This window comes from Rhizobium leguminosarum bv. trifolii WSM2297 (assembly GCF_000271845.1).
This window is the reverse complement of sequence record NZ_JH719392.1, coordinates 351,439-406,822: the sequence shown is the minus strand read 5'-3', so window position 1 is coordinate 406,822 and position 55,384 is coordinate 351,439. Positions and strand designations below refer to the sequence as shown.

The 55,384-nt window shown below is 61.1% G+C and carries 56 protein-coding genes (2 of these 56 running past the window's edge); 30 read left to right on the top strand and 26 right to left on the bottom strand.

Annotated elements, in window-relative coordinates:
- A protein-coding gene (locus RLEG4DRAFT_RS01860; protein ID WP_003574941.1) for a class I SAM-dependent methyltransferase crosses the window boundary here: on the top strand, positions 1 to 226 show its 3' portion. The gene continues 797 nt to the left of window position 1, outside the view; only the last 226 of its 1,023 coding nucleotides appear in the window; the start codon falls outside the window, past its left edge; the stop codon is at positions 224 to 226.
- An 88-nt stretch (positions 227 to 314) separates the two neighbouring features.
- On the opposite strand, the gene RLEG4DRAFT_RS01855 is transcribed toward RLEG4DRAFT_RS01860, so the two are convergent.
- Positions 315 to 1,055, bottom strand: coding sequence for a helix-turn-helix domain-containing protein (locus RLEG4DRAFT_RS01855; protein WP_037093079.1), 741 nt, complete (start codon positions 1,053 to 1,055; stop codon positions 315 to 317).
- 276 nt (positions 1,056 to 1,331) lie between these two features.
- Here RLEG4DRAFT_RS01855 and RLEG4DRAFT_RS01850 point away from each other — a divergent pair, with 276 nt between their 5' ends.
- Positions 1,332 to 2,246, top strand: a complete 915-nt coding sequence (locus tag RLEG4DRAFT_RS01850; RefSeq protein WP_003574931.1) for a DMT family transporter — start codon at positions 1,332 to 1,334, stop codon at positions 2,244 to 2,246.
- 4 nt (positions 2,247 to 2,250) lie between these two features.
- Here the strand turns inward: RLEG4DRAFT_RS01850 and RLEG4DRAFT_RS01845 are convergent, their stop codons facing one another.
- From RLEG4DRAFT_RS01845 to RLEG4DRAFT_RS01825, 5 genes are all read right to left on the bottom strand, one after another.
- Positions 2,251 to 3,453, bottom strand: a complete 1,203-nt coding sequence (locus tag RLEG4DRAFT_RS01845) for an ROK family transcriptional regulator (protein WP_003574930.1) — start codon at positions 3,451 to 3,453, stop codon at positions 2,251 to 2,253.
- A gap of 74 nt (positions 3,454 to 3,527) precedes the next feature.
- Positions 3,528 to 4,751 carry an MFS transporter gene (locus RLEG4DRAFT_RS01840; RefSeq protein WP_003574929.1) on the bottom strand — a complete coding sequence of 408 codons (1,224 nt, stop codon included), beginning with the start codon at positions 4,749 to 4,751 and terminating at the stop codon, positions 3,528 to 3,530.
- A gap of 97 nt (positions 4,752 to 4,848) precedes the next feature.
- On the bottom strand, positions 4,849 to 5,625 hold the full coding sequence (locus tag RLEG4DRAFT_RS01835; RefSeq protein ID WP_003574928.1) for an SDR family oxidoreductase: 777 nt from the start codon (positions 5,623 to 5,625) through the stop codon (positions 4,849 to 4,851).
- A gap of 41 nt (positions 5,626 to 5,666) precedes the next feature.
- Positions 5,667 to 6,530 (bottom strand): MurR/RpiR family transcriptional regulator, encoded by an 864-nt coding sequence (locus RLEG4DRAFT_RS01830; RefSeq protein ID WP_003574927.1) that lies wholly within the window; start codon positions 6,528 to 6,530, stop codon positions 5,667 to 5,669.
- A 29-nt stretch (positions 6,531 to 6,559) separates the two neighbouring features.
- Entirely contained in the window at positions 6,560 to 6,949 is a 390-nt protein-coding gene (locus RLEG4DRAFT_RS01825) for a RidA family protein (protein ID WP_003574926.1), read from the bottom strand.
- Between the two features lie 111 nt (positions 6,950 to 7,060).
- Between RLEG4DRAFT_RS01825 and RLEG4DRAFT_RS01820 the strand changes: the two genes are divergently transcribed.
- The 3 genes from RLEG4DRAFT_RS01820 to RLEG4DRAFT_RS01810 are packed head-to-tail and all read left to right on the top strand — an operon-like array spanning position 7,061 to position 10,150.
- Positions 7,061 to 7,543, top strand: a complete 483-nt coding sequence (locus tag RLEG4DRAFT_RS01820) for a hypothetical protein (RefSeq protein WP_003574925.1) — start codon at positions 7,061 to 7,063, stop codon at positions 7,541 to 7,543.
- Positions 7,544 to 7,573: 30 nt separating this feature from the next.
- Positions 7,574 to 9,049 carry a M81 family metallopeptidase gene (locus RLEG4DRAFT_RS01815; RefSeq protein ID WP_003574924.1) on the top strand — a complete coding sequence of 492 codons (1,476 nt, stop codon included), beginning with the start codon at positions 7,574 to 7,576 and terminating at the stop codon, positions 9,047 to 9,049.
- The gene (locus tag RLEG4DRAFT_RS01810) at positions 9,050 to 10,150 is read left to right on the top strand and encodes a D-TA family PLP-dependent enzyme (RefSeq protein ID WP_003574923.1); all 1,101 of its coding nucleotides are present in this window, start codon (positions 9,050 to 9,052) and stop codon (positions 10,148 to 10,150) included.
- A gap of 97 nt (positions 10,151 to 10,247) precedes the next feature.
- On the opposite strand, the gene RLEG4DRAFT_RS01805 is transcribed toward RLEG4DRAFT_RS01810, so the two are convergent.
- Positions 10,248 to 10,772: an AAA family ATPase gene (locus RLEG4DRAFT_RS01805; RefSeq protein ID WP_003574922.1), complete on the bottom strand. Its 525-nt coding sequence runs from the start codon at positions 10,770 to 10,772 to the stop codon at positions 10,248 to 10,250.
- Between the two features lie 814 nt (positions 10,773 to 11,586).
- The gene (locus RLEG4DRAFT_RS01795) at positions 11,587 to 12,519 is read right to left on the bottom strand and encodes a hypothetical protein (protein WP_003574918.1); all 933 of its coding nucleotides are present in this window, start codon (positions 12,517 to 12,519) and stop codon (positions 11,587 to 11,589) included.
- An 859-nt stretch (positions 12,520 to 13,378) separates the two neighbouring features.
- Here RLEG4DRAFT_RS01795 and RLEG4DRAFT_RS01785 point away from each other — a divergent pair.
- Positions 13,379 to 14,350, top strand: a complete 972-nt coding sequence (locus RLEG4DRAFT_RS01785; RefSeq protein WP_003574916.1) for a DMT family transporter — start codon at positions 13,379 to 13,381, stop codon at positions 14,348 to 14,350.
- Positions 14,351 to 14,388: 38 nt separating this feature from the next.
- On the opposite strand, the gene RLEG4DRAFT_RS01780 is transcribed toward RLEG4DRAFT_RS01785, so the two are convergent.
- The 5 genes from RLEG4DRAFT_RS01780 to RLEG4DRAFT_RS01760 all read right to left on the bottom strand — a co-directional run bounded on the left by RLEG4DRAFT_RS01780 (position 14,389) and on the right by RLEG4DRAFT_RS01760 (position 19,803).
- Complete coding sequence (locus RLEG4DRAFT_RS01780) at positions 14,389 to 15,522, bottom strand: ABC transporter ATP-binding protein (RefSeq protein ID WP_003574914.1); 1,134 nt, start codon at positions 15,520 to 15,522, stop codon at positions 14,389 to 14,391.
- A 91-nt stretch (positions 15,523 to 15,613) separates the two neighbouring features.
- Positions 15,614 to 16,819, bottom strand: coding sequence for an extracellular solute-binding protein (locus RLEG4DRAFT_RS01775; protein ID WP_171898171.1), 1,206 nt, complete (start codon positions 16,817 to 16,819; stop codon positions 15,614 to 15,616).
- A 74-nt stretch (positions 16,820 to 16,893) separates the two neighbouring features.
- Complete coding sequence (locus RLEG4DRAFT_RS01770; RefSeq protein ID WP_003574910.1) at positions 16,894 to 17,751, bottom strand: carbohydrate ABC transporter permease; 858 nt, start codon at positions 17,749 to 17,751, stop codon at positions 16,894 to 16,896.
- Positions 17,748 to 18,632 carry a carbohydrate ABC transporter permease gene (locus RLEG4DRAFT_RS01765; protein ID WP_003574908.1) on the bottom strand — a complete coding sequence of 295 codons (885 nt, stop codon included), beginning with the start codon at positions 18,630 to 18,632 and terminating at the stop codon, positions 17,748 to 17,750. The genes RLEG4DRAFT_RS01770 and RLEG4DRAFT_RS01765 overlap by 4 nt, the downstream gene beginning before the upstream one ends.
- 13 nt (positions 18,633 to 18,645) lie before the next feature.
- A complete protein-coding gene (locus RLEG4DRAFT_RS01760; protein ID WP_003574906.1) occupies positions 18,646 to 19,803 on the bottom strand; it encodes a Gfo/Idh/MocA family protein in 1,158 nt (385 codons plus the stop codon).
- A gap of 296 nt (positions 19,804 to 20,099) precedes the next feature.
- Between RLEG4DRAFT_RS01760 and yghX the strand changes: the two genes are divergently transcribed.
- The 3 genes from yghX to RLEG4DRAFT_RS01745 all read left to right on the top strand — a co-directional run bounded on the left by yghX (position 20,100) and on the right by RLEG4DRAFT_RS01745 (position 22,358).
- Positions 20,100 to 20,987, top strand: a complete 888-nt coding sequence (yghX, locus tag RLEG4DRAFT_RS01755; protein ID WP_003574904.1) for a YghX family hydrolase — start codon at positions 20,100 to 20,102, stop codon at positions 20,985 to 20,987.
- Positions 20,988 to 21,142: 155 nt separating this feature from the next.
- Positions 21,143 to 22,123 (top strand): pirin family protein, encoded by a 981-nt coding sequence (locus RLEG4DRAFT_RS01750; RefSeq protein ID WP_051040871.1) that lies wholly within the window; start codon positions 21,143 to 21,145, stop codon positions 22,121 to 22,123.
- 22 nt (positions 22,124 to 22,145) lie between these two features.
- Positions 22,146 to 22,358, top strand: coding sequence for a hypothetical protein (locus tag RLEG4DRAFT_RS01745; protein ID WP_003563817.1), 213 nt, complete (start codon positions 22,146 to 22,148; stop codon positions 22,356 to 22,358).
- 84 nt (positions 22,359 to 22,442) lie between these two features.
- Here RLEG4DRAFT_RS01745 and RLEG4DRAFT_RS01740 read toward each other — a convergent pair whose 3' ends face one another.
- Positions 22,443 to 22,883 (bottom strand): DMT family transporter, encoded by a 441-nt coding sequence (locus RLEG4DRAFT_RS01740; RefSeq protein WP_003574902.1) that lies wholly within the window; start codon positions 22,881 to 22,883, stop codon positions 22,443 to 22,445.
- Positions 22,880 to 23,365: a DMT family transporter gene (locus tag RLEG4DRAFT_RS01735; protein ID WP_003574901.1), complete on the bottom strand. Its 486-nt coding sequence runs from the start codon at positions 23,363 to 23,365 to the stop codon at positions 22,880 to 22,882. The genes RLEG4DRAFT_RS01740 and RLEG4DRAFT_RS01735 overlap by 4 nt, the downstream gene beginning before the upstream one ends.
- Positions 23,366 to 23,604: 239 nt before the next feature.
- On the opposite strand from RLEG4DRAFT_RS01735, the gene RLEG4DRAFT_RS01730 reads away from it, so the two are divergent.
- Positions 23,605 to 23,844, top strand: a complete 240-nt coding sequence (locus RLEG4DRAFT_RS01730) for a hypothetical protein (protein ID WP_003574900.1) — start codon at positions 23,605 to 23,607, stop codon at positions 23,842 to 23,844.
- Between the two features lie 60 nt (positions 23,845 to 23,904).
- On the opposite strand, the gene RLEG4DRAFT_RS01725 is transcribed toward RLEG4DRAFT_RS01730, so the two are convergent.
- Entirely contained in the window at positions 23,905 to 25,671 is a 1,767-nt protein-coding gene (locus tag RLEG4DRAFT_RS01725; RefSeq protein ID WP_003574899.1) for an SLC13 family permease, read from the bottom strand.
- Positions 25,672 to 25,909: 238 nt separating this feature from the next.
- Here RLEG4DRAFT_RS01725 and ligD (RLEG4DRAFT_RS01720) point away from each other — a divergent pair, with 238 nt between their 5' ends.
- The 8 genes from ligD (RLEG4DRAFT_RS01720) to RLEG4DRAFT_RS01685 all read left to right on the top strand — a co-directional run bounded on the left by ligD (RLEG4DRAFT_RS01720) (position 25,910) and on the right by RLEG4DRAFT_RS01685 (position 35,908).
- Positions 25,910 to 28,567, top strand: coding sequence for a DNA ligase D (gene ligD / locus RLEG4DRAFT_RS01720; protein ID WP_003574898.1), 2,658 nt, complete (start codon positions 25,910 to 25,912; stop codon positions 28,565 to 28,567).
- A gap of 162 nt (positions 28,568 to 28,729) precedes the next feature.
- On the top strand, positions 28,730 to 29,452 hold the full coding sequence (locus tag RLEG4DRAFT_RS01715) for a FadR/GntR family transcriptional regulator (protein ID WP_003574897.1): 723 nt from the start codon (positions 28,730 to 28,732) through the stop codon (positions 29,450 to 29,452).
- A gap of 50 nt (positions 29,453 to 29,502) precedes the next feature.
- A complete protein-coding gene (gene denD, locus RLEG4DRAFT_RS01710) occupies positions 29,503 to 30,489 on the top strand; it encodes a D-erythronate dehydrogenase (protein WP_003574896.1) in 987 nt (328 codons plus the stop codon).
- A gap of 59 nt (positions 30,490 to 30,548) precedes the next feature.
- Positions 30,549 to 31,616 (top strand): ABC transporter ATP-binding protein, encoded by a 1,068-nt coding sequence (locus tag RLEG4DRAFT_RS01705; RefSeq protein ID WP_003574895.1) that lies wholly within the window; start codon positions 30,549 to 30,551, stop codon positions 31,614 to 31,616.
- A gap of 146 nt (positions 31,617 to 31,762) precedes the next feature.
- Positions 31,763 to 33,067 (top strand): ABC transporter substrate-binding protein, encoded by a 1,305-nt coding sequence (locus RLEG4DRAFT_RS01700; protein ID WP_003574894.1) that lies wholly within the window; start codon positions 31,763 to 31,765, stop codon positions 33,065 to 33,067.
- Positions 33,068 to 33,150: 83 nt separating this feature from the next.
- Positions 33,151 to 34,083, top strand: coding sequence for a carbohydrate ABC transporter permease (locus tag RLEG4DRAFT_RS01695; protein ID WP_003574893.1), 933 nt, complete (start codon positions 33,151 to 33,153; stop codon positions 34,081 to 34,083).
- Between the two features lie 124 nt (positions 34,084 to 34,207).
- Positions 34,208 to 35,107 (top strand): carbohydrate ABC transporter permease, encoded by a 900-nt coding sequence (locus tag RLEG4DRAFT_RS01690; protein ID WP_003574892.1) that lies wholly within the window; start codon positions 34,208 to 34,210, stop codon positions 35,105 to 35,107.
- 120 nt (positions 35,108 to 35,227) lie between these two features.
- Entirely contained in the window at positions 35,228 to 35,908 is a 681-nt protein-coding gene (locus RLEG4DRAFT_RS01685; RefSeq protein WP_003574891.1) for a redoxin domain-containing protein, read from the top strand.
- Positions 35,909 to 35,919: 11 nt separating this feature from the next.
- Here RLEG4DRAFT_RS01685 and RLEG4DRAFT_RS01680 read toward each other — a convergent pair whose 3' ends face one another.
- Positions 35,920 to 36,513 (bottom strand): TetR/AcrR family transcriptional regulator, encoded by a 594-nt coding sequence (locus RLEG4DRAFT_RS01680; RefSeq protein ID WP_003574890.1) that lies wholly within the window; start codon positions 36,511 to 36,513, stop codon positions 35,920 to 35,922.
- Positions 36,514 to 36,668: 155 nt separating this feature from the next.
- Between RLEG4DRAFT_RS01680 and RLEG4DRAFT_RS01675 the strand changes: the two genes are divergently transcribed.
- From RLEG4DRAFT_RS01675 to RLEG4DRAFT_RS01665, 4 genes are all read left to right on the top strand, one after another.
- A complete protein-coding gene (locus RLEG4DRAFT_RS01675) occupies positions 36,669 to 37,067 on the top strand; it encodes a RidA family protein (protein ID WP_003574889.1) in 399 nt (132 codons plus the stop codon).
- A gap of 112 nt (positions 37,068 to 37,179) precedes the next feature.
- Entirely contained in the window at positions 37,180 to 37,347 is a 168-nt protein-coding gene (locus RLEG4DRAFT_RS40640; RefSeq protein WP_003574888.1) for a hypothetical protein, read from the top strand.
- Positions 37,348 to 37,371: 24 nt separating this feature from the next.
- Positions 37,372 to 37,836, top strand: coding sequence for an NUDIX domain-containing protein (locus RLEG4DRAFT_RS01670; protein WP_003574887.1), 465 nt, complete (start codon positions 37,372 to 37,374; stop codon positions 37,834 to 37,836).
- A gap of 173 nt (positions 37,837 to 38,009) precedes the next feature.
- A complete protein-coding gene (locus RLEG4DRAFT_RS01665; protein ID WP_003574886.1) occupies positions 38,010 to 38,288 on the top strand; it encodes a hypothetical protein in 279 nt (92 codons plus the stop codon).
- 46 nt (positions 38,289 to 38,334) lie between these two features.
- On the opposite strand, the gene RLEG4DRAFT_RS01660 is transcribed toward RLEG4DRAFT_RS01665, so the two are convergent.
- Positions 38,335 to 39,636, bottom strand: a complete 1,302-nt coding sequence (locus RLEG4DRAFT_RS01660; protein ID WP_171898164.1) for an MFS transporter — start codon at positions 39,634 to 39,636, stop codon at positions 38,335 to 38,337.
- A 181-nt stretch (positions 39,637 to 39,817) separates the two neighbouring features.
- Positions 39,818 to 40,270 (bottom strand): MarR family winged helix-turn-helix transcriptional regulator, encoded by a 453-nt coding sequence (locus RLEG4DRAFT_RS01655; RefSeq protein WP_003563845.1) that lies wholly within the window; start codon positions 40,268 to 40,270, stop codon positions 39,818 to 39,820.
- A 205-nt stretch (positions 40,271 to 40,475) separates the two neighbouring features.
- Here RLEG4DRAFT_RS01655 and RLEG4DRAFT_RS01650 point away from each other — a divergent pair, with 205 nt between their 5' ends.
- From RLEG4DRAFT_RS01650 to RLEG4DRAFT_RS01625, 6 genes are read left to right on the top strand one after another with little or no spacing between them, the layout of a single operon-like run.
- Complete coding sequence (locus RLEG4DRAFT_RS01650; protein WP_003574883.1) at positions 40,476 to 41,015, top strand: flavin reductase family protein; 540 nt, start codon at positions 40,476 to 40,478, stop codon at positions 41,013 to 41,015.
- A gap of 10 nt (positions 41,016 to 41,025) precedes the next feature.
- Positions 41,026 to 42,258: a flavin-dependent monooxygenase gene (locus RLEG4DRAFT_RS01645; RefSeq protein ID WP_003574882.1), complete on the top strand. Its 1,233-nt coding sequence runs from the start codon at positions 41,026 to 41,028 to the stop codon at positions 42,256 to 42,258.
- A 47-nt stretch (positions 42,259 to 42,305) separates the two neighbouring features.
- Positions 42,306 to 43,286, top strand: coding sequence for a gamma-resorcylate decarboxylase (tsdA, locus tag RLEG4DRAFT_RS01640; RefSeq protein WP_003574880.1), 981 nt, complete (start codon positions 42,306 to 42,308; stop codon positions 43,284 to 43,286).
- A 1-nt stretch (position 43,287) separates the two neighbouring features.
- A complete protein-coding gene (locus RLEG4DRAFT_RS01635; protein WP_003574878.1) occupies positions 43,288 to 44,346 on the top strand; it encodes a maleylacetate reductase in 1,059 nt (352 codons plus the stop codon).
- 20 nt (positions 44,347 to 44,366) lie between these two features.
- Positions 44,367 to 45,212 (top strand): intradiol ring-cleavage dioxygenase, encoded by an 846-nt coding sequence (locus tag RLEG4DRAFT_RS01630; protein WP_003574876.1) that lies wholly within the window; start codon positions 44,367 to 44,369, stop codon positions 45,210 to 45,212.
- Positions 45,212 to 45,520 (top strand): YciI family protein, encoded by a 309-nt coding sequence (locus tag RLEG4DRAFT_RS01625; RefSeq protein ID WP_003574875.1) that lies wholly within the window; start codon positions 45,212 to 45,214, stop codon positions 45,518 to 45,520. The genes RLEG4DRAFT_RS01630 and RLEG4DRAFT_RS01625 overlap by 1 nt, the downstream gene beginning before the upstream one ends.
- 40 nt (positions 45,521 to 45,560) lie before the next feature.
- Here RLEG4DRAFT_RS01625 and RLEG4DRAFT_RS01620 read toward each other — a convergent pair whose 3' ends face one another.
- Together RLEG4DRAFT_RS01620 and ligD (RLEG4DRAFT_RS01615) are read right to left on the bottom strand one after the other, a co-directional pair.
- Positions 45,561 to 47,600 (bottom strand): SPFH domain-containing protein, encoded by a 2,040-nt coding sequence (locus RLEG4DRAFT_RS01620; RefSeq protein WP_003574873.1) that lies wholly within the window; start codon positions 47,598 to 47,600, stop codon positions 45,561 to 45,563.
- A 396-nt stretch (positions 47,601 to 47,996) separates the two neighbouring features.
- Positions 47,997 to 49,052, bottom strand: a complete 1,056-nt coding sequence (gene ligD / locus RLEG4DRAFT_RS01615) for a non-homologous end-joining DNA ligase (RefSeq protein ID WP_003574870.1) — start codon at positions 49,050 to 49,052, stop codon at positions 47,997 to 47,999.
- A 283-nt stretch (positions 49,053 to 49,335) separates the two neighbouring features.
- On the opposite strand from ligD (RLEG4DRAFT_RS01615), the gene RLEG4DRAFT_RS01610 reads away from it, so the two are divergent.
- Positions 49,336 to 49,518 carry a hypothetical protein gene (locus tag RLEG4DRAFT_RS01610; RefSeq protein WP_003574868.1) on the top strand — a complete coding sequence of 61 codons (183 nt, stop codon included), beginning with the start codon at positions 49,336 to 49,338 and terminating at the stop codon, positions 49,516 to 49,518.
- A gap of 53 nt (positions 49,519 to 49,571) precedes the next feature.
- On the opposite strand, the gene RLEG4DRAFT_RS01605 is transcribed toward RLEG4DRAFT_RS01610, so the two are convergent.
- The 5 genes from RLEG4DRAFT_RS01605 to RLEG4DRAFT_RS01585 all read right to left on the bottom strand — a co-directional run bounded on the left by RLEG4DRAFT_RS01605 (position 49,572) and on the right by RLEG4DRAFT_RS01585 (position 54,932).
- Positions 49,572 to 50,486 carry an SMP-30/gluconolactonase/LRE family protein gene (locus RLEG4DRAFT_RS01605; RefSeq protein ID WP_003574865.1) on the bottom strand — a complete coding sequence of 305 codons (915 nt, stop codon included), beginning with the start codon at positions 50,484 to 50,486 and terminating at the stop codon, positions 49,572 to 49,574.
- A 14-nt stretch (positions 50,487 to 50,500) separates the two neighbouring features.
- Complete coding sequence (locus RLEG4DRAFT_RS01600) at positions 50,501 to 51,451, bottom strand: ABC transporter permease (RefSeq protein ID WP_003574863.1); 951 nt, start codon at positions 51,449 to 51,451, stop codon at positions 50,501 to 50,503.
- The gene (locus tag RLEG4DRAFT_RS01595; protein ID WP_003574861.1) at positions 51,448 to 52,395 is read right to left on the bottom strand and encodes an ABC transporter permease; all 948 of its coding nucleotides are present in this window, start codon (positions 52,393 to 52,395) and stop codon (positions 51,448 to 51,450) included. The genes RLEG4DRAFT_RS01600 and RLEG4DRAFT_RS01595 overlap by 4 nt, the downstream gene beginning before the upstream one ends.
- Positions 52,392 to 53,843, bottom strand: a complete 1,452-nt coding sequence (locus RLEG4DRAFT_RS01590; protein ID WP_037093140.1) for a sugar ABC transporter ATP-binding protein — start codon at positions 53,841 to 53,843, stop codon at positions 52,392 to 52,394. Before RLEG4DRAFT_RS01590 ends, RLEG4DRAFT_RS01595 begins: the two co-directional genes overlap by 4 nt.
- A gap of 72 nt (positions 53,844 to 53,915) precedes the next feature.
- Positions 53,916 to 54,932, bottom strand: a complete 1,017-nt coding sequence (locus tag RLEG4DRAFT_RS01585) for an ABC transporter substrate-binding protein (protein ID WP_003574859.1) — start codon at positions 54,930 to 54,932, stop codon at positions 53,916 to 53,918.
- Between the two features lie 277 nt (positions 54,933 to 55,209).
- Here RLEG4DRAFT_RS01585 and RLEG4DRAFT_RS01580 point away from each other — a divergent pair, with 277 nt between their 5' ends.
- Positions 55,210 to 55,384, top strand: the 5' end (the start) of a protein-coding gene (locus tag RLEG4DRAFT_RS01580; protein ID WP_003574858.1) for a GAF domain-containing sensor histidine kinase. The gene runs 1,064 nt beyond the window's last position; 175 of the gene's 1,239 nt are visible here — the first part of the coding sequence; the start codon lies at positions 55,210 to 55,212; the stop codon falls past the right edge of the window.

Here is a 55,384-nt window from a genome sequence, read left to right as displayed (position 1 = left end):
CCTTGCAGAGGGTGGTCGGATCGTTGCCGTCGATTTCGTGCCGAACGAAGATCGCGTGTCGCCGCCTTTTCCCGCGGCCTTCTCCTGGGAGATGCTCGCCAGCACGCCGGCAGGCCAGGCTTATACGCAAGGCGAGCTGACCGAGATAGCAAGACAGGCCGGTCTTGCCGGCGTCACAGTCAAACCGATGCCGCCAACGCCGGCAAGTCTCATTCTTTTCGAATAGCCGGTGGGGCCGGCATCCCTATGCCGGGATCAAGGCTACCGTCCCGTCCAGGCTACGGCGAACAAAACATTTCGCGACAGAAGGCGCTTCATTGTCGTTGCCGGTAGGCAGAGGGTGTGACGCCGGTGCCCAGTTTGAAGGCCCGTGTCATGTGGCTCTGGCTGCTGAAGCCGCAGGCCGAAGCGATCTGCGCGATCGGGTCTGTGCCTGATAACATCGATTTGGCGCGCTCGACACGCCGGTGGGCCACCCAGCCATGCGGGGACACGCCATAGCTTGCCCGGAACATCCGCTGAAAATGAAAGGCGCTGAGTTGCCCGATCGCCGCCAGATCCTGCAAGCGGATCGTCTCGTCGAGATGGGCCTCGATATAGTCCAGGATCCGGCGGCTGATATGAGGAGCGAGCCCGCCGCTGATCGCGCAGGGGCGCATCCCGCCAAAACGCGGATCAACGAAGAAATCGTTGATCGTCTGCGTCATCGCTTCTTCAGCCGGCAGATGGTCGCCCGCCGACATCGCTTGCGTCATCTGCCGCAGCGCGCGCGCCAGGGCGGGTGCATCTGCGAAGGTCACTTCGGGAAGAACCATCAGCCTGGAATCGCGGTCAAACGTCTCTGCAAACATCCGGCGCATCTGATCGTCTGGAACATACAGATGGACGAATTCGAAGGGGTCGGTGATTTCCCATTCGGACGAGTGTCCCTGCGGCATGATGCACAAGGCTCCGGGCCGGCCCTGCGCGGCCGGGCTGCCGTCCAGACGGCGCGTTCCGGCGCCGCCGGTGAGATAGAGGCTGAACGTATGTCCGTCCGGCCGCTCGTAGCTCATCCTGTCGCTGCCATTGCTCCAGAGAGCCGCCGATCGCCCGAACCCCAGATCGATCGACTGTGACACCCGGGCAGAGGGAGATGCAGACAAAAAGCTGTAAACCGAGAGGCGGCTATCTTTCACCTATTCTTCCCCACACGTGTGACGTCCTGCGGATAATACCGGTGGAGGGTCCGTGTGGCGAGCAGGAAGTCCAGGGCAAAAAATTTCGTAGCAAGAATCTGCAAGAGACCGGCTCACAGTTGGCCTATCGATCGAGAAAACGAGGATCACACGATGGCAAATGCCGCTCTCTTCATCTCGACCGTCCTGATATGGGGGACGACCTGGATTGCCATTGCGATGCAGGTCGGTCCCGTGCCGGTCCTGGTCTCGGTCTTTTACAGATTTGCGGTCGCAGCCGTGATCCTCGTCGCCATCCTGGCTGTCATGCGGCAGTTGAAGTTCCCTGCCTTGCGCGATCAACCTTTCATTCTTGCGCAAGCGCTCTGCCTGTTCAGCCTCAATTTCATCTGTTTCTACAACGCCGCCGGCTTTATCCCCTCCGGGCTGATCTCAGTGATCTTCTCGCTCGCAACGATCTACAACGCCGTCAATGCGCGCCTGTTCTTCGGCGACCGCGTTACCGGCCGCACGCTTCTCGCAGCAGCGCTCGGAGCCACCGGCCTTCTCCTGCTGTTCGCAGAGGAGGTTGTCGTCGATTTCAATCTGGACACGTTGAAAGGGATCGGGCTCGCGGCGCTCGGCACGCTGTTCTTCTCGCTCGGCAACATGGCGTCGCGTCGAAACAGTGCGGCCGGAATCTCACCGCTGACCGCCAATGCCTGGGGCATGACCTATGGCACGGTTGTCCTCCTCCTGCTGATTGCCGTAACGCAAACGCCGATCGTGGCGCCGCCTGACATGACCTATCTTGCCGCGCTGCTCTATCTCGCGGCGATCGGATCGGTGATCGGCTTCACCACCTATCTCATGCTGGTGTCGCGCATCGGCTCCTCACGCGCTGCCTATGCCACCGTCCTGTTTCCGATCGTCGCCCTGTCATTGTCGACGGTCTTCGAGGGCTACCACTGGACCGGTCTGGGCCTGGTCGGCCTGGCGCTGACGCTTCTCGGGAACGTGGTCATCTTTGCCCGAATTCCAGTGCGTCCCGCCCTGCAGGCCGATGCGAGGCTGCCGGCAGGCGAATGAGCCTTCACCCGACCGGCTTTTGCAGGACGTCGAAGCGCGGATTGGTTTCGGAAAAGATCGGCAGGGCGGCGGCACCGAGGATCGCCGTATCCTTGCCGGTCATGCCGATCATGACGCGCGGCACGCTTCCCTTGCGGTTGGGGTCGATCGGCAGGTGCAGCGGCTCCAGCCGTTCGGCAAGCCGGCGCATCAGCGATGTCGATATGCTGCCGCCGAGCACGATGGTCTGCGGGTCGAAGGCAAGTTCGAGAAAATCGAGGGTCTGCCGCAATGGCTGGACGGCCTGATCGAGCCAGGCGTCCAGGCCTTCGCCGCCTTTGGCGATCAACGCGTCGAGATCGTCGGGGAGGATCTCCTCGGCATTGGCAATGCCCATGAATTCGTAAGCGACGGTCGGCGACACGTAGCGGTCCAGGCAGCCGCGCTTGCCGCAGCTGCAGAGCTTGCCATGCGGCTCGACGATGATATGGCCGATCTCGCCGGCATTGTTGCGGCTGCCCTTGTAAAGGTGGCCGTCGAGGAACATTCCGGCGCCGATGCCGCCGCCGCCGGCAAGAAACAGATAGACGAAACTGCTAAGGCCGCGGGCAACACCATGCAGACGCTCGCCGATTGCGGCGGCGGTCGCATCGTTTTCGACCAGCACCGGCAGCTTGACCCGCTGTTCCAGCTCGTGCCCGACGGGAAAATCCTGCCAGCCGGGCAGGTTCTGCGGGCTGAGCGAGGTGATGCCGCCATCGGCATAGCGGCCGGGCAGGGCCATGCCGACACCGAGCAGCCGGTGTCGGTCGAAGGTGAAGGCCTGCTGCAGATCTTCGACGATCGCCTGCAGCGCCGGCATCGCCCTTTGCGGATCGGGATGTTCGACGTGGCGCTCGATGCGCGCGCAGACGGCGCCGGAAAGATCGGTCAGCACCCCGCTGGCCCGCTGGCGGCCAAGTTCGAGGCCGATCGAATAGGCGCCGGCGGGATTGATCGAATAGGGAATGATCGGCTGGCCGCGCGCCAGCTTCTGCGCCTCGGCCGGCACGAGCAGATGCGACCTCTCCAGTTCCTCGACGATATTCGACACGGTCTGGGCGGTCAGCGCCGTCATCCGGGCGATCGCCGCCCGCGACAACGGACCGTTGGTGCGCACAGCCTCGATCACCACACGCCGGTTGTGAGACTTGGCCTGCTCGAGATTCGTGCCGGAGATCGCCTTCATGTCGCCTTCAAAGGAAATGGTGCCCCACCCTTGTCACAAGACGGATAGGGATGAAAGCCCATTCTACGTTCGGTCTATTGAACCCCGGCGTCAGCAGGCGCAACGGCGTTTCGCCTCTGCAGCAGGCCGAGGATCGCGATCCCCGATAGGCCGGTGACCGCACTCATCAGGGCGGTTCCCGAATAGCCTGTCAGCCAGGTGCCGGCGGCAAAGACAAGCGCGCCGATGCCGGCACTGGCAAAGACATTGACGGAGATCAAAGCACTGCCGAGCCCCGGCCGATCGGCGATCAGATCCTGCAGATAGGTGATCGGAATGCTGATGATCGCCGCCGCGCCGATGCCGGCGAGCAAGGTCAGCGCATAGAGGTGCCATGGCTCGGAGGCAAAGCCGAGAAGGCAGAGGAACACGGCATAGATGATCGTGCCGGCGGCAAGTGCCACCATCTGGCCGGCCTCCCGGGCGATCCGCGACCAGACGATGATGAAGACGATCTCCAGCAAAGCGACGATGCCGACAAGAATTCCGACGTCGCTGAGCGCACCATGGGCCGCACCGGTGGCGATCAGGGGCAGAAGGGCGTCGTTGAGATGCAGCGTGCTGGTAATCAGCGCGACGCCGGCGATATGCGCCGAAATCCGCGGTGAAACTACCTGGCGCAGCGCACCGAGATAGCTGAGGTGATGCGGCACGACCAGTTCCGCGCCCGCCCGCTTCGGCAGGGCGAAGAGGATGATGCCCTGGCAGAACAGACATGAGATGGCGGCAAAGAGATAGGCCGGCAGCATGCTCGATGCGCCCGAGAGCACAAGGCCGGTGATACCGGGGATCAGCACCCAGGAGAGCGAGATCATCGCGCGCACGCCTGAATTGGCCGTCACCATCTCGCTCCGGCTCATGCCATGCATCGCCGCGCGCGCATTGGCAAACAGCAGCGAGTTCAACGCCCCGTAGATCGGCAGCGGCAGCAGCGCGCTGATGATGAAAATGGCCGCAGTGGGAAAGAGGTAAACCATGCCGTAGCCGACGATGCCGAAGATGCAGGCGCCGATCATCGCCGACCGGTATTCGCCAAGCCGATCGGCGAGATTGCCGAGCAGGACGCTGATCACCACGTTGACGGCGGCCGAGGCGAAAGCCAGGAAAGAATAGAGACCGTCGCTCAGGCCCAGTTCGCGGATGCCGACGATCGAACGATAGGGCGCAGTCATCGCCCCCGCCATGCCGAAGGTGAAAATGGCGATCATGCTGGCGCGGATCGCCGGATTGCGGAAGACGTCGGGAAAGAGGCGGCTCATGGGGTCATCGCTCGTCAGGGAAATCGGCAGGCGCGGCCGCGATGGGCAGTCCCGGAGGTCATCTCATGCTATTGGCTCGGAGATCGGAGCCTGAATGTCAATAATGCTCGGATTGCGAGAAGGTTCGCGCCAATTCGGCCTGGCCGGCCGTCAGACCGCAATCGACGGGCAGGCAGACGCCTGTGATGGCTGCCGCCAGCGGACCGGCAAGGAAGCTGACGGCATTGGCGACGTCAAGGGGATCGACAACACGCTGCAGCGGATACCAGCGACGTGCCTCCTCGAAGACATCAGGGTTGGCGGCGGCGCGCGCCTCCCAGGCCTGCGTCTTCACCGTGCCGGGTGCGACGGCATTGGAGCGGATGCCGAACTTGCCGTATTCAACGGCAACCAGCCGGGTGAAATGCAGGAGGCCGGCCTTGGCGGCGCTATAGGCCGGGTGCCCGAAGACCTGCATGCCGTTGACCGAGGCGATGTTGACGACGGAACCCTTCGAGATCTTCAGCATCGGCTCGAAGGCGCGAAAACACAGGAATGCCGCTTCGAGATTGAGCGCAATATCCGCCCGCCAGATCTCGGGCGTCGTCTCATGCAGGCTGGTTGCGCGGGCGGCACCGGCATTGTTGACCAGCGTTCGCACCACGCCGGCGTCGGCGGCGCGGCTAACCAAGCCGGCAATGCTTGCCTCGCTGGTCACGTCACATCCGACGGCGACGAAACGCTTGTCCGGCCCGAGCTTCGACGCTGTGACCGCCGCAGCCGCAGCATCGATGTCGGCGAGAAAGACGACATCATGGTCATCGGCGAGCCGTGCGGCGATCGCAGCGCCTATATCGCCCGCAGCGCCGGTGACGATGGCAGCCGATTGGGTCATGTTCTCTAGCTCCCGCTGATGGCTTTAATTTTCATGGCATTTCAATCTCCAAGCAATTGCCGGTCGTCGCCGTCGCGGTGAATGACGAGCTGCTGCTTGATCCGCCGAAGCGTGGTCGTCGCCTTCGGCTGAACGGCGTAGGCGACCAGGCTCGACAGAATATCGACCGTCGCGATGTAGGCGATGCGCGTCGAGGTCGGCCGGTAGATATTATTCCCTTCGGGAAGGTCGATCGGCACGACGATTTCGGCTGCCTTGGCAACCGGGCTATCCGTCTGGGTGAGAGCGATCGTCTTCACCTTGCCCCCGCGGGCAAGCTCGAAGGCCCGCACCAGCTCCATGTTCCGCCCCGAGAAGGACGAGCCGATCAACACGTCGCCCGGCCGTGCTGCGGCCGCCATCATCAGCTGCATGCTGTGGTCGGAACTTGCGGTGATGCGCAGCCCGAGACGGAAGAGCCGGTTCTGCAGCTCATCGGCAATCATCGACGAATTGCCGCCGGAGCCGAAGGCATAGATCATATCGGCCTTGGCGATATGGGAAACGGCGGCTTCGATCGCGGCCAGATCGAGCGAACGGTGCAGAAGAAAGAGCGCGTTCTGCGCCTTGGTGATGATGTCCTGGGCGACATCGGCCGGGTCGGTGCTTTTCGATTCCGGCTTCAGATAACGCACGCCGATATGGGCGGTCCGGGCAAGCTGCACCTTGAAGTCGGAAAAACTTTCGCAGCCCAGCCGCCGGCAGAAGCGGGTGACGGTCGGCGGCGACACCTCGGCGCGTTCGGCGAGCTCGATGATCGAGGCATTCACCGCGAACTCGAAATCGTTGACGATGATCTCGGCGATGCGGCTCTCGGAGGGAGAGAGCCGGCCCTTGTCTTCCTGCAATGTCGAAAAGATATCCAAGCCCGTTCCCGCCAATGGTTCTTTTGCTTCTACGCTTCCTTCTTCTTATAGGCCACGCAGTCGATCTCAACCTTGCAATCGACCATCATCGACGATTGCACACAGGCGCGCGCCGGCGGATGTTCGCCGAAATACTCCTGATAGATCTTGTTGAAGGTCCAGAAGTCGCGCGGATCGTCGAGCCAGACGCCGACGCGCACGACGTCCTCGACGCCATAACCGGCCTCATCGAGAATCTCAAGAACATTGGCGATCGTCTTGTGGGTCTGGGCGATGATGCTGCCGTCGATGATTTCGCCGTCTTCCATCGCAACCTGGCCGGAAACATAGAGCCATCCGTCGGCTTCGACCGCCCGCGCGAAGGGCAGCGCCTTGCCGCCGGCGCCCGTTTGAACAGTGCCATAGCGCTTGATGGGCATGCTGATGTCCTTGCAAATTATTTTCTTGATAAGTTGACAAATGACCATAGAAAGCAGAATTTGACCAGTGAAAAACGCGAATTATGAAAAGAATTTCAATACGGGGCTAATATGCGCGATCCTTTCGAGAATCCTTTTCCCTCCGACAGCGCCCGGCACGCCATCTGGGAAATGCTCGTTTTGCGCGATATCGATGCTTTTCTCGCCGCCGACTGGTCGAAGGTGGAAGATGATTTCGTCGAAGAGGGCTTCATCGGCATCGATGCCCAAAAGCAGGTCAGCCCCGACACATGGCGCCTTGCTTTTCCGACGCTGTCGGCCTATCGCCAGGAATGGCTGAAGCAGGCGAAGGATTTCGCCGAGCAGAGCTTCGCGGAAGACGCGCGCACGGCGATTTTCACTACGACGACGCTCGAGGATATCGAGATCGAAGGCGACATGGCGCTGGTTCGCAAAAAATTCGACGGCGGCATTTCCAAGTCCGACGGCAGCCGCGACGTGCTGCTATGGCAGACGCTCTATTATTGCAGGCTTCACCAGGGACGCTGGAAGATCTCAGGTTTCACCGGCTACCTGCCGAACCCGATGGGGTAAAGCGGGGCCGACAACACGAAGGCCACTTTCTTGCGCATTTTCACGGCAGCATTGGCGACCGAGACCAATACTTTTTCCCCGATCTGCGTGGATCGCCGCGCATTCGAAGCCTCGCTTTATGCCCCGCCCGGCCAACATCCGGAAACGCCGACGCTCTGCACCGCGCCGATCACCGTCGGACGGCGCGTCACCGCGGAAAAAGGTTGGCAGCTGATCGAGGGAACCGCCACCTGGGCCGACCCCGCCGGACTGGTCAACCGGGCAACCTACGAAGAATTGCGTGACGAAATCCTCGGCCAGTTGAGTGCCGCAACGCCTGTCGACGCCGTTGTCATGGGCCTGCATGGCGCCATGGTGGCAGCCGGATACGAGGATACCGAAGGCGATCTTCTCCAGCGCATGCGCGAGATCGTCGGGCCTGACGTCATCATCTGCGCCGAACTCGACCCGCACAGCCATCTCACGGCAAAACGTGTCGCCGCCCTCGATTTCGCCGTCTATTTCAAGGAATTCCCGCATACGGATTTCGTCGACCGCGCCGAGGATCTCTGGCGCATCGCGGTGGATACGCTCGAAGGACGGGTCAAGCCTGCTATCTCGGTGTTCGACTGCCGGATGATCGACGTCTTCCCGACATCGCGCGAGCCGATGCGCTCCTTCGTCGACAAGATCATGCAGATCGAGAAGGATGATCCCGATATCCTGTCGATCTCGGTGATCCACGGTTTCATGGTCGGCGACGTTCCCGAAATGGGAACGAAGCTGCTTGTGGTCACCGACAACAAGCCGGAAAAGGGCGCGGCTTTGGCGCGCGAGCTCGGTCTCGAACTGTTTTCCAAGCGCGGCACCTTCATGGTGCCGCAGATCGACGAGAGGCAAGCCGTCGCACGCGCGATGGCCGCCACCGCATGGCCCGTCGTCATCGCCGATGTCTGGGACAATCCGGGCGGTGGCACGGCCGGCGATGCAACGGTCATTCTCGCAGAACTCCTGGCCCGCGGCGTCACCAGCGCCGCGATCGGCACCATCTGGGATCCGATTGCCGTGCAGATCTGTTTTGCAGCCGGCGAGGGGGCGGACATTCCATTGCGCTTCGGCGCCAAATCGGCGCCCGGCACCGGCAATCCCATCGACGGCACCGTCAAGGTGGTCAAGCTGGTGAAAAATGCCGAGATGCAGTTCGGCGAGAGCCTCGCCCCTTTCGGCGACGCCGCCCATATCGTGCTTGACGGCATCGACATCATCCTCAATTCGACGCGCGCCCAGAGCTTCGATCCCAGCCTGTTTTCGGTGATGGGCATCGATCCGACACGGCAGAAGATCCTGGTGATCAAATCGACCAACCACTTCTTCGCCTCCTTCTCGAAGATCGCGGCGGAGATCCTTTACTGCTCGGCCGGAACGCCCTATCCCAATAATCCGGCGACGACGCCCTACCGGCGGGCGCCGAAGACCATCTGGCCGATCGTGGCCGATCCACATGGAAGAGAACGCGGAGCCGCCTAGATGCAGGATGCCAGCTTTGCCGTCGTCGCCAAGGCAGGCGACAGGATCGCCGATCTCTCGACGCCGCGTCCGATCATCGACGAAGACCGGCTGGCTGCCAACATCAACCGCGTTCAGTCCTATATGGATGAACACGGATTGAACTTCCGCCCGCATATCAAGACGCACAAGATTCCCGCTCTCGCCGTCGCGCAGATTGCCGCCGGCGCCAAGGGCATCAATTGCCAGAAGGTCACGGAAGCCGAGGTCTTCGCCGAAGCCGGCTTCGGCGACATCCTGATCACCTTCAACATCCTCGGACAGCAGAAAATCGAGCGCCTGGCGAGGCTGAACACGAAAATCCCGGCCCTCAAGGTCGTCGCCGACAGCGAAGTGACGGTCGACGGCCTGGCGGCGCATTTCTCCGGCCACAAGCCGCTGACCGTGCTGGTGGAATGCGATACCGGCGGCGGCCGCTGCGGTGTGCAGACAGCCGAGGAGGCCGCCTCGCTTGCCAAGCGCATTGCCGCTGCCGACGGCCTCACCTTCGGCGGCATCGTCACTTACCCGAAGCCGCAATCGGCCGCTGCCGTCGAAGCCTTCATCACCGAGGTGCTGCAACGCCTGGCATTGGAAGGCATGACCTGCCCGATCGTCAGCAACGGCGGAACGCCGAGCCTTTTCGAGGCGCATCTGGTCAAATCTGCCACCGAACACCGCGCCGGCACCTATATCTACAACGATCGCCAGATGGTGCGCATGGGCCATTGCACCGAGGAGGATTGCGCCATGCATGTGCTGGCGACCGTCGTCTCACGGCCAACCGCCGACCGCGCCGTCATCGATGCCGGCTCGAAGGCGCTGACCTCGGATCTCCAGGGTTTTAGCGATTACGGCCTGATCGTCGGCTACCCCCAAGCGCGGATCAGCAGCCTCTCGGAAGAACACGGGGTGATCGATCTGTCGAACTGCACCGACCCCCGGCCGCAGATCGGCGAGAAACTCTTCATCATCCCGAACCACACCTGCGTGGTGTCCAATCTGTTCGATACGATGGTGTTTCATCGGGGTGGTGTGGTCACCCGCGTCGAGGAAGTCGCGGCCCGCGGCCTCGTCTGGTAGGGGCGTTGCGCGGCGGACGCTTTCGTTGCGATGGCGGACTTAGGTTCTACGGAGTGTCCGCTTTGCCCGCCGTTACCGGACGGTCAGGTTTCGGCTGCTACTCATGTGATAACGCCGCTGTTGGAAGAGCGGGGATGGCTGGATTGGTTTGCCGATCGTAAAGCGCCAACTCCCCGATGGTTGGCGGCTCAAACAGCTTCGACCACCTAAGCAGGTCCGCCCGCGAGATATCGAACGTGCCGACTGGAAGCTCGGCGTTTCGTCGAGAGACACGGTCCCAAAGCTCATCGAAGGGAACGTCGAGGAAGCAGAGGACGACGCGGGCACCAGCTGCTCGAGCTTCGTCCCGGCAGGCGTCGCGTTCTGCCCGCGACCACACTCCCCAATCCACGACAACGTTACACTCAAGCCTGATGGCACGCAGAGCGATCTCCCATTGTAGGCTTTCGACTCTAACCCGGCACGGGCCAGTTTCGGCTTCTGCAGTAGAGATGCCGGGGTAAAGCTTGTGCATCCAGTCATCTCCGGTCAGACGGAGGGCAGATGCTTCTTGTTCGATTATCTTGGCGAGTGACGTCTTCCCTGAACCGGGAAGACCGCAGGTGAGGTAGAGCGTGGGCATGAAAATCTCTGATTTTGGCTTGGCGAGTGGAAGTGGCCCTGCGTGCCGTGCAGGACTGCGCTTCGCTCAATGCCGCTGGGCGCGGCCAATCAAAGGTTTGTTGCCATAGCTATCTTGTAGGACCGCTCTGCTCGGGGGTCAAGACGGAGCGCATGAGTGAGCTCACAGGTGAGGTCGTCTAACCTTGGCAGCGCTGTGGTACCTCCAACAACAGGCTGACTGTCAGCATCCCACCCCATCAAACACGTCGCTCAAGATGTTCAGACGTTATCGAGCGGAAATCGACTGCCGTCGCGAATGACCCGACAGCGGAAGATGGCCGACTTCCGCAACGCGCTATTAGGAGACATACAGGAGCGGATCATGAGGCCGGCCGGCGACGGTCACAGGGCTGGGCAGGCATGCAGATCCAGTGGGAGCGATGCGTCCATCGACTCATCCGCCTTGCGAATCTCGCAGAGGAGGTTGAACTGCTCCAAAAACCTTAGTTGGATGCCGCAGAGGCCAGTCACCATGGACGCCGCCCGGCAGAAATTCGAACATCAGCTGGTATTTCACGCCACCCGGTATCGAAATATTGTTCTCTTCGACGATTGAGCCAACGGCGATCGACCTGCCCTTACAAACCGCGAAAGGCGTCAAGACACGCTTTCTGCACGCCAGGAAAAGCCTTGCGAGACGTCGCGTGGGCGCCATTCGTTGAAGGGACTATCGAGCTCTGGATCGAACACCCCCACCTGCTGGTTGCTGACGAAAAGTCGAATATCTCAGCCATGTTTCCCTCCAAATGGAAACATCTCTCCAAATCCGCCTGTTATGTGCCAGGGCACACGAAGCGCATCCATCTTACTCCGTCGTATCGCAGCACGTCGTCATAGCCGAACGACCAGAGCACATCGTCAGCGATCTGTAGACGGTTGGCGCTGCGAATACCGGGTGAAAGGCCCGTGTAAACCTTCGACAACCGATCCGAAGACCATGTGTAGAGCGATGTCGCCGAACTCAGCCAGATCTGTCCGCGAAACAGCGCGACGGAGAGGAATTCCTCGTTGCATTCGGGATCGCCTACCTGCGTGAAGCCGCTCGTGGCATTGCCCTTCAGAAGCGTACCGTTGCGGCCGCAGATCCAGACGGTTCCATCCTGATCCGCTTCAACAGCGTTCAGCCATTCGCCCGATGGGTTGATCTCCGTCGTCCACATAGCACCGCTACGGGAATAGATGCGGCCCTTGCCGCCCATTCTGGTCACGGCATAGAACGTCCTGTCGGATAGGCACATGCCGCTGACGTCATATTCATCGCCGGGCGCGCCGACGATCCCCAGGTCGAAATGGTCCCACGCCGCCGGCGCGCTGCGCCGGTAAATCTGACCGGCATAGCCGAAGGCGTAAAGCTCACTGCCGAGCTGGCGGATGCCGCCGATATAGCCGAGCTTCAGCGATGTCGGCTTGTAGAGGCCCGCATTGGGGATGTCCTCGATGACGCGGCTCTTGAGCTGGAACCAGACCTTGCCCTCTTCCGAAACGCAGACGAAAGCCGGCCGGTCCACCGTCTCCGAACGGAAGGTGCAGACATCCACGAAAACGTCGTCGAAGTTTTCCAGGCCCCATTCGGCCTTGGATTGTGCGTCGTCGAGGACGATGATCCTGGTCGGAGGATCGAACGGGTCGCTTTCCCCGACATAGGCCAGCAGCATGGCGAGATCCGAGTACTTGGCATACCCACTGCGGAAACGTATCTTGCTCAATACCTAACCCTACTTCGAACCAAAGCCATGCCACAGCCGAACAGTCTTTCTTGGCATATCGGCAAGATGCTTGAAAGCCCCAGAGGGGATCTGTCGCGAGCCGGCTTGTCCGCCTCGGGAGAAAGCCGACAAACGTCTAGGCCGCGGAGCGCTATAAGCCCGCGACATTCTGAACCGTTCCCTCCGTTGCGAAGGTGCACAGCCAGGGATAGTGGGGATTATGCTGTAATCAAACTTGCGTTCCAGCCGATGACATTTGCCGCTTTGCCACGATACTTTCCTTCTAACGAAACGGAGCAAACGCAATGAGCAAATTGACAAGAGTGGAGGCGTTTCAGCGTTTTGAAGCCGCACTTGCCCTATTAGGCGAAGAGGATTGCGATGACGCGCAGGCTGGTCTGAGGACGAAGAACGTAAGGAATTTGGTTAGCTGGGCAAGCCGAGATTCAGCGGTCAGCCCCACGATGTTGCCAACGACGCAGTGGCCAACTGACGTGCGCAATGGGCCGGACCCTGCTATCTGCAGGAGATTGTCCAACGACGTTCGTGAATTGAAAATCACTCCGAACTCCTGCCGGTGGGCAGACGCAATTGCTTAGCGTATCATGTCACCCCGGACCCCGCCCCTCGGCAGGACGAACCGCTGAAACAGAGCCAGTCGTTTCAAGCCGCCGTCGGGTTGATCACGTTCATATCGATTTCGGTCAGTTCGACGCGCCGCTCGAAGGCAATGCCGGCCTCGTCGAAGAGATGGCAACCGGCGGCATATCGCCGCCGTTGAGCTGGATATGCTCCGGGCGGATGCCGAGTGTTCGCCGCATCATCTGTGCAGCGCATGGGAATTGTGGCATAACTGGCCATGGCGATACATGTCTTGGGGGTCCATCGCGATACGGTCGGGACGGAACAGGCGGCGGGCGGTTCGCTTGCGGCCGCCTATTCCGTGGGGGTTTTCTGCTGGCTGCTGTCGGCCGGCGTCTATATTGCCGCGAAATGGGTTTCTTCGGAGATGCCGCCCTGGGCGCTTTGCTTCTGGCGCGTGCTGATCGCCTGGGCGATCCTGATGCCGATCGTGTACCGGCATTTCGGGGCCATGGTCGGGCTCGTGCGGGCTCGCGGCCTCGAGCTGCTCGCCATTGGCGGTGTGGGTCTTGCGATCTGCCAGGGCCTGATTTTTGTCGGCCTCGAACATGCCGATGCCACGACCGCCGGCATCATCATCGCCCTGATCCCGATCATCACCATGATTCTTGCCCGTTTCATGCTGGCTGAGCCTATGGGACGCTGGCAGGTGATCGGATCGATCCTCGCCTTTCTCGGGATCGTGGTCATCATCGTCAAGGGCAGCCCGGCGGCGCTCTTGCGTCTCGACCTCAATCCCGGAGAGCTGTGGATCGTCGCCGGCGCGTTCTGTTTCAGCCTCTACACCGTCCTGCTCCGCCGGGCGAAATTCGATCTCAATCGCCTTGCGCTCCTGGTGCTCCTCCTCGGCGCGGCGGTGCTGACGGCGCTGCCCTTCTATCTGTTTGAGCTTGTCTCCGACGAGCGCTCGCGGCTCAATGCCAGCGGCCTCATCGCGCTCGGCTATGTCGCCATCCCGGGCGGCGCGGTTATGTATTATCTCTTCAATCGCAGCATCGAGGCCTTGGGGGCGGCGCGGGCGGGCGTGCTGCTTTACATCCAGACGATCTTCATCGCCGTACTCGCCTATCTGTTCCTCGGCGAACAGTTGCAACGCTATCATCTCGAAGGCGCGGCACTCATCGTCGCCGGCTTGCTGTTCATCATCCTGCTGAAGCCAACGACCAGAGCGGAGGCGACCAAAGCCTGAGGACGAGCACAATGCCCGCCGACACGCAGCCAGTCGGTTCAGGCAGCCGTCGGGTTGATCACGTTCATGTCGATTTCGGTCAATTCGACGCGCCGCTCGAAGGCAATGCCCGCCTCATCGAAGAGATGGCAGTCGGCGGCATTGATGCCGGTCGAAACAGGCGCGTCGGCGCGGATGCCGACGCTGCCGGGCAGCATGGCGCAGAAATTCTCGGCCTCGCCGTTCAGCGAGGCATAAGCGACCGTATTGGCGCCGAGGCGCTCGATGACCGTCGGCGTCACGGTAAAGACGATATCGCCGCCGTTGAGCTGAATATGCTCCGGGCGGATGCCGAGCGTCAAAGCCTTGCCTGCCATGCCGTCGCGCGGGGTCACCGGCAGAACGGCCGTCTGGCCGAGATAATCCACCTCGACGCCATTGGCGCTGACGCTTTTACAGGTCACCGGCAGAAAATTCATTTTCGGATTGCCGATGAAGCCGGCGACGAACTGGTTGGCCGGTTTGTGATAAAGCTCCAGCGGCGCCCCGGTCTGGGAGATATCGCCGGCGTCGAGCACGACGATACGGTCGGCCATGGTCATGGCCTCGACCTGGTCGTGCGTCACATAGATCATCGTCGCCTTCAACGCCCTGTGCAGCTTGGCAAGCTCGATGCGCATGTCGGAGCGAAGTGCTGCGTCAAGGTTGGACAGCGGCTCGTCGAACAGGAAGATCTTCGGTTCGCGGACGATGGCGCGGCCGATCGCAACACGCTGGCGCTGGCCGCCGGACAGCATGCCGGGTTTCTGCTGCAGGCGCTGTTCGAGGTGAAGGATGCGCGCCGCATTTTCGACCTTGGCCTTGAGCTTTGCCTCTTCCATCTTCTCGACGCGAAGCGGAAAGGCGATGTTTTCAAAGACCGTCATGTGCGGGTAAAGCGCGTAGGACTGGAACACCATCGCGATGCCGCGTTTGACGGGCGGCAGATCGTTGACCCTGACGCCGTTGATGACGATATCTCCAGCCGTCGTCGCGTCGAGACCGGCGATCATGCGCAGCAGGGTGGATTTGCCACAGCCCGACGGGCCGACGAAGACGACGAACTCGCCGTTCTTCACCTCGAGCTGCACGCCCTTCAGAACTTCGTAGTCGCCGTAGAACTTCTGAACTTTGTTGAGAAGGAGCTGTCCCAAAAATCTGTCTCCGCCGGCGGCCTTCGTCGCACATTCGATATAAGGGGAGGGGTCGCGGCATATGCCGCGACCCCAAGAGCCTCAAGAGGGCTTACTTGAAGGCTTCGATTTCGCCGGCCGCCTTCTTGAGCGCGGCTTCCGGCTCGGCCTTGCCTGTGACAACCGACTGGATCATCTCGATCATCGAGTTCTGGAAGCCCTTATAGTCGGTGAAGAGCGGCTCCGGACCACCATAGCTGATGCCGTCGATGAGCGGCTTCCAATAAGGATCCTTGGCGACGAACTCGTCGACCTTTGCGGACGGCCGCAGCGGGGTGAGGCCGGCGCCGCCCTGCAGCTCGTATTCGGACTGGACATCCGGTGAGGTGATGAACTTGGCAAATTCGGTCGCCTTGTCCTCGACGCCCGACCCCTTGAAGACCGCCAGGCTGTCGGTGATCAGCAGCGTGCCGGGACCCTTGGCGTCGGGGCCGAGCGGCAGCGTCGTGATGCCCCAGCTGATCTGCGTCTTCTTCAGACGGTCGGCTGCACCCGAGCCTGCCTGGATCATCGCCACCTTGCCATCGAGGAAGATGGCGCGGACTTCGTTCTGCTCATAGGCCGTCGGGCCTTCTTCGGAGTAGGGGACGATGTCCTTATAGGCTTTCAGCGCGGCGAGAATCTGCGGGCTGTCGAGCGTGACCTTGCCCTCGGCATCCGTCACCGCGCCGTTATTGGTGTAAACCCAATGCATGAACTGGTGCATGGTATTGTCGAAGGTCTTGGCGGAAAGGCCGAACCCCGGAATGCCGGTCTTTTCCTTGATGGTCTTTGCCATCTCGATTTCTTCAGCCCAGGTCTTCGGCGGCTTCTCAGGGTCAAGACCGGCCTGCTTGAAGAGATCCTTGTTCCAGTAAAGCGCCTTGGTGGAGAAGGCGATCGGAACGCCCCACTGGTTACCCTCGAAGGTTACCGTGTCGACGATATGGGGGTAATAGGCCTTCTTCTCGTCATCGGTCATCGGCACCGGGACGATGAGGTCATTCTGCGCGAATTCCTTCAGCGTGCGCGAGCCGACATAGGCCATCGCCACCGGCGTGCCGGCGGCGGCAAGCGTCGTCGCCTTGTCCTGGCACTGCGCCCAGCCGACAACCTCAGGGGTGATCTTCCAGCCCGCGTTCTTTTCTTCCCACTGCTTGATGTATTTGGTGTGGACCGGGTCGATCGTGTCGCCGCAATAGATCCAGCTGATTTCCTTGTCGGCCGCCTGGGCAGTGACCGCGGTCAATGCCGTCGAACCGAGCAAGGCGAGCGCGATAAGGCCTGTCTTGATTGTTATGCTCACGTCGTAACTCCCGTTCTGGTGTTAGCTGTTCACTCGTTTTTTTGATCTTATTGTTTCACCGCACCGGCGGTCAGCCCGCCGACAAGGTAGCGCTGAAGGAAGAAGATGACGAGCATCGCCGGCGCGATGCCGACGAAGGAAGCCGCCATCAGTTCATTCCAGATGACCTCCTGCTTGCCGAAGTAAGCAAAGAGCCCCACCGGCAAGGGCATGTATTCGGTCTTCGAGTTGAACGTCAGCGCGAAGATGAATTGCTGGGCGTAGGCGCCGATGAAGGTGGTGATGGCGACGACGATAATGCCCGGCATCGCAATGGGCAGGATGACGCGGCGTAGCGTGTAGAAATGGCTGGCGCCATCCATATAGGCCGCTTCGTTGAGTTCCTGTGGAATGCGGATCATGTAGGTGCGCAGCAGCCAGATCGCCGAAGGGATCAGGAAGGCGACACCCGGCACGATCATCGCAAGATAGGTGTTCAGCACGCCCATGCTGCGCATGAGCCGGAAGAGCGGGATCAACAGCACCGCGCCGGAGAACATGTTTACCGTCAGGAAGGCGCCGAGCAGGATGCCCATGCCCTTGAATTCGAATTTCGCGAAGGCATAGGCTGCCGGAATGACGAGGCAGAGCACGATCAGCGTGACGATGATCGAGATGAAGAACGAGTTGAAGATATAGCGCCCGAAGCCCGGCACGCTGACCCACATCGTCCGATAGGCTTCGAACGAACCGTTCTCCGGCCAGAAGCGATAGGGCGAGGAGAAGAGCTGGCTGAGGGGTTTGAGCGAAACCATGAAGCCTTCGAAGAAGGGCGCCAGCACGAAGAACAGAAACAGGGCGATGCCGCAATAGATCAGGATGATTTCCCACCAGCGGTAACGGTCGATCATGGCAGCACTGCTCATGCGCGTTTCTCCGGGTTGAGGCGGCGGGTGACGCGGAAATAGGCAAAGCAGAAGAGCGACAGGAAGATGCAGATCAAGACGGCGCGGGCGGCCCCTTCGCCGTATTTCTTCGAACCGATCGCCGTCTGATAGGTGTCGATGATCATCGTCGTCGTCTCGCCGCTCGGGCCGCCCTGCGTCAGGATCCAGATGATGTCGAAGGAATTGAAGGTAGCAATCAGCGACAGCATCGACATGGTGATGATCGCAGGAACCATCAGCGGCAGGGTAATGCGGCGGAAACGGTACCAGCGGCCGGCGCCGTCGGTCCAGGCGGCCTCGTAGAGATCCTTCGGAATGGATTGGATCGCCGCCAGGAAGTAGATCGTCACCAGCGGCACGCCGATCCAAACGTCGGTGATGATCGTTGCCCAGAAGGCGGTGCTGCCATAGGCCAGGAAGGCGACCGGACCGTCGACCAGGCCGAGGCGCTGCAAGACGCCCGATATCATTCCGAACTGGCCATTATACATCCAGCCCCACATGAAGATGCCGATCGCCATCGGCACGATCCATGGCGGCATGGTCAAAAGCCGGAACAGCGAGCGGCCGGGGACGGCGGCATTCAGCATCGTCGCGCCGAAGGTGCCGATCACCATTTTCAACGCGACCGAGAAGAAGGTCCAGATGAAGGTGCGGAAGATGACCTCCGCAAACGTGGCGTTGAAGATCTTCTCGTAATTGACCCAGCCCACCCAATTGGTGGTCTTCTTCAGTGATGCGTCGGTGAAGGAGAGAACGAAGGTATCGACGAGGGGATAGGCAACGATGGCGAGAACATAGAGGACGGCCGGAAGGAGAAGGATACAAGCGAAGATGAAGGTGCTTCTTTGAACACTCATCCTGCCGCCCTCCTCAAGCCGCTCTTGCGTGAAGGGCCTCGTCGAAGCGGTCCCAGACGGGACGCAGATCGACGACCGTTTTTTTCATCCTCGCTTCGTCCATCGCCAAGGCGAGGATGCCGGCCTCGAGCGCATTCAGCGTCGAAACGGGAAGTTCGAGCCCGGTGCGCACGCTTTCCAGCAGATCGCTCGCCATCTGTTCGTCGGCGCCGTAGTGCTGGGAGAGCTCGGTGGCGGCATATTTGTTTTCGATGACCTTGTTGCCGGTCAGCTGTTCGTGCACGTCGAGATAGCCGCGAACGAAATCGCCTTCGGCCATGCCGCGCGAGCCCATGATGGCGAAACGTCGAAACTGGTCGGGCACGTTCAGATTGGTGTGGAAGTTCATGCCGACGCCATTTGCATATTCGACGATCGCCACCTGGTAGTCGATGATATCGGCATCGCTATCGAAGACCTTGTCGGAGCCCATCCAGCCGCTCGGCTTGCGATGGAAAAGCTCGAGGTCGTTGATGCCTTCGCGCGCCGGGTCGTTGGCCGGAATGAAGCTCTTGCGGCCGCCGAAACTCGCCACCCGCTCCGGCCGGGCGCCGACGACGCCATTATAGAGGTCGAGGTCGTGGCAGCATTTCTCCAGCATGAAGCTGCCGGAATAACGCTCGTAGCGGCGCCAGTCGCGCATGAAGAAGGCGCCGTGATAGGGCTCGATATGTTCGGAAGCCTCGATCGAGACGATCTGGCCGAGCTTGCCTTCGGCCTGGATGGCGCGCAGATCCTTGTAAAGCGGGGAATAACGCAGCACCAGACCGACCATCAGCCGTTCATGGCCGAACTTCGCCATCAGATGGGCAAGTTCGATGCTTTCGGCGATCGTCGTGACGATCGGCTTTTCGCAGAAGACCTTGAGGCCGGCTTGCAATCCGAGCCTGATATGATCGAGATGCAGGTGATTGGGGGAGCCGATCATCAGCAGATCGAGCTTTTCGGAAGCGAGCAGCTCCTCCGGCGAACCATAGGCCTTGCCGACTGAAATTCCCTTTTCCGCCAATCCGGGAAGCCCGGCGGGTTCGGGATCCACATAGCCGACAATGTCGAAGCTGCTATCGATTGCTTTGAAGACATAGCCGAGATAGCCGAGCCGGAATCCGAGCCCGATGATTCCCACTTTCATGCCGATCAAGTTCCCAACTTAAGTAATTTATTTTCTTTAAGTTGGGACAAAAATCGAGAGGCGTCAATAGAAAACGGGCCTCACAGCATGAGTATGAAATTAATTTTCATAGATCGGTAGGCGGCTGCCGATCTCGCGCCGCAGGAGCTCGACGTATATTGCCGGATGGAAGCGCCGGCACGCGCTTGGGTAGGGAGGCGAATTCAGACCTCACGCAAAACTCGCGAAATGTTGAAAAGGATCGCGGGTTTACGTGTGTAGGATGAGGCAAGAACCCGAGGCCAGGAGGAGCAATCATGACCCGCATGACAGCCAAGGATTTCCCGCAGGAACTTCTCGAACTCTACGATTATTATGCGCATGGGAGGATCACCAAGCGCGAGTTTCTCGACCGGGCCGGCAAATTCGCCGTCGGCGGCGTGACGGCGGCCGCCATTCTTGCCTCGCTCAGCCCCGATTATGCGCTGGCGACCCAGGTCGAGTTCACCGATCCCGACATAACAGCCGAATACATCACCTATCCCTCGCCGAAGGGAAATGGGGATGTCCGCGCCTATCTCGTCCGTCCGACAAAGGCCGCCGGCAAGGTTGCGGCTGTGGTGGTCGTTCACGAGAATAGAGGCCTGAACCCCTATATCGAGGATGTAGCACGGCGGGTGGCCAAAGCGGGCTTCATCGCGCTGGCGCCCGATGGCCTCACCTCGGTCGGGGGTTACCCCGGCAACGACGAAAAGGGCAAGGATCTGCAGCAGAAGGTCGATCCGGAGAAGCTGATGAACGACTTCTTCGCGGCGATCGAGTTTCTGATGAAGAGCGACCTCACCACCGGCAAGGTCGGCATAACAGGCTTCTGCTATGGCGGCGGCGTCGCCAATGCCGCGGCGGTCGCCTATCCCGAGCTTGCCGCCGCCGTGCCTTTCTATGGCAGGCAGCCGCGCGCCGAGGACGTGCCGAAGATCAAGGCGCCATTGCTCCTCCATTATGCTGGGCTGGACAAGGGCATCAACGAAGGCTGGCCGGCCTATGAAGCGGCGCTGAAATCGGCCGGAAAAACCTACGAGGCCTATGTCTATCCCGACGTCAACCACGGCTTCCACAATGATTCCACGCCACGCTACGACGAAGCCGCCGCCAAGCTCGCCTGGCAGCGAACGGTCGACTGGTTTACCAAATACCTCGCCTGAGCAGGCTGCGGCTTGAACGATCTGCGGGCGGGGAGGGTTTCGCCGCCCGCCTGCTTGCGGCCGTCCGAAGAATGCGCTGTCAGCGATCGCATTGACGCTTCCGGGGGAGGATGCCCGGCGCTGTCGTCGTCTGCTGTCGTCACTGCCTTGCAAGCATGGAGGATGCGGTGCTCAAGGGTGAACGGACGTTCGTAGTGCGGGATGCGGGAGGCTTCGTCGCGCATGTCAACATGCCGGGGTGGTTGAAGCCGAAGCCAACCGATCACGGTCATGGCCCCCTTGCCATGGTCGTCGAATCCCTCCTCGATCCTGGCCGTCTGGTCGCGATGCACGAGCACAGGAACGACGAGATCATTTCCTGGGTGCCCGAGGGCGTCATGCGCCATGACGACAAGGCCGGCGGCCGGCTGCTGATCGATCGCGATCATCTGATGGTGATGAATGCCGGCGCGAGCTTTTGGCATTCCGAAGAGACGCTGGCATCCGATCCGCCATTGCGGATGCTGCAGATCCTTGTTCGCCCTTGCGCGGCCGATCTTGAGCCGAAGATCCAGCACGGACCGATCCCGGCCGCTGCGGCAAACACCTGGCGGCACCTCGTCGGGCCGGAAGGTGAAGGCACGCTGTTTTATGTCCGCAGTGCGATCGATTTCTTCGATGTCAGGCTGGACGCGGGGGTCAGGGTGGAATTCCCCCGCAAGCCCGGCCGGGACCTCTACTTCTATGTCTTTGACGGTTCGGTTGTCGTCGATGCCAGCACGTTTGCCGAAGGGGAGCAGGGGCTGCATCTATCCGATGACAGGCTCGACGTGGAGGCGAAGAGCCCAAGCACTCTCGTTGCGTTTCTGCTCAATCCGAACGCAGCGGTCACCAAGCGGGGGACTGTCGGCGACCACAGGAAGATTCCGCCGGCAATCATCATTCGTGCATTTCTGAGGTGGAGGAAATTTCGTCATCTGTGGTATCATCATTTTTCGCGCCGGTTTTTTCGAGCGAAAGATTGCTCCGACACCAAAGACGGCCCCACGAAGGACCAAGGTCGGGCGACAAGGATACGTGGCTCTTATTGTAATTTTTCCAGGGCCAAAAGCGATCTGAACGGAACAAGCATGTCCGTCATTGGTTTCGAACCTTAGCGTTCAATAGGAGGAGCATTTCATGCCTACGGTTGCCGCGACACCCATTACGCCACCTGACCAGCACCTCGTAACGGCGCGCGAAGCCATCGAGCCGCTTTACGAGAAGCTCGAGCTTCAAACGGAATCGCTGGTGCTGGCTGCGGCGCTGGAAGCCGGATGGTCTTCGGATGAGGCGACGAAGGCGCTTGCGGCGCTCAGACTGCAGGATGCTCTCTCCACCTTGGACGAATGAACCAGCCGCTCAACTCCGAGAATATCCACTGCCCTCGACAACTCCGACAGGGGTTGCCGTGCTGTTTAACATCGGCAGCGTCGGCTATTGCGTGCCGCCGCTTTTGCGTCGCCTCCGGCTGACCATCATTCCGCCGACGATGAGAATAATTCCGGTCGCGTTCGCCCAGAACGACGACGGAACGGCGCTGATATAATCAAGCGCCACCCCGGTTACCATCTGGCCGCCAATGATCAGCAGCGCCGAATTGACCGCGCCTATGCGCGCAATGGCCCAGCTGCCTGCCGCCACGAAAACAACGCCGATCGGGCCGCCCAGATAGATATACCAGGGCGCCTCGGCAGCACCGGCTGGCAGCAGGCCTCCGACAACAAGACCAAGGCAGGTGAGGACAGCGAAGCCCACGGCATGATTCCAGAAGGATGCGATCAGCGGCGTCGTCGATATGCTCAACCGCCCATTGAGCTGACGGCTGAGGCCGACGAGCACGCCGCCGAGGCAAGCGAGGAGAATAAACAGCGTCACGCCCCACCTCGCCCAAACAGGATGATGAGTGCGCCGCCGGTGACGACCAGGCCGAGCGCAGCGATGTCCCGGATATCCGGGCGTCGCTTCGGCAGACCGAACAGTCCCCACCTGTCGGCCGCCAGGCTGAAGGCGACCTGGCCTGCCAGGCCCAAAGCCAGGGTGCCGGAAAGCCCGAGCGACGAGTTGACCGCCGTCGAGGTCAAAATGACCGTTGCGGCGCCGGATACCCCACCGAGATAGGCCCACAAGGGCGCTCTGGCGGTTTTTCCCGCCATCGGCATGCGCCGGCGGTAGAGCACTAGAAGAAGAATGACGGCGGCGATCATGCCTGTGCCGTGAGCGGTCCAGGACGAGAACAGGGGATTGCCGTAACGTGCCAGTTCCCCGTTCAGATGCACCATGAAGGTGAGGAGCCCACCGGTCGCAAAAGCGCCGATGAAGTGGATGGGATTCGAATTACGTCCTGCCTCGATGGTCATTGCAGATCCCGTCAAACTATTGATTGCGCCCGAAATTCTAGATTGCCACCACGGCCCGGGTCTTGCACCTGGCTGGTGCTTTCCGCCTCGGCATCGGAGTGCCAAAGCACGTCGCCTCAAACTTGATTCATGTGACGTGCTTTAGGTCTTTGTTTTTACGCATGTCGTTGTCGCAAAACCGCTGCACATTTTTGCGCGACATGCTCTAAACGGCACCGTTTACATGTAAAGGAAATATCGTGAAAAAATTGATCCGCCTGCTGCTGACGATCGCTCTTGCCGTCGTCGTTTTTACCGGTTTCCGTTGGTATCGTTATGTCTCCAACACCGACAGCCCCTATGATGAAATCGGCATCACTCTCAACAATTTTATGCCCGGTCCGATCAACAGCTGGGGCTGCGCCAAGCTGAAAAATACCTTTGCCAGCTCCCTGCCGCCCTATGGCTGCGCTGGCGGCGACGCGACGCAGTGGAAGTAACGTTGCAAGGCTGCGCCGCCGGCGCAGCCTAAACTCGCGAAGTGCGCCGAATCCGCCGGGTCAGATCGGCCAGACTGCCAGCAGGGCAGGGACACTGACGAGCACGACAATCAGCGACAGTGGCAGGCCCAATCGCGCATAGTCGCCAAATCGATATCCGCCCGGCCCCATCACCAGCGTGTTGCACTGGTGGCCGATCGGCGTGAGGAAATCGCAGCCGGCGCCGATTGCCACCGCCATCAGAAACGCATCGGGCCGAAAGCCCAGCTTGGCGGCAAAGGTCGCGGCGATCGGCGCCATCACCAGAACGGTCGCTGCGTTGTTCAAAAACGGCGTCACGGCCATGGCCGCGACCAGGATGAGAGCGAGCGCGCCGAACGGCGGAAGCATTTCGGCGGTTCGCGACAGCAAATCGGCGATGATGTCGGTGGTTCCGGTGGTTCTGAGCGAGTCGCTGATCGGGATCAGAGCAGCCAGCATGATCAGGATCGGCGCATCGAGATGATGATAGACCTCGCGCAAGGGAACAGATCCGGTGACCACCATCAGAAAGGCGGCGGCAAAAAATGCCGTCGCGACGGGGATGCCGCCGAAGGCCGTCGCCGCCATCGTCGCCAGCAGGATAATGACGGGGATCATGCCGTTGCGGGCATTGCCGAGCTTCATATCCCGTTCGACCAGCGGCAAACATCCCCATTCGCGTAAAAGATCCGGCAGTTTCTGCAAGTCGCCCTGCAAGACCACGACGTCGCCATTGCGGATCTTGATCTCGCCCAGACGCTCGGTGAAGCGCCTGTCCCGGCGGCTGACGGCGAGAAGGTTGAGGCCAGTATTGTGGAAGAGGGAGACGTCCTTTGCGCTGACGCCGATCAAGCGGGAATGTTCGCCGACGATGGCTTCGACGGAGCTGATGTCCTGGCGCGTCTCGGGCTGGTGTTTGCGATCGGACAGCTGAAGCTTGGCTTCGCTGACGATCTTGTCGAGGGCGCTTTGCTCACCCTCGATGATCAGGAGGTCGCCATCCTTGAGCACGGTGTCGGGAAGCGGCGTGCGTCTTTGGCCGCTGCCGCCGATAATCGCCGTCACCATCGCATCGCCGCCACCTGGCTTCTGGAGCCAGCTGACAGACCGCCCGATCGCCCCCGACGGCGTGATGACCTTGGCTTCGGTCGTGTAGTTCTTGATCGCTACCGCCTCATCCATCGAGGTCTCTATCCGCGATCTTTCAGGAAGCAGCTTGTAGAACAGCGCCAGAAAGACAACCCCGGCGACTGATAGCGCCAGGCCGACAGGCGTGTAGTCAAACATTGTGAACGGCTCCCCGGTGATCTCCTCACGCACCCGGGAAACGATGATATTCGGCGATGTGCCGATTTGCGTCATCAGCCCTCCGAGCAGAGAGGCGAACGACATCGGCATCAAGAACATGGACGGTGATACGCGTGATTTCCGTGCCATCTGCACGGCAACCGGGATCATGATCGCCAGCGCGCCGATATTTTTGACGAAGGCCGACAGGGCCGCGACGATGGCAACCAGAATGATCAGCTGCATCCGCGGCCCGCGTCTTTCGGGAGAAAATCGGCGCAATGCGAGATCCATGATCCCCGACCTCGATATCGCCGCGCTGACAATCAGCGCGCTGCCGACGATGATGACGATGTCATCGGCAAAACCGGAAAAGGCCGTTTTGGCAGGGACGATGCCGACGATGATTGCGACGAGAAGAGAACTCACGGCGACGATATCGTATCGGTAACGCCCCCAGACGAAGGCGCCCATCATGAGCGCGATGACGAGAAGAGAAAGCCATTGATCGACCCGCATGTTTGCATCCCTGTGGTGGCAATTAACGTTTGACGCAGGAGAATGATGCGGCGAGCGGGACAATTTTTCATCGATCCTCGCCGCGTCCTGCCGCCGGCAATCGGATGGCCAGTAAAAGCCGGCAGGCGGGGCTTGGCAAAGACGCAGTTGTTTCCAATATTCAACGGGAGAAGGCCATCATGGAACTTCCAGCCGCCAGCCGGCATTCCGTGCTTAAAATGCTGATTCGGAAACGACCATGGCCAGTGACAACCTCTCGACATATCGATCGAAGCGCGACTTTCAAAAAACAGCGGAGCCGAGCGGCGAGAAGCAGATCGCGCGCAGCAATCGCCGTCGCTTCGTCATCCAGAAACATGACGCCACCCGGCTGCATTACGACCTGCGGATCGAACTCGACGGCGTGTTCAAATCCTGGGCGGTCACCAAAGGCCCATCGCTCGATCCGCACGACAAGCGGCTGGCCGTCGAGGTCGAGGATCACCCGCTCGACTATGGCGATTTCGAAGGCACGATCCCGAAAGGCCAGTATGGCGGCGGAACGGTGATGTTGTGGGACCGCGGCTATTGGGAACCCGAGGGAAAGAAGAGCCCGGAGCAGGCGCTTGCCAAGGGCGACTTCAAGTTCACGCTGGAAGGCGAAAGACTGCACGGCAGCTTCGTGCTGGTGCGCATGCGCAATGATCGCGACGGCGGCAAGCGAACCAACTGGCTGCTGATCAAACATCACGACGCGTTTTCGGTCGACGAGGATGGCGAAGCGATCCTGGAAGAAAACGATACCTCCGTCGCCTCCGGCCGAACGATGGAGATGATTGCCGCCGGCAAAGGCCGCAAGCCGAAGCCGTTCATGATGAAAGGCGGCGATGTTCAAGCCGATGCCGTCTGGGACAGCAACCACGGGCTGGCCGCCGAAGAGAGGAAAGAGACGGGCCGAGCCGGCAGAAAGCCGAAAGCGGCGGCAAGGATCGACCTTCCGGATTTCATCGCGCCGCAGCTTTGCCAGACCCTGGAGCGGCCGCCGCCAGGCGAGGGCTGGATTCACGAGATCAAGTTCGACGGTTACAGGATCCAGTTGCGCGTGCTGAATGGCGAGGCCTCGCTGAAGACGAGGAAGGGACTCGACTGGACCGGCAAATATCCGGAGATCGCCGAGGCGGCATCGGCGCTGCCCGACGCCATTATCGATGGCGAGATCTGCGCGCTCGACGACCATGGCGCACCGGATTTCGCAGCCCTGCAGGCCGCCATTTCGGAAGGCAGGACCGCCGATCTCGTCTATTTCGCCTTCGATCTGCTTTATGAGGGGGGCGAGGACTTGCGATCCCTGCCTGTCATCGAGCGCAAGGCGCGGCTTCAGAGCTTCCTGTCGGATGCGGGTGATGACCCGCTGATCCGTTTCGTCGAGCATTTCGAAACCGGCGGCGATGCGGTCCTTCGCTCCGCCTGCAAGCTCTCGCTGGAAGGCATCGTCTCCAAACAGGCCGAGGCACCCTATCAATCGGGCCGCACCGACAGCTGGGCCAAGTCGAAATGCCGTGCCGGCCACGAAGTGGTGATCGGCGCCTATGCCAGGACCAACGGCAAATTCCGATCGCTGCTGGTCGGCGTCTACCGCGGCGACCACTTCGTCTATGTCGGCCGCGTCGGCACGGGCTATGGCGCAAAGACAGTGGAAACGCTGCTGCCGAAGCTGCAGGCGCTCGAGGCGGCAAAATCGCCTTTCACCGGCATCGGTGCGCCGAAGAAGGAGGCCGAAGTCACCTGGCTGAAACCCAAGCTGGTGGCGGAGATCGAGTTCGCAGGCTGGACCGCCGACGGCATCGTCCGCCAGGCGGCCTTCAAGGGGTTGCGGGAGGACAAGCCGGCCAGAGAGGTCAAGGCCGAACGGCCGGCCAAGCCCGCGGAGACCGAGGTGCCGGAGCCGGCGGTCGAGGTGAAGGCGAAGAAGAACGCCGGGCCGGGCCGCCGCAAAGGCGCCAAAGCCGAGGTGATGGGCGTGATGATCTCCAGTCCGGACAAGCCGCTGTGGCCGGATGCCAATGACCGCAGGCCGGTGACCAAGGAAGAGCTGGCGCGCTACTATGAAGCCGTCGGCGGCTGGATGATCGCGCATATCGAGGGGCGTCCCTGTTCGATCATCCGCACGCCCGATGGGCTCGGCGGCGAGCAGTTCTTCCAGCGCCATGCGATGCCCGGCACCTCGAACCTTCTCGAACTGGTCAAGGTCTTCGGCGACAAAAAGCCCTATCTGCAAATCGACCGGGTCGAGGGTCTGGCGGCTGTCGCGCAGATCGGCGCTGTCGAGCTGCACCCCTGGAATTGCCAGCCGCATAAGCCGGAGGTCCCCGGCCGGCTGGTGTTCGACCTCGACCCCGGCCCCGACGTGCCGTTCTCGACGGTCGTTTCCGCGGCCCGTGAGATGCGCGATCGTCTCGACGCGCTGGGCCTGATCAGTTTCTGCAAGACCACCGGCGGCAAGGGCCTGCACGTCGTCACGCCGCTGGCGATCAACAAACGCAAACCGCTTTCCTGGGCTGAGGCGAAGAGCTTCGCGCACGACGTCTGCCAGCAGATGGCCCGCGACAATCCCGATCTCTATCTGATCAAGATGACCAAGAGCCTGAGGAACGGCCGCATCTTCCTCGACTATCTCCGCAATGACCGGATGGCAACGGCCGTCGCGCCCTTGTCGCCACGTGCCCGGCCAGGCGCCACCGTGTCGATGCCGCTGACCTGGACCCAGGTCAAGTCGGATCTCGACCCGAAACGCTTCACCATCCGCACCGTGCCGGCACTGCTGTCGAAATCGCCGGCCTGGGAGGATTATGGCGATGGTCAGCGGCCACTAGAGCAAGCGATCAAACGGCTCGGCAAGGCCTCCGCGGCGGCTTGAAGATCCACGAATGAATTTTCTGTGCGTGCCATATTGCCCTTCGCAAAACTACTCCAAATAGCAGTGAAGCGGATCGCATCGATCAAACGTTGACAATCCTCTGGCCATGAGGTCTAGTGGTCCACTTACCGGACCAGCAGACCTCTGGGGGAGGGCATGGCAATGGATGTTCGAGCGATGCTCGAAGACGCGACGCTGGGCGGCGCGCCGAAGAAGTCGATGAAAGACTTCGTCGTCCAGAAGATTGCGACCTTCATCGCCACCGGCATCCTCAAAACCGGCGACCCGCTGCCCGGCGAACGGGAACTGGCTGCCGCGCTCTCTGTCAGCCGCGAGACCGTCCGCGGCGCGATCCTGATTCTTGCCACACATGGAATTCTCTCGGTCGCGCAGGGAACACGCACGGTGGTGGCATCGGAGGACGTCGGCGAATTGGCTGTCCAGGCGGCGCGTTACCGCGACATTGCGGCCTACAGTCTCGACAATGTTCATGAGGCGCGGCTGCTGATCGAAGCACAGGTGGTCAGGGCTGCCGCGGTCAAGATCGAAGCTCCGACGCTTGATTATCTCCGCAAGTCGATCACGGCACAGGAAGGCGCCTGTGACGATCCCGTGCGTTTCTTGATCTGCGACCGCGAATTCCACACCGCCATCTACCGTTCCAGCGGCAATGCAGTGCTGGCTGACATGGCGGCCGATCTCTATTCCTATCTTCTGAGCCACCGCAGGCGCGTCGTATCGCAGCCCGGGACGATCGCCACGAGCATCGCCGATCACCGCCAGATCCTCGCCGGTCTGGAGACGCGGGATCCGGATGCCGCATGCGCGGCCTTCGCGATCCACGAAACCCGCATTTATACGACAACCAAGCTGCTCCTCGCGTAGTCGCAAGCGAAGAGCGGGAGAAACGAGAAATCGAAGACAGGGGGAATAGGATGCATATTCTCATTATCGGGGCGGGTGGAATGATCGGCCGGAAGCTCGCCGCCAGCTTGGCGCGCAGCGGTTCCCTCGGCGCTCAAACGATCACGCGCATGACGCTTGTGGATATCGCGGCGCCGCCGGTGCCATCAGGCGTCGTCGCCTCGGTCGAAGCCCTGGCTGGCGATATCTCGGAAGGCGGCGCGGCGGAAGCGCTGGCGGCTCGCCGGGCCGACGTGATCTTCCATCTCGCCGCTATCGTTTCCGGCGAGGCCGAGCGCAACTTCGAACTCGGCTACCGGGTCAATCTCGATGGCACGCGCGCGCTATTGGAGGCGATCCGTCATGAGGGAAGCCGGCAAGCCTATGTTCCCCGTTTCGTCTTCACCTCGTCGATTGCGGTTTACGGCACGCCGTTTCCCGATCCGATCCCCGACGATTACGTCCAGGCGCCGCTCACCAGCTATGGCGTGCAGAAGGCGATATCCGAGCTTCTGCTGGCCGACTATTCACGCCGCGGCTTCATCGACGGTGTGGGAATTCGGTTGCCGACCATCGTCATCCGGCCCGGCGCGCCGAACGCTGCCGCATCGGGCTTCTTTTCCGGAATTCTGCGGGAACCGCTCGCCGGCCAGCGGGCGGTTCTTCCAGTTGAGGAAACGGTCAAGCACTGGCTGGCAAGCCCGCGTTCCGCAATCAAATTCCTGATCCACGCCGCGACGCTCGACACATCGTCGCTGGGTGTGCGGCGCACGCTCACCATGCCGGGCGTTGCCGCCACCGTTGCCGACCAGATTGCCGCGCTCTGCCGTGCCGCCGGTCCCGCGGCGGCTGAGTTGATCGACCGACGCCGCGACGAGGTCATTGAAGGGATCGTCGCCGGATGGCCGAAATCCTTTGCGCCCGATCGTGCGACACAACTCGGTTTCGCCGCCGAAACCAGCGTCGACGAGCTGATCGAGGTCTACCTCGCCGAAGATGCTCCGGGTGTGACCGGATGAAGAGATAACGACAAGACGAAGACATAGTGTGTAGCGCTCGATTTCTGGGAGGAGTGAGTATGGCAGGCGTTCAATTCGCGGATGTGCGGAAATCATTCGGTTCGTTTCCGGTCATCAAGGGCGTGGATATCGACATCGCCGATGGTGAGTTCGTGATCCTGGTCGGCCCGTCGGGTTGCGGCAAATCCACTTTGCTGCGGATGCTGGCGGGACTTGAGAACATTTCCGGCGGCGAGATCAAGATCGGCGGGCGCGTGGTCAATACGCTGCCGCCGAAGGATCGGGACATCGCCATGGTGTTCCAGAACTATGCGCTCTATCCGCATATGACGGTGGAGCAGAACATGGGCTTTTCGCTCATGCTCAACAAGGCACCGAAGGCGGAAGCGGAAAAGCGGGTGAAATATGCCGCCGGCATCCTCGGCCTCGACAAGCTGCTCGATCGCTATCCGCGCCAGCTTTCCGGCGGCCAGCGCCAGCGTGTCGCCATGGGCCGCGCCATCGTGCGCGATCCGGAGGTCTTCCTGTTCGACGAACCGCTCTCCAACCTCGATGCGAAGCTGCGTGTCGCCATGCGCGCCGAGATCAAGGAGCTGCACCAGCGGCTGAAGACCACCACTGTTTACGTCACCCACGACCAGATTGAGGCCATGACCATGGCCGACAAGATCGTCGTCATGCATGACGGCGTTGTCGAGCAGATCGGCACACCGCTCGAGCTTTACGACAAGCCGGCCAATCTCTTCGTAGGCGGCTTCATCGGCTCGCCGGCGATGAACATGATCAAGGGCAGGCTCGATCCGGAAAATCCGGCACGTTTCATCGCATCCGACGGCACGGCGCTGCCGGTCTCCAATCCGCCGGCCGACGCCATAGGCCGCGACCTCGTCTATGGGCTTCGCCCGGAATACATCCTGCTCGACGCCAATGGCCTGCCCGGCGAAATCGTGGTGATCGAGCCGACCGGCTACGAGACGCATCTCATCCTCAAGCTCGGCGGCAGCGAGGTCAGCTGCGTCTTCCGCGAACGCGTCAACGCCCGGCCGGGCGAAATGCTGCGCGTGGCGATCGATGCGCCGCATGTTCATCTCTTCGATGCCGAGAGCGGCCGGAGATTGACCGACTGACGCCGTCCGGCGGCGGCGCGGGGGCGGAGGAGCCGTTTCGTCGCCCGCAGGCCGGCAGCATCCCTTTTCGGGGATGCAAGGATCGTCGTTCACCAAGCGGGAGGTGAAGGACGAGGAATTCGCACCCGCTTTTGAGGAGGAATCTCATGAAGATCAGAAGACGTGACTTTCTTGCCGCCTCGGCTGCCGTCGCCGGTGCCGCCGGCCTCGGCATCCGGCCGTCCCTGGCGCAGGCCGAACCGACTTACACGCCGGAAAGCGGCGCCAGCCTTCGCCTGCTGCGCTGGACGCCCTTCGTCAAGGGAGACGAGGAGGCCTGGATCGCCAACACCAAGAAGTTCACCGAGGCGACCGGCGTCGAGGTGCGCATCGACAAGGAAAGCTGGGAAGACATCCGCCCGAAGGCTGCGGTGGCCGCCAATGTCGGCTCCGGCCCCGATCTCATCATGTGCTGGTTCGACGATGCCCACCAGTATCCGGACAAGCTGGTCGATCTCACCGAACTCGGCAATTATCTCGGCAATAAATATGAGGGCTGGTACGACGGCGTGAAGGGTTATGCGACGCGCGGCGACACCTTCATCGCCATGCCGTTGACGGCGATCGGTAATGCCGTCGTCTATCGCGACAGCCACGTGAAGGCCGCCGGTTTCAACGAATTCCCCAACGATACCGCAGGTTTCCTCGAGCTTTGCAAGGCGATGAAGGCAAAGGGCACGCCGGCCGGCTTCCCGCACGGCAAGGCCGTCGGCGACGGCAACAACTACGCCCACTGGTTGCTCTGGAGCCATAACGGCATGATGGTCGATGAAGGCGGCAAGGTGACGATCAACAGCCCGGAAACGCTGGCTTCGATCAACTATGCCAAGGAGCTGTATGCGACCTTCATTCCGGGCACGGAAAGCTGGCAGGACGTCAACAACAACCGCGCATTCCTTGCCGGCCAGGTCTCGCTGATCGCCAACGGCGTCTCGGTCTATTACACCGCCAAGAACGATCCGAAACTCGCCGAAATCGCCAAGGACATCCGCACGACGAACTTCCCGATCGGCCCGGTCGGCAAGAGCGTCGAGCTTTGCCAGACGAGCTCGCTGCTTCTCTTCAAACACACCAAATATCCCGAAGCGGCGAAGGCCTACATCAAGTTCATGATGGAAGCCGACCAGATGAATGCCTGGATCCAGGGCTCCAGCGCCTATTGCTGCCAGCCGCTCAAGGCCTTCGCCAAGAACCCGATCTGGACCGCCGATCCGGTGCACGCGCCCTATGCACGCGCCTCGGAAAAGCTGCGCCCGAACGGCTATGCCGGCCCGCTCGGTTATGCCTCGGCAGCGACCATGGCCGACTATGTTCTGGTCGACATGTATGCGGCCGCCGTCACCGGCCAGATGTCGCCGCAAGATGCGATGAAGGAAGCCGAACGCCGGGCAAACCGCTACTATCGCGTCTGAGCAAGAGGCGGAAAAACAAGCGGCGTGCCGGCCCTCGGCATGCCGCAAACTCCTCCGGGAGTAACGCGATCTGGAGATAAGCAATGTCGATGGCAAATTCGGGGGATAGACGTGGGCCGGTCTCTTCGCTCCTGCAGAACAACAATGTGCTCGGCTTCCTGTTCATGCTGCCGGCGGCGGTGTTCCTGGTCTGCTTTCTCACCTACCCGCTGGGGCTCGGCGTCTGGCTCGGCTTCACCGATACCAGGATCGGCCGCGACGGCATCTTCATCGGCCTGGAGAACTACCAGTTCCTGATGGACGACTCCGTCTTCTGGCTGTCGGTCTTCAACACCATTCTCTATACCTCGGTCGCCTCGGTGCTGAAATTCGCGCTCGGCCTCTGGTTGGCGATGCTGCTCAACCAGCACCTGCCCTACAAATCCTTCTTCCGGGCGATCGTGCTGCTGCCCTGGGTGGTGCCGACGGTGCTTTCGGCGCTGGCCTTCTGGTGGATCTACGATTCGCAGTTCTCGATCATCTCCTGGTCGCTGATGAAGCTGGGGCTGATCAGCGGGCCGATCAATTTCCTCGGCGACCCGATCAATGCGCGCATATCGGTCATCGTCGCCAATGTCTGGCGCGGCATTCCCTTTGTGGCGATCTCGCTGCTTGCGGGCCTGCAGACGATCCCGGCATCGCTGCAGGAGGCAGCCTCGCTCGACGGCGCCACCAGCTGGCAGCGTTTCCGCTATGTGACGCTGCCGATGCTGACGCCGATCATCGCCGTGGTGATGACCTTCTCGGTGCTTTTCACCTTTACCGATTTCCAGCTGATCTACGTGCTGACCAAGGGCGGCCCCGTCAACGCCACGCATCTGATGGCGACGCTGTCGTTCCAGCGCGGCATTCCCGGCGGCCAGCTGGGCGAGGGTGCGGCCATCGCGGTCGCCATGGTGCCCTTCCTGCTCGGTGCGATCATGTTCAGCTTCTTCGGCCTGCAACGGCGCAAATGGCAGCAGGGCGGCCAGGATTAGAGCAATTCCCGGAAAAGTGCGGAGCGGTTTTCCGTCCGGAATTGCGTAAAAACAAAAGCTTTAGAACGGCTCTGCGCTTCGGTGAAAACTGAACCGCTCAGGACCAGGTTCAGGGAGAATGACGATGTCGACACACTCAAACACCGCCGATCAGGTCGTCACCGACAATGCCGAAGGCATGAGCTATCTGAACCGCCTGCCGCGGCGGATCGTCATGCTCTACCTGCCGATGGCGGTCTTCGTCTTCGTTCTGCTCTTCCCGTTCTATTGGATGGCAATCACCGCGGTGAAACCCAACGAGCAGCTGACCGACTATAGCAATTACAGCCCCTTCTGGGTGGTGGGACCGACGCTGGCGCACATCAAATACCTGTTCCTCGAGACATCCTACCCGGGCTGGCTGTGGAACACGATGCTGGTCGCGATCTGCTCGACCTTTCTGTCGCTGGTGGCCTCGGTCCTGGGCGCCTATGCAATCGAGCGCGTCCGCTTCACCGGCTCGCGTTCGGTCGGCCTGGTGATCTTCCTCGCCTATCTCGTGCCGCCGTCGATCCTGTTCATCCCGCTCGCCTTCATCGTCTTCAAGCTCGGGATCTACGACTCGCGGCTGGCGCTGATCTTCACCTATCCGACCTTCCTCATTCCCTTCTGCACCTGGCTGCTGATGGGCTACTTCCGCTCGATCCCATTCGAGCTGGAGGAAAGCGCGCTGGTGGACGGCGCCAACAGGTGGCAGATTCTCACCAAGATCATCCTGCCACTCGCCGTGCCGGGGCTGATCTCAGCCGGGATCTTCGCCTTCACGCTGTCCTGGAACGAATTCATCTATGCCCTTACGTTCATTCAGTCTTCTGAGAATAAAACTATTCCCGTCGGGGTACTGACCGAACTGGTGCGCGGCGATGTCTTCGAATGGGGAGCGCTGATGGCGGGGGCCTTGTTCGGCTCGCTGCCGGTGGTCATCCTCTACTCGTTCTTCGTGGATTACTACGTCTCCTCGATGACCGGGGCGGTGAAGGAGTGACAGCGGCAAAGGGCGTGTCGAACCGCAGCGTCTCAGCTGTCGAACACTGGGCCTTCTTGCGACACGTGGTATAGTTGAATTTCGGTCGTCCAGCTGACGACACGATAAAGGAATTATCCCATGGGAGACCAGAAACGCCCGCTGCAACCTGGAGAAGCCGCACCCGGATTCACACTGGCCGCGGCCAACTTCGACGGAATGGTCTCTTTCGCCGATTTGAGCGGTCGCCCGTTTCTGATCGGTTTCTTTCGCGGGCTTCACTGCCCGTTCTGCCGGCGTCAGCTGGAACAGCTTGCCAGCGTAGAGCCGACGCTGCGCGCCGCCGGGGTGGCGACCGTGGCCGTTATCAACACGCCGGTGGAACGTGCCCGCTTGTATTTCCGCCACCGGCCGACGCCGGTAACGCTTTTATGTGACCCGGACTGCGGCACGCATCGGGCCTACGGTGTGCCGCATGCCGAGTTCCTGCCCGATGGGAGCCGTGAGCAGCCCGAATGGCCCTATGTCGCAACGATGGCGCAGTTCCAGGCGGCCCGCATCAACCCGACCGGCGAACTGCCGGAACCGCTGCACCCGATGGAAGCCAACACGATCCTCAACGCCAAGGACGGCTTCGAGCTTACCGAAGCCGATCATGCGATCTTCGCGAATCACGCTACCCAGCTCGTCGGGCACTTCCTGGTGAACGCGAACGGCACCATCGGCTGGGCACGCATCGAGGCGCTCGACGGGCCGAACAGCCTCTCCGTCTTCCCCACGACGGCGGAGATCATCGCTGCCGCCGGCAGCCTTGGGCACTGACCCGCAGCCGATCACAAACGCTGCACAAGCAAACCGCCCGCCAAGGCATGAAAAGCCTCGACCGCTTTTGGCAGCACGCTTTGCGGATTTTCGCTGGCGGCGATCCAGAGAGCCGCATTGAGAGCCGCGCCGCTCAGCAATCGGGCCGTCGCTTCCGGGTCGAGCGGCTTGAGGATGCCTTGGGCGATAAGGCGCTCCACGGTGTTTTTGGTCACCTGTAGACAGCTATTCTGGCTCGGCCACTGCGAGGGATCACCCAACACAGACGGTCCGTCGAGCAGAACGATGCGCTGGACTTCCGGATTGAGCGCCATCTCGATATAGGCCGCGCCCTCCGCAAGCAGGCCCTGCCAGTCGTTGCCCTCCCGATCCCCAATCTCTTTGGCGCGCGCCGCCATTTCCGTGTCGAGTTGATCGACAACTGCGGCCAGCAGCCCGCGCTTGTCTCCGAAGTTGTGGTACAGCGCGCCGCGTGTCAGGCCGACGTCGGCCGTCAGCTCGTCCATCGACGCTGCCGAGTACCCCTTTTGAGCAAACGCCTTTCGTGCAGCCGCGATCAACTTGACGCGGTTTTCCTGCATCGTTTCGCTACGAGTTTTCGCCATTTCACTCTCTCAAATTCGCATACGGTACGTATATGGGTTGACATACGCCGCGTATACGGAATACATCACATACGTACCGTATATCAACTGGCGAGCGAACTTGTGAAGCCCTGTTCGGGCTCATCGGTCGCTGTCAACAAAAAAGAGAGATCAGAATGACCCAACGCGAAGCAATCTTTCCTGCCGACAGGCACGCTCTTTACGAAGAACACGGCTATTCCGCCGCCATCCGATCCGGCGATCTGTTGTTTGTGTCCGGGCAGGTCGGCAGCCGTTCGGACGGAACAGCCGAACCCGATTTCGAACGCCAGGTGCGGCTGGCCTTTGAAAACCTGAAGGCCACGCTGAGTGCAGCCGGCTGCACGCTGGACGATATCGTCGATGTAACCACCTTCCACACCGACCCTGAAAACCAGTTCGGAACGATCATGGCTGTCAAGCAACAGGTTTTCAGCAAGCCACCCTATCCGAATTGGACTGCGCTCGGCGTAAACTGGCTCGCCGGCTTCGACTTCGAGATAAAGGTCATCGCCCGTATTCCGGCGATTAACTGACATCGCCAAACCTCGGCGGCAGGGGAGCGCCCTGCCGCCGGCGACTGTCGAGAACTTGCCGACATCGGTAGTCGCTCCTATCTCATGTCTAACAGACTGATGGAGCGACGAGATGATGGAACTTGTGGCCGACACGCTCTTCGACCCGACGATCGAGATCATTCCTCCGGAAGAGACAAAAGAGCAGCCCGATGGCCGTGTCTGCCTTTGTTGCCAGCGCCGGTGTCGGTGGATGGACGACGACGGCTGCGGCATCTGCGAGGAATGCCTAGCCTCTTGATAGACGCAGGAAGGGCAGAACGCGATGGCAATCCGTAGCGCCGGGCTTCTCATCTATCGGCGCCTGTCCACGGACCTCGAAGTCCTTCTCGTCCATCCGGGCGGTCCCTTTTGGGCCGGGAAAGACGAGGCTGCATGGTCGATCCCGAAGGGATTGGTCGAGCCGGAAGAGGATGAGCTCGCAGCGGCGAAGAGGGAGACCGCCGAAGAGCTGGGTGTGGCAGTCGACGGCATAGCCACACCGCTCGGCGAATACCGACAGCCCAGCGGCAAGATCGTCGTCGCATGGTCGATCGAAGCCGATCCGCTATTGGACGTGAATGCGATACGGAGCTCCGAGTTTCAAATGGAATGGCCGCCGAAATCGGGCCAGGTCAGGAGCTTTCCGGAGGTTGATCGCGCCGGCTGGTTTTCCCTGGCCGACGCCGAAACAAAGCTGTTGAAAGGGCAGCGACCGATGCTTGCCGATCTCCTGAAGCATCAGGAATGATCGGTGCGAAATGAGTGCTTGAGCCGCGCGTCTTGCTGCACGCATGCGTGAAGCGCGCGGCAGCCATGCGTTGCTTCTGAAGACATGCATCTCCATCTGACAGTCATAGCCATCTGACTCACATCGAGAAAATCGGCGCTGCGGCCGCCTTGGGCACGCGCGAGGAGACAATCATGAACGGCATTTCGAAAACCCTGAACGACATGACGCTTGTTGAACGGTCGAGCCTGCTCGACACCGTCGCCGACGCCTTGGAAGCAACCGCCGAGGAGGCCGAAGGGGAGGGCGACGCCCGTTTCGTCGCCAACTCCGTCTGCATCGCCAATACGATCCGCGGACTTTCGGGGGAGCTTGCGCCGCACAATCTGCGGGCGGCCGAGCTGCTGCTTGAGCAGGGCATCATGCTCGTCCACCAGTTCGCCAATAGGGCGAAACCTGGAATGGTTCATTAGTAGTTGTCGGCAGGTTCCGGATGGCGAACCTGCCGACAATCCGGCATCAATCAGCCTTTTTGCGGTACAGCAATGTCATGAGTGCGAGGATGCATCCCACGGCTCCGACCGAAGCGAAAATGTAGAAGTTCCACTGCGGAGCGAGGCCCGCACCTAGAACCGCACCGCCGATGGCCGGTCCTATCATACCTCCGATACGGCCGATGCCGAGCGAGAAGCCAAGGCCAGTTCCACGGATCTCGACCGGATAGAGATTTCCAACGAGAATATTGGCGAGGATCTGCGTGCCGATCGTTCCCGTACCGGCAAGTGCGACGAGAGCGTAAACCTGGAGGCCCTGATCCACCTGCGTCAGCAACCAGATCGAGCAGGCTCCGAGAAGAAACAGACCTGCCACGACAATTTTGACATTTCCACGGTCGGCAATCCTTGCGCCGATCAGCAGGCCGACTGCGGCTCCGAGATTGAGCGTTACGGAGAAGAGCAGGGCAGAACCGAGGTCATAGCCCATCTTGTTCATAATGGTCGGAAGCCAGTTGACCATGCCGAATGTCAGCAGAAGCGAACAGAAGTGGATGCCCCATGCGTTCAAAGTCGGTAGCAGGCGACCTTCGGAAAACAGCGCCCGGATGCCGACCTGGCGTGCCGCAACGGGCTTGGCCAGGGGATTGGGCAATCCGTACTGGTTTGCGATCTGGTTGGCTTCGGCCTGGCGGTTCTTCGTTGCCAGCCATTCGGGGGACTCAGGGATGAGGCGGATGAAGAAAGGCAGGAGCAGGATCGGTGCGCCGCCGATGATCATCAGCGGACGCCATCCGTATTTCTGTATCAGCAACATTCCGAGGATCCCCGAGATGATGCCGCCGGCCAGATAACCCAGAAGCGCAAAGGAATAGGCGATCGCCTTCCGTTTCGGCGGGGAAAACTCGATGATCAACGCTGTTACTGTCGGAAAAAGAGCGCCAAGCCCCAGGCCGGCGAGAAAGCGTGTTGCCTCGAAAACAAGAAAGTTCGGTGCAAGACCGCTGCCGATCATCATAACGGAGAAGCTCAACAGGCTGCCGATGATGACCTTGCGACGGCCTATCCTGTCGGCGAGTGTTCCCGCAACGAGCGCGCCGAGCAGCATGCCGAACAGGGTGATGGAAGCAGCTCTTCCGACCATTCCGGGCGTCAGGCCCCAGCTTGCTTCACCGAGCAGCGCCGGCGCGACTGCGCCGTAAACGATCAGATCATACCCGTCGAACAGGATCAGCAGACCACAAAGGGCGATGATGATATTCGGGCTGCGAACGCGTTCGTTGAAAATAGCGAGATCTTGTATGGCCAATTTTCCCTCCCCATACATTGCGTACAGGAAGTACGCTCCTGCCAGTGGCAGGTCCGCACCGATCCATGTACAAATCCTCCTGGATCATTGCCGGCGTGGTTCCTCCAAGCGCCAGACTCACCCGCGAGCGGGCGATGTCAAGACAACGATGACACGCTATTAAATACTTGCGAATAAAATATTTGCAACTGCAAACTTCTCAGCTGGCAACTTTTCCCTTTGCGGACATGGCCGGCAGGTTGCTGTGCATGCGGCGCAACGCATTTTTCAGGGCTGCGACCTCCTCGGCCGACATGCCCTGAACCGCGGTGCGTTCAAGCTCCACGGCAAGCGGCATGAGCCTTTCCGTCAGCGCCTCGCCCTGCGGGGTCAGCCTGACGATGACGATACGGCCATTGTCTTCCGGGCGTGTTCTCGACACCAGCTTGCGCTTGGCCAGTGTGCCGACGAGGCGCGAAAGCGTCGAAATCTCGACAGAGACGACGTCGGCGAGATCCCCCAGCGTGCTTTCCCGGCGCTCCTTGAGCATCGCCAGAACCCGGTACATCGCCACGCTGAGATCGTCTTCGGCAATTCTCTGCGCGAATACCTCGGCTATCCGCACGCCGGCGCGATTGAGAAGATACGGAACGGAATCGGTAAGTTTGTACATATCTCTGTCTGCTGGCGGGATTCGGGGCGCTTGCTGAACGTTCTCTCCGACATGCACCTAAATGACCGGGATGACAACATGATTGGCTTTCAGCCGTCGACAATGGCGGGGTAGATCAAACATTTTTCCCGCCTGACTTCTAGATTTGCGTTGACAACAGTTGCAAATGCAATAATTTGACGACGAGGAAACACGGGAGGAAATCATGTCTGCCACTGCTGCTCTCGGCATAGTGCCGGCCCCCGCACCGATCAGCGATGCGTTTCGATCGACCATGCGCCGTTTCCCGGCGACGGTGACGATCATCTCTGCCTGCCGCAACGGTACGGACCATGGCATGACGGCAACTGCCGTCACCTCACTTTCGATGGATCCGCCGTCTCTCCTCATCTGCCTGAACAATCGCACCTACCTGCATGACATGCTGCTTGAGGTGCCGGAATTTGCAGTCAGCATTCTGACCGACAGGCAGGTCGCCCTGTCGGAAGGATTCAGCGGCAAGATTGCGCCTGAGCGGCGCTTCGAGGCTGCCGATTGGGTTCGCCATGAGCGCGGCATGATGGTGCTGGATTCCGCTCATGCCTCGGTTGTCTGCCGTCGCATGGGCGCGGTTCCCTACGGGACGCACACGATCTTCATCGGGCAGGTGGTGGATACACGCCTCTCCGACGACACGATCCCGCTAATGTACGAAAACTCGAAATATTGCGCGCCACAGCACGCGCTTCCCACATCCCAGAATTGAAGGTCGTTCCATGAACAATACAGCTGCCCTGTTTCCCGCCGCAGCGCGGGTCGAGAACGCATGTCTTGCAGATCGCATCGCACCGGTGCTGGACGAAATCCGTGCCGGCGCCCGCGATACCGAAAAATCCGGCCGTGTGCCGGTGCGCAATATCGATCTGCTGCGCTCCGCCGGCTATTTCGATATCGTCAAGCCTGCCCGTTTCGGCGGCGCGGAAGGATCGTTTGCCGAGCTTGTCGATGCAAATATCGAACTGTCGTCGGCCTGTGCCTCCACCGGCTGGGTTGCCGGCCTCCTTTCCGCGCATCAATGGCTCCTCGCCATGTTCGAGGAAAGGGTCCAGCAGGACGTGTGGGGTAGCAATCCGGATGCGCTGCTCTGCGGTTCCTACGCGCCGGTCCGAATGGCTGAACGCGTCGAGGGCGGTTTCCGTCTGTCCGGCGATTGGGCCTTTGCGAGCGGATGCGAAAATGCCCAGTGGGCCCTCTGTGCGGCGATCATTCCGCCAAACGGCGAGGGCGAGCGTCCCATGCCGGCCTTCCTTCTGGTTCCCGCCAGCGACTATGCCATTGCCGAGACCTGGGATGTGGTCGGCCTTGCGGGTACCGGCTCAAAAAGCCTGATCCTCAAGGAAGTCTTCGTTCCGCAATATCGCATACTGAGCTTTCCGGACGCGACCTCCGGCAGAACGCAGGGCGGGCGCTTCTATGAGGGTGTCGGCCTTTTCAACATGCCGCTGCTCATGGGAATTCCGTTCTGCCTCGGCAGCGCCGCCGTCGGTGCGGCGAAGGGCGCATTGGATAGCTACATCGACCACATCGGGACCAGGGTGACACGGGGTGCGGTTGCCGGTGGCAACAACAAGATCGCCGAATTTCCGACGATCCAGCTTCGCGTGGCGGAAGCCTCCGCATCCGTGGATGCTGCCCGCGAAATCATTCTGCGGGATATTGCCCGGGCGCAGCAACTGGCCCAGGCCCGCGCGGATGGTACCGGCGAGATCACCGAGGAAGATCGGATTCTCGCCCGCCGCAGCCAGTCCTTTGCGGTTAGCCTGGCGCTCCGGGCGGTCGAAGCACTCAATGCATCGACCGGCGGCCTCGGCCTCCAGATGTCCAATCCCGTGCAGCGGGCATGGCGCGATGCAAATGCCGTCGGGCGCCACATTTCCATGAACTGGGATGCCGTCGGCACCATGGTCGGCCAACAACTGCTCGGTCTTCCGCCCAAGGGACAGTTCTGATCCGCCATCCTCATTATTTCGATTGAAGACAGGAAAGAGAGCATATCGTGCAAGGCAAGATCGCGCTTGAAGAACATTTCGCCATTCCCGAGACGCTGCAGGATTCGGCCGGGTTCGTGCCGGGCGACTACTGGACGGAACTGTCCGCCCGTCTTCTGGATATCCAGGACAAGCGTTTGCGGCTGATGGATGCTCACGGCATCGAGAAAATGATCCTGTCGCTGAACGCTCCGGCCGTGCAGGCGATCCCGGACAGGGCAAAGGCCCTGGAGATTTCCCGACGTGCCAACGACTTTCTGGCCGAGCAATGCGCTAAAAACCCGAACCGTTTCCTCGGATTTGCAGCTTTGCCCCTGCAGGATCCGGATGCCGCTGCGCAGGAATTGCAGCGCTGCGTGACAACGATGGGTTTCGTCGGCGCACTGGTCAACGGCTTCTCGCAGGAAGGCGACGGATCAACGCCGCTCTACTACGACCTGCCGCAATACCGTCCGTTCTGGGCCGAAGTCGAAAAACTCAACGTTCCTTTCTATCTGCACCCGCGCAACCCGCTACCGCAGGATAGCCGGATCTATGCCGGCCATTCCTGGCTGATGGGTCCGACATGGGCGTTCGCGCAGGAGACCGCTGTTCATGCGCTGCGCCTGATGGGATCCGGCCTGTTTGACGAGCACCCGGCTTTGCGGATCATCGTCGGTCACATGGGCGAGGGACTGCCGTACATGATGTGGCGCATCGACAACCGGAATGCGTGGGTCAAGGTAGAAAAGAACTATCCGGCCAAACGCCCGATTGCCGATTATTTTAACGAGAATTTCTACATTACGACGTCGGGCAATTTCCGCACGCAATCGCTGATCGATGCTATGTTGGAAATCGGCGCGGACAGAATTCTGTTTTCGACAGACTGGCCTTTCGAGAACGTCGATCATGCTGCAAACTGGTTCGACAGCACCACCATCTCCGAAGCCGACCGTCTGAAGATCGGCCGCACCAATGCAGTCTCACTGTTCAAACTCGATCGATAACATGGTCGCACCTTTCAGATACACGGTCAGTGCAGCTCAGATCATCTTCGGGAGCGGTTCTGTGAGTCGCCTCGCCGAGGCGATTGCAGGGCAGGGCGGCAAGCGCGCCCTGATCCTTTCGACCCAGCACCAGAAAGCCGATGCTCAACGTATCGCCGCTTCCCTCGGCCCGCTTGCGGCGGGACTATTCGACGGCGCTGTCATGCACACGCCGGTCGATGTGACCGAGCGCGCGCTGGCGGCATACGAGATGGCCGGTGCCGATTGCGTGGTCGCGATCGGCGGCGGGTCGACGATCGGTCTCGGCAAGGCAATCGCCTATCGCAACGACGCACCACAGATCGTGGTGGCGACGACCTATGCGGGGTCGGAGGTTACTCCAATCCTCGGCCAGACGGAGAACGGGCAGAAGATCACGGTCCGCGGCCCCGGCATCCTGCCGGAAGTGGTGATCTACGACCCCGAATTGACATTGGGATTGCCGGTCAACATCAGCGTCAGCAGCGGGCTCAATGCCATGGCGCATGCGGTCGAAGGGCTCTATGCGCAGGATCGCAATCCCATTTCGTCGATGATGGCGGTCGAGGGGTTGCGCGCGCTGAAGCAGGCTTTGCCGCAAATCGTCAATGCCCCTGGGGACATCGACTCCAGAAGCGAAGCGCTTTACGGCTCCTGGCTGTGCGGCACGGTGCTCGGAGCCGTTGGAATGGCCCTGCATCACAAGCTTTGCCATACGCTGGGCGGTAGCTTCGATCTGCCGCATGCAGAAACCCATGCTGTCATTCTGCCCCATTCCGCTGCCTACAACGCCGCAGCCGCATTGGATGCGCTCAAGCCCGCTGCCGATCTTTTCGGCGGCTCGCTGGGCAGCGGTCTTTATGATTTTGCCGCTTCGATCGGTGCCCCGATGGCGTTGCGGGATCTGGGTATGAAGGAAGCCGATCTGGACCTTGCGGCAGAACTCGCCGCCCGGAATCCCTACTGGAACCCGCGCCCGATCGAAGGAAAAGCGATCCGGGCTTTGCTGCAGAGCGCCTGGGAAGGCGCACGGCCGCATTAACGCGTTAGGAGGAGGGCCGCGTGCCTGAATATTTCAGCGAAGAGAGATCCGCGGAAGCCGTCAACACGCGGATGGGGCCGGACATCAATCCCCGTCTGGCCGAAGTCATGGCGTCGCTTGTCAAGCATTTGCATGCCTTTGCCAAGGATATCAGCCTCACCCAGGAAGAATGGGAACTGGCCATAGGCTTCCTGACCCGTACCGGCCATCTCTGTCACGACCAGCGACAGGAATTCATCCTGCTCAGCGATACGCTGGGTTTCTCAATGCTGGTGGATGCGATCAACAACCGGCGTCCGCCGGGCGCCACCGAAAATACCGTGTTTGGACCGTTTCATATCGAAGGCGCGCCCGTCCGCCAGATGGGCGAAGCCATCTCGCTCGACGGCAAGGGCGAGACTTGCCTCTTCATCGGGCGAGTGCTGGATCTCGATGGTAATCCGATCGAGGGAGCCCGGATCGACGTATGGTCGGATAATGCCGATGGCTTCTACGACGTCCAGCAGCCGGATATCCAGCCGAAATGGAACAACCGGGGCATTTTCATCACCGGCGCAGATGGCGCCTACAGCTTCGTCGGCATCAAGCCGGTCTCCTATCCGATCCCGGATGACGGTCCGGTCGGCCAGATGTTGACGTCCCTCGGCCGCCATCCCTACCGTCCTGCCCATACCCATTACCTGATCACGGCTCCAGGTTATCAGAAACTGGTAACCCACACGTTTGTCGGCGACGATCCCTATCTGGAATCCGATACGGTGTTTGGTGTCAAAAACAGCCTCGTCGCGCCTTTCGAGCGTGTCGATCGTCCGACGGTCTGGCGCTCCGATTTCGATTTCGTGCTGACGCCGGTCGAGAGCAGATAATGATCGTTGTCCGCTATGCGGTATCCAACCCCGGCAAGGCTGCCGAACGTTCCCGGTTGCTCGAGGAACATAAGGCCTATCTGCGCAGCGCGGCGATCCGCATCCTGCTTTCCGGCCCGTCTGCACCGCCGGCCGAGGGCAGGGGTTCACCCGCCGTCGTGATCGCGGAAGTCGAAGCGCTGGCCGAGTTCGAGGCGTTCAGCGCGGGAGATCCCTTCGTCCGATCCGGCGTGTACTCGAGCGTCGATCTATTCGAATGGCGGCCCAGTTTCGGGCTTCTACTGGAGAGTTTCCGACCAGCGTTTTAGGCAGGATGAAAGTGGGCCGGCATGACCGGCCCATCCAATGTTATTCGGCCGGCGCCGGCACCACAGCCGGGGCACCCTGTCGTCCAAGCCGGTCGGCGACCAGCATCGACAGCATCATTTCCACCAGGCCGTTGGCGCCGCCCTTCTCACCGCCGGCACCGCCGACCTGGATCTGTGGCACGAGCGGCAGCTTGCCGTTCTCGATCGCTTCGGCAAAGCGCATGAGCACCTGCGAGTGGAGCTGATAGTCCGGACCGCCAAAGGCCGCGACCTTCTTCTCCGTGGCTTCCGCTTCCGCCAGACCGACCGCGCGCACCTTCTGGGCATCGGCAAGACCGGTCGCCTTGATGCGCTCGGCATCGGCAAGGGCGATCGCCTTGATCCGGTCGGCCTCACCCAGGCCGGCAAGCCGAACCTTTTCCGCTTCGGCCTTGGCGGTGACCTGAATGGTCTCTGCCTGCTGGCGGGTGCGGGCAAGCTGCGCCTTGCCTTCGTTCTCGCTAATCTCGATGGTGAGTGCCGAGGTCGTGATCTTGGCCTGCTGTTCGGCCAGCGCTTGCTTCTCGCGCAATGTGCGCTCCTGGATCGCAGCCGCTTCCTGCAATTTATAGGTCTCGACCTTTTCAACGGCGATCTGACGTTCGCGCAGCTGGATCAGGATCTGCTCTATGCTGTTCTGGCCATTATTGGCGCGAGGCGTGCCGATCAGCACTTCCTGCAGCTCGAGGCTGTAGGAGCCGAACTTCTCGCGCATCTCGTCACCGGATGTGCGCTGGATTTCGCTGCGTTCCTGCAGCAGTTGGATCAACGTCTTGGTCTGGGCGATATTCTTGAAATAGGCCGAGACCATCGGATCGAGCGTCTGTTCGACCAGCCGTTTGATATCGCCGAAACGCTGCACGACGAGCGGCGCCTTCATATAGTCGATATGCACGACGACCGAGAGCGGCAGCACGGGTTCGAACGCATCCTTGGTGATCAGCGACACTTCGGAAAGATTTTCGTCCAGCCTGTGCTCGCCGAACTGTTCCTTCGTCCATTTGAGCACGAAGTTGGTGGTCGGCACGATGATGATATTACCGGCATAGGTGTTGAACGCATATTTGCCCGGCAAAAGCGGCGTCGACCAGACACCGCGTGCGCCGGTCTCGACCAGTTCGCCATGGCGATAGGACGAGCCGGAGATATCCGCGCTTCGCCGGCCGGTATAGGAGACGACAACACCCACGGTGCCGACGTCGATGATCGTCTTCTCCACAAGTTCGACGGTCGCAAAAATGCGGTTGAGGAAATAACTGCCGTCGGCCAGTACTTGCAGCTGCCTGCCGCGATAACCGCCGGCATTGAGAAATTTCTCCGGATCCTGAAAATTATTGTGGAAGTTTGCATCCCTAGGGTTGTTGGCAACAGTCGGCGCGATGATCTCGCCATCCGGCAGCGCCGGACCGTCATGGATGGTGACGATGCCGATCAGGTCCTCGGCGTCATGAATGACGACGGGCTCGAAGCCATTCCGCTCGCTGATCAAAGTCGTCATGTCGGCAAACAGTTTTTGTTCCGACGCGTTCAGGTTGACGGCATAGGTCGATTGCGCGGTCAGCACGATGAACTGCGCAAGATTGATCGCGTAGGTCCCTTCGCGCAGGATCTTTCGCTGCGGCCCTTTCTGGCCGCCCTTGGTGAGAAAGCTGCGCACATCCTGAAAATCATCGGCATCGATATTCGAGGCCAGTGTCTGGGTCGGCGGCAACGGCTCGCCGTCACGGGCAAAGACGTAGCCGATCTGGCCCTGCGGAATGGTGACGAGATTGGCGCGATGCATCGAATACTGGAACGGCATGAAGAAATGCAGGCCGCCGCGCACCACTTCCGGCTGGAAGCCCGCCTCACCGTAAAGCGCAATGAAGCCGGTCTCGACGGAGCCGCGAAAACTCCACAGCTTTTCGAGAATGCCGAGCCTGTCGTTCGGGATATAGCGGATCACGCCGCTCCACCGGAACAGCATGACCACCACGATGACCGGGACGGCGAAAACGATCACCCTCCACCCCATCGGGCCAAGATATTGTAGGTTTTCCATCTTTTTTCTCGTATGGGCGCACGGGTTCATCCACCCGATGGCCGCCCGGTTGGTATTGGATAAGACGGGGAGATGGCGCGCCTATTCGCTCGACGCACTCAGGTGTATCGAACGCTTGGGCTGCTCATTGTCTGGAAAAAATGACCGCGCGTCCCGAGTCCCCAGAGGGGCGGCGTGGTCGTGAATGCTCTCACATCGGTGTCGCTTTGATAGACATGACGATGAGGGACGTAAGGATTGCGCCTATAGGTTTAAAGATGTTCGACGCGGAAATCGGGTAAGTACTTCCAACAATTTTGATATTTCGAGCATTCAATTCTACTGAATTATACCGCTTCAGCTTGTTTGTTTCGGTTCCTTTGCCAAGCATCCGCAAAAAATGGCGATCATGATCCCTCAACTGCCAATGAAGCCGCTCATATCAAAGACGGCCGCATTGTCCTGAACCTCGCGCAGTCCCTTGTAAGAGGCGTGACGTAGACTGCCGTCATCCGTCCAGCCGCGAAACTCGATCTCGGCGATCAGGGTCGGCTGTACGAAGACGTAGCGCTTGCCCTTCAGGGTAACGACCGGCTGGTTCGTCTTCAACTTATCGAGCGTCGTTTTCAGCTGCTCGGCATCACGGGCGCTGAAGCCGGTTCCAACCGCCCCAGTGTAAATCCAGTCGAAACCCTTTTTGCCGGCGAGCAGCAGACTGCCGATGCCGCCGCGGGCGGATGTCGATTGTTCGTAACCGACGATCATGAAGCTTTCGCTTTGGACGCATTTGATCTTCAGCCAGTCGCCGGTGCGGCCACTGCGGTAGGGCCGGTCGCGATGTTTGGCGATAATGCCTTCCAGCCGATGATGGCAGGCGTGCTCGAGCAGGTCTTCGGCCGGCAGTTCCAGCTCTTCGGAAAAGCGGATCGTCCCATCGCCGCCTGGTATCAGGTCTCCAAGAAGGTGCCGGCGCACGGCAAGCTCGGTGCCTGTCAGGTCATGCCCGTCGAGATACAATAGGTCGAAGGCGTAGAGTATGGATTCGGCCGAAGCCCGCTTGCCGCCTCGACCTCCGAGCGAACGCTGCAACGCCCCGAAATCCGATCGGCCGTCATCGTCCAACACCACCGCTTCCCCATCCAATATGGCGGTGGTCAAGCCCAGTTCTTTTGCTGCCGAGGCGATGGCGGGAAAGCGGTCGGTCCAGTCATGGCCGCCACGCGTAATCACGCGCACGCCCTTCGGCTCGATATGGATCGCCAGCCGGTAGCCGTCCCACTTCGCCTCGTACAGCCAATCCGACCCGAGCGGCACGTTGGGCTTCAGCAGCGCAAGGCACGGCTCGATCCTCGTCGGCATTGGATCGAACGGAAGGCTTGGTTGGTCGGGATTGCGCTTGCGGATCGGACGAGATTGCAGCGTCGCGTTGGACTCGTTGAGGAATGGCAATGAGGGGCGGCGCGAACGTGTCATGAATATTGTTTGCCCTTCCCGGACCGGTTTTCAGTCTCGTCTGCGAACTTGATACAGCCTTTCCCACTTGCCGGCGGGACAAGCATGTCCTCATACTCCTGAGGCAATCGATGCGAGTCAACCCAATCGGCCGGCGGATTGTTCCGCGTCGAAACGAATCAAAAATCAAGGACACAAGGCGCATCCGTAGCCCGGATGGCGAGACGTAAGATGCTCTTGATTCCATGCATCTTTTTGCCGCGACGCGCGTTCTAATCAGACGGCAACCATAGGAATGAATGACATGACCAAGCGCGAACTTATCGATACCGGCAGCGACAAACGCTACGTCCGCCGCAATGAAAAGGGGCAATTCAAGGAAAGCGACGATGTCGGCCGCTCACTGTCGGCCGATCGCCGCCAGACGGCAAAGACCAAAGCAAAGCCAGGCGAGGGCGACCGCGGCGACCGCATCACCAAGCACTGAACAGGCGGCGCCCTCCATATCGGAGTTCGATCCGCGCGCAGATTATCGGGCTCTCACGGCAGCTGAGCACCGCTGACTGCGAGATAGACCGAATAAACCGAACGCGTCGCCGCAATGAACAGCCGGTTGCGCCGGGGGCCGCCGAAGGTGAGGTTGGCGACGGTCTGGGGCACGCGGATCTTGCCGATCAGTTTTCCAGCCGGGTCGAAGCAATGCACGCCATCGGCAGCACTCGACCAGAGGTTTCCATTGACGTCGGCGCGGATACCGTCCGGAATACCGCTGTCGATCAGGCAGAAGACCCGGCCGTTCGTGAGCCTGCTGCCGTCGACCACTTGGAAAGCGCGGATGTGACGCGGCAGGCTTTCATCATGGCTTGCTGCCGAATCCGCCACGTAAAGAATTGTCTCGTCGGGCGAGAAGGCAAGGCCGTTCGGCTGGGTGAAATCCGTGACGACGGCCGCAAGTGCGCCGGTCGCCGGATCGAGCCGGTAGACGTTGCGGGTCAGCTGCTCCGGCTCGGCGCGATAGCCTTCATAATCCGACATGATGCCGTAGGTGGGGTCGGTGAACCAGATCGTCCCGTCTGATTTCACCACCACGTCGTTCGGCGAATTGAGCCTGGCGCCCTTGAAACGATCGGCGAGTACGGTGATCGAGCCATCGACCTCCGTGCGCGTAACGCGGCGTGTCCCATGTTCGCAGGAAATCAGCCGTCCCTGCCGATCGCGCGTATGGCCATTGGTAAAATTGGACGGTTGCCGATAGACGGAGACACCGCTTTCGGGGGTCCAACGCAGCATGCGCTGATTGGGAATGTCGCTCCACAGGAGCTGGTTCGCATCGTTGAACCAGACGGGACCCTCAGCCCAGCGGCAGCCGGAATAGAGTTCTTCGAGACCGGCGCTCGTCACGATCATCTGCCGGAAACGCGGGTCGTGGATTTCGTAGATACTGGCCTCGGCCATGGCGGTCTTTCCGTTTATCGCATGCCCGCCCGGCGGCCGCCGGCGAGCATGATGACGCTGATGATGATGAGGCCGGTCATGATCAGGCGAAAGCCCGCGCCGACCCCGTAGGTGTTGAGCATGGACACGACCAGGAACATGAAGAGCGAGGCGCCCCAGATGCCCGGCACGTTGGAATCGCCGCCGGCGACCGCCGTGCCGCCGATCACGACGACGGCAATCGACATCAGGAGATATTCCGAGCCCATGTTGAGCGCGGCGCCGCCGGAGAAACAGGCGAGCAGGTAGCCTGCGACCGATGCCAGCACTGCGCAGAACAGGTAGGTGACGAAACGCGTGCCGTCGACCGGTATGCCGGCCATGCGCGCGGCCGGCATGCTTTGGCCGATCGCCGAGATCCAGCGCCCGTAAATCGTCTTCTCCAGCAGAAACCAGGCAAGCAGCGAAATCAGCAATGCGACGATCGCCACATTCGGCACGCCGAGTGTGTTCGACGTGGTAAACTCGGCCAGCATGCTCGGAGGCTTGATGCGCAAGCCCCGGTTCGTCCAGATCGCGGCGGACTGGACGATGAAGCTCATTGACAGCGTGGCGATGATCGGCGGAATGCGCAACGCCTTGATCAGTGCATAATTGCCGAGACCGACAACGAGGCCGATGAAGATCGCAATCAGAAGACCGGGCAGGATCATGCCGTTTTCGACATTCATCAGCTTCAGAGCCACCGTGCCGGCAAGCGTCATAGTGGCCGGAACCGAGAGGTCGATGTTGCCGGGACCGAGCGTGATGACGAACATCTGGCCGAGGCCGACGACGACCGAGAAGGCGGCGAAGGTGAGGGCTGCCTGCGACAGGCCGAGCGTGCTGGCGCCGAGCGTCACCATGATCGTCAGCAACCAGACGACAAAGGCGGCAAGCCACGACCAGATCCAGGGTTTGCCGAGAAGGCGCAGGCGAGGGCTCATCGGCGTTTCTCCCGCTTCTCCAAGCGGTTCAGCATCAGGCGCAATGCCAGCACGATAATCAGGATCGCGCCCTGAGCGCCGATCTGCCAGTCCGGCGAGATGCGCAGGAAGGACAGGAACGAGCCTGCGAGCGTCAGCGTCAGCGCGCCGATGACGGCGCCGACAGGGGAGATGCGGCCACCGATGAACTCGCCGCCACCGAGGATCACCCCGGCGATCGACAGCAGCGTGTATCGCAGCGCGATATTGGCATCGGCCGAGGTGGTCAGGCCGACGAGGGCGATGCCGGCGAGCACGGCAAACAAGCCGGCAAGACCGTAGGCGCTCGCCCGCGCCGCGACGATCGACCAGCCGGCGCGCTCGACCGAGCGCTGGTTGCCGCCGATGCCGCGGATCAGCACGCCGAGCGAGGAGCGCATGACGAGGAGATGGGCAATGGCGGCGATGGCGATGCTGGCGACGATCGCCATCGGCGCCAGCGGCGGCTTGACGGTCATCAACCAGCGCACCCAGTCCGGCGCCTGGCCGCCGGGCGCCGGCAGCAGCAGCACGGCCAGGCCGCCCCAGACGAAGCTCATGCCGAGGGTCACGACGATGGACGGCAGGTTGCGCAGATGGATGACGACGCCGAGGGCCGCATAGGTGGCGATCGCGCCGGCAAGGATCAGGCTGCCGGTCACCGGGGCATCCCGCAGAAAGGTGGCGGTGACGCAGGCGACGAAGCTGACGAAGGTGCCCATCGAGAGATCGAGATCGTTGACCGCCATGACCAGCATCTGGGCGATCGTCGCAAGCGCGATGGGCACGGCCAGATTGAACAGCAGGTTGAGCCCGACATAGCTCATGGCGCGCGGTTGCAGCCAGAAGACGGCGGCAAGCAGCAGCGTCAGCGACAGGGCAGGAATGGCAAGACGCAAGGCGTCGGACGACAGCCGGAACGTCATGCGGCGCCCCCCTCGAAGGAAGCGGCGATGATGTTCGTCTCGTTGACGACGTCGCCGGCGAGTTCGGCGGTGATGCGGCCTTCGCGGAAGACGTAGACGCGGTCGCAGAGGCGGACCTCGTCCATTTCGGTCGAGTACCAGATGAAAGTGCGGCCGCGCGCCGCTTCCTCGCGGATAATCGTATAGACCTCCTGTTTGGTCCCGACGTCGACGCCGCGCATCGGATCGTCCATCAGAACAACAGGCGCGCGCGTCGCAAGCGCGCGGGCAAACAGCACCTTCTGCTGGTTGCCGCCGGAAAGCGACAGGATGCGGTTTGCCATATCCGGCGTGCGAATCTCGATCCGCCGCTTCCAATCGGCACCCTTCATCTCCTCTTCGCCGGCGAGGATCAGGCCGCGCCGGGTGAGATCACCGAGCGAGGCGATCGAGAAGTTTCGCAGGATGCTCCACAGCTCGAAGACGCCGTTGAGGCGACGGTCGCCGGCGACGAAGGTGACGATTGGATCGCGCTCAGGCAGCCAGTTGCCGGACTGGGCGGCGTGCAAAGCGAGCAGCAACTCGGTCTGCCCGTGCCCGGCCAGTCCAGCCAGTGCGACGATCTCTCCCTTGCGGGCGGTGAAGGGAAGGCCTTTCGTCTGATGAGACAAAATCAGCGGAGCGGTGGATTGTTCGCGCGCCGAACGCGGCCCGGTCTCTTCCTTCGCAACGGTGCCCATCGCTTCCACGAGGCCGTGATGGTCGAATCCATCAGCCGGACGTTCGGCGACCACGCGGCCATCCTTCATGACGACGATGCGGTCGGAGGTTTCGAGGATCTCGTGCAGGATATGCGAGATGAAAATGACGGATCCGCCGGCGGCAACGAAGCGGCGGACATGATCGAGCATCTGGCGGGCAAGACTTGCATCAAGCGACGAGGTCGGTTCATCAAGGATCACCAGCTGCGGCGCAACGCCGGCGTTGGAAAAGGCCATTGCAATCTCGACCATCTGCCGCTCGGCGATAGAAAGATCTCCTACCGCCTGGCTGCTGTCGATGCCATGGCCGGGAAAGACGGCGTCGAGGCTCTTCTCGATGATATCAGCGGCGCGCCGGCGCCAGCCGAAGCCACCGAGATGGCGATGCATGATGCGCGTATTCTCGACGATGGAAAGGTTGGGGCAGAGCGAAAGCTCCTGAAAGACGCAGCGCACGCCGCGGGCGCGCGCCGCGTTGATGCCGTAGCGCTCCAGCCGCTCGCCGTCGCTTGCCACGCTTCCTTCGTGTGGTGTCAGGCCGCCGTTGATGACGCTGACGATGGTGGATTTGCCGGCGCCATTATGGCCGACGAGCCCGACGCATTCGCCCGGCATGACGCTGAGCGTGACGCCGTCGAGCGCCCTGACCGCGCCGAAGCTCACCCTGGCGCCATCGACGGCGATCACCGCCTTCAAAACCTCATCCATGCTGCCCGCCATGCCTGCTCGGAAGGACTGCCGCGCGCCCATTTTCGGCCCGCGCGGCAGTCGCCGGGAGAGTTATTTTGCCGACTCGATCACCTTGATCGCGTCTGCCTGCGTGTATTCCACGTTGGCGACGCCGCCGGCCTGAGTATTGGCGAGGTTCGTTTCAAGATTGTCCTGGTCGATGCGCAGGAAGGGCACGACGAGGTCCTTCTTCACCTGCTTGCCGTCGAGGATCTGCTGGGCGACCCAGAAGGCGAGCGTCGAAACTCCAGGTGCGATGGACACGGACATCGTCTGGTAACCCTTGGCGTCCTTCTGTTCCTTCCACCACTTCAGTTCGTCTTCGCGGTTGCCCATGATGATCACCGGCATCTTTCGGTCGGTAGCGGCAATCGCCTGTGCGGCGCCATAACCGTCGCCGCCCTGCGTCACCACGCCGGCGATGTCGGGCAGGCTCGGCAGAATGCCGGCAACAGCCTTCTGCGCCACGTCCTGCGCCCAGTCGCCGTGAACGGAGCCGACAATCTTGAACTGCGGGAACTGCTTGACGCCGTCGTGAATGCCGGCGGAGATCTCGTCGTCGACGAAGACACCGGCGAGGCCGCGGATCTCGAGCAGGTTGCCGCCTTCCGGAAGTTTCTTCGACAGGTACTCGACCTCGCTACGGCCCATTTCCTTGAAGTTGACGGCGATGCGCCAGGCGCAGGGCTCGGTCACGATGCCGTCGAAGGAGACGACGGTGATGCCGGCGTCGCAGGCTTCCTTGACCGCGCCGTTCAGCGCCGTCGGCGAGGCGGCGTTGAGCACGATGGCGTCATAGCCCTGCAGGATCATATTCTGGATCTGCGCGGCCTGTTCCGTCGCCTGGTTCTCGGCGGTGGTGAAAGGATCGGCTGCGGCAACGACGCCGGCCTTCACGGCTTCGCCCGTCACCTTGCCCCAGCTCGTCAGCATGGCCTGGCGCCAGGAGTTACCGGCATAATTGTTGGAAAGGGCGATTTTCTTGGCCGACGTGTCGGCAAAGGCGGAAACGGGCATCGCGGCGCAAGCAATAGCGGCCGATGCCAGAAGCATCTTGCGGATTGTCATGTCTTCCTCCCTGATGATCGCCGGTCGGCGGATCGCTTCACTCCTGCCTGCCCAATCGGGCCCGAGTGAAAATTGTTCTTGCACTGAGCTTCCTCCTCTCAGTAAGGGCAGGATGCGGGAGATCGACCGAGCTGTACAGGGGCAAGGCAGCAAGTCGTTTGCGGGTTTTGCGCAATTCGCTGCGGGTTTACGCAAGACGGCGCGCTTCCGCGGGCGCTTACTGTGAAGGGATCGCGGCGGGTTGAGGAGCCGGCTGCCGTCTCGGGGAGGAACCACCATGCTGCATCCGGCACCCGCAGCCATGTTCGAACATTATCTCGGCATTTCCCGGCTGCTGGCGGGTCAGCTCGACTTCCGCTCGGCCATCCGTTCGGTTGCGGCCGAGGTTGCCCACATCATCCCGCACGACCATCTCGATGTCTGCGTGCTCCTGGAAGGCGGCAACTACCACA

Bases quoted from the DNA above. Each gene is read 5' to 3' on its own strand.
- RLEG4DRAFT_RS01855 (WP_037093079.1), bottom strand. From the start codon at position 1,055: ATGAGCTACGAGCGGCCGGACGGACATACGTTCAGCCTCTATCTCACC.
- RLEG4DRAFT_RS01850 (WP_003574931.1), top strand. From the start codon at position 1,332: ATGGCAAATGCCGCTCTCTTCATCTCGACCGTCCTGATATGGGGGACG.
- RLEG4DRAFT_RS01845 (WP_003574930.1), bottom strand. From the start codon at position 3,453: ATGAAGGCGATCTCCGGCACGAATCTCGAGCAGGCCAAGTCTCACAAC.
- RLEG4DRAFT_RS01840 (WP_003574929.1), bottom strand. From the start codon at position 4,751: ATGAGCCGCCTCTTTCCCGACGTCTTCCGCAATCCGGCGATCCGCGCC.
- RLEG4DRAFT_RS01835 (WP_003574928.1), bottom strand. From the start codon at position 5,625: ATGACCCAATCGGCTGCCATCGTCACCGGCGCTGCGGGCGATATAGGC.
- RLEG4DRAFT_RS01825 (WP_003574926.1), bottom strand. From the start codon at position 6,949: ATGCCCATCAAGCGCTATGGCACTGTTCAAACGGGCGCCGGCGGCAAG.
- RLEG4DRAFT_RS01820 (WP_003574925.1), top strand. From the start codon at position 7,061: ATGCGCGATCCTTTCGAGAATCCTTTTCCCTCCGACAGCGCCCGGCAC.
- RLEG4DRAFT_RS01810 (WP_003574923.1), top strand. From the start codon at position 9,050: ATGCAGGATGCCAGCTTTGCCGTCGTCGCCAAGGCAGGCGACAGGATC.
- RLEG4DRAFT_RS01805 (WP_003574922.1), bottom strand. From the start codon at position 10,772: ATGCCCACGCTCTACCTCACCTGCGGTCTTCCCGGTTCAGGGAAGACG.
- RLEG4DRAFT_RS01785 (WP_003574916.1), top strand. From the start codon at position 13,379: ATGGCGATACATGTCTTGGGGGTCCATCGCGATACGGTCGGGACGGAA.
- RLEG4DRAFT_RS01770 (WP_003574910.1), bottom strand. From the start codon at position 17,751: ATGAGCAGTGCTGCCATGATCGACCGTTACCGCTGGTGGGAAATCATC.
- RLEG4DRAFT_RS01765 (WP_003574908.1), bottom strand. From the start codon at position 18,632: ATGAGTGTTCAAAGAAGCACCTTCATCTTCGCTTGTATCCTTCTCCTT.
- RLEG4DRAFT_RS01760 (WP_003574906.1), bottom strand. From the start codon at position 19,803: ATGAAAGTGGGAATCATCGGGCTCGGATTCCGGCTCGGCTATCTCGGC.
- yghX (WP_003574904.1), top strand. From the start codon at position 20,100: ATGACCCGCATGACAGCCAAGGATTTCCCGCAGGAACTTCTCGAACTC.
- RLEG4DRAFT_RS01750 (WP_051040871.1), top strand. From the start codon at position 21,143: ATGGAGGATGCGGTGCTCAAGGGTGAACGGACGTTCGTAGTGCGGGAT.
- RLEG4DRAFT_RS01745 (WP_003563817.1), top strand. From the start codon at position 22,146: ATGCCTACGGTTGCCGCGACACCCATTACGCCACCTGACCAGCACCTC.
- RLEG4DRAFT_RS01735 (WP_003574901.1), bottom strand. From the start codon at position 23,365: ATGACCATCGAGGCAGGACGTAATTCGAATCCCATCCACTTCATCGGC.
- RLEG4DRAFT_RS01725 (WP_003574899.1), bottom strand. From the start codon at position 25,671: ATGCGGGTCGATCAATGGCTTTCTCTTCTCGTCATCGCGCTCATGATG.
- ligD (WP_003574898.1), top strand. From the start codon at position 25,910: ATGGCCAGTGACAACCTCTCGACATATCGATCGAAGCGCGACTTTCAA.
- RLEG4DRAFT_RS01715 (WP_003574897.1), top strand. From the start codon at position 28,730: ATGGATGTTCGAGCGATGCTCGAAGACGCGACGCTGGGCGGCGCGCCG.
- denD (WP_003574896.1), top strand. From the start codon at position 29,503: ATGCATATTCTCATTATCGGGGCGGGTGGAATGATCGGCCGGAAGCTC.
- RLEG4DRAFT_RS01705 (WP_003574895.1), top strand. From the start codon at position 30,549: ATGGCAGGCGTTCAATTCGCGGATGTGCGGAAATCATTCGGTTCGTTT.
- RLEG4DRAFT_RS01700 (WP_003574894.1), top strand. From the start codon at position 31,763: ATGAAGATCAGAAGACGTGACTTTCTTGCCGCCTCGGCTGCCGTCGCC.
- RLEG4DRAFT_RS01695 (WP_003574893.1), top strand. From the start codon at position 33,151: ATGTCGATGGCAAATTCGGGGGATAGACGTGGGCCGGTCTCTTCGCTC.
- RLEG4DRAFT_RS01690 (WP_003574892.1), top strand. From the start codon at position 34,208: ATGTCGACACACTCAAACACCGCCGATCAGGTCGTCACCGACAATGCC.
- RLEG4DRAFT_RS01685 (WP_003574891.1), top strand. From the start codon at position 35,228: ATGGGAGACCAGAAACGCCCGCTGCAACCTGGAGAAGCCGCACCCGGA.
- RLEG4DRAFT_RS01680 (WP_003574890.1), bottom strand. From the start codon at position 36,513: ATGGCGAAAACTCGTAGCGAAACGATGCAGGAAAACCGCGTCAAGTTG.
- RLEG4DRAFT_RS01675 (WP_003574889.1), top strand. From the start codon at position 36,669: ATGACCCAACGCGAAGCAATCTTTCCTGCCGACAGGCACGCTCTTTAC.
- RLEG4DRAFT_RS40640 (WP_003574888.1), top strand. From the start codon at position 37,180: ATGATGGAACTTGTGGCCGACACGCTCTTCGACCCGACGATCGAGATC.
- RLEG4DRAFT_RS01670 (WP_003574887.1), top strand. From the start codon at position 37,372: ATGGCAATCCGTAGCGCCGGGCTTCTCATCTATCGGCGCCTGTCCACG.
- RLEG4DRAFT_RS01665 (WP_003574886.1), top strand. From the start codon at position 38,010: ATGAACGGCATTTCGAAAACCCTGAACGACATGACGCTTGTTGAACGG.
- RLEG4DRAFT_RS01660 (WP_171898164.1), bottom strand. From the start codon at position 39,636: ATGTATGGGGAGGGAAAATTGGCCATACAAGATCTCGCTATTTTCAAC.
- RLEG4DRAFT_RS01655 (WP_003563845.1), bottom strand. From the start codon at position 40,270: ATGTACAAACTTACCGATTCCGTTCCGTATCTTCTCAATCGCGCCGGC.
- RLEG4DRAFT_RS01650 (WP_003574883.1), top strand. From the start codon at position 40,476: ATGTCTGCCACTGCTGCTCTCGGCATAGTGCCGGCCCCCGCACCGATC.
- RLEG4DRAFT_RS01645 (WP_003574882.1), top strand. From the start codon at position 41,026: ATGAACAATACAGCTGCCCTGTTTCCCGCCGCAGCGCGGGTCGAGAAC.
- RLEG4DRAFT_RS01635 (WP_003574878.1), top strand. From the start codon at position 43,288: ATGGTCGCACCTTTCAGATACACGGTCAGTGCAGCTCAGATCATCTTC.
- RLEG4DRAFT_RS01625 (WP_003574875.1), top strand. From the start codon at position 45,212: ATGATCGTTGTCCGCTATGCGGTATCCAACCCCGGCAAGGCTGCCGAA.
- RLEG4DRAFT_RS01620 (WP_003574873.1), bottom strand. From the start codon at position 47,600: ATGGAAAACCTACAATATCTTGGCCCGATGGGGTGGAGGGTGATCGTT.
- ligD (WP_003574870.1), bottom strand. From the start codon at position 49,052: ATGACACGTTCGCGCCGCCCCTCATTGCCATTCCTCAACGAGTCCAAC.
- RLEG4DRAFT_RS01610 (WP_003574868.1), top strand. From the start codon at position 49,336: ATGACCAAGCGCGAACTTATCGATACCGGCAGCGACAAACGCTACGTC.
- RLEG4DRAFT_RS01605 (WP_003574865.1), bottom strand. From the start codon at position 50,486: ATGGCCGAGGCCAGTATCTACGAAATCCACGACCCGCGTTTCCGGCAG.
- RLEG4DRAFT_RS01600 (WP_003574863.1), bottom strand. From the start codon at position 51,451: ATGAGCCCTCGCCTGCGCCTTCTCGGCAAACCCTGGATCTGGTCGTGG.
- RLEG4DRAFT_RS01595 (WP_003574861.1), bottom strand. From the start codon at position 52,395: ATGACGTTCCGGCTGTCGTCCGACGCCTTGCGTCTTGCCATTCCTGCC.
- RLEG4DRAFT_RS01590 (WP_037093140.1), bottom strand. From the start codon at position 53,843: ATGGATGAGGTTTTGAAGGCGGTGATCGCCGTCGATGGCGCCAGGGTG.
- RLEG4DRAFT_RS01585 (WP_003574859.1), bottom strand. From the start codon at position 54,932: ATGACAATCCGCAAGATGCTTCTGGCATCGGCCGCTATTGCTTGCGCC.